Raw genomic sequence first — 57,671 nt, 5'->3', positions numbered from 1 at the left:
AAAACCCTTATTATTCACTCTTTACTTCAGAAAGCGCCATTGCACAGGAAGTAATTCTTGCACGTTGCTATGGAGGAAATTTCGCACATGCAGTCGACGCCTATGCATTAATGCCCTCCAAAGGCATGGCCGGTTACACCAAGGCACTCGTTTTCTCTTACTTAATGCAAGACGGCAGTCGCTTTACCGATAAAGCAGGATGGGCAACGATGCCATTTACCGAAGAGACTAAAGAACGCGATCCGCGTCTTGCACAAACAGTATTGACACAAAATACCCAATACATCGATGGTACAGAAGGAACCTTCAATTTTGCCAATACCGTGACAGGATATCCGATGCTAAAGTACATTTCAGGACCCAATTTTGTCAATGCTTCGACAATAGATATACCTATTTACCGTATGGCCGAAGTATACCTCAATTACGCCGAAGCCAAAGCCGAACTGGGAACATTGACACAAGATGACCTCGATCACTCCATCAATTTAATCCGTGATCGCGTAGGAATGCCCCACCTGGACAAATCAGCAGTAAATGCCGATCCTGACCCGTTCCTCACATCTGAACTTTATGGATATAAGAATGTGGATAACGGTCCTAACAAAGGAGTCATTCTTGAGATCCGTCGGGAGCGTTCGATAGAAATGGTAAACGAAGGCATCCGTTTTGCCGATTTATGCCGCTGGCGTGAAGGCCAACTTCTGGCCCAGCCATTTTATGGACCCTATGTACCCGGTGAAGGCCGTTATGACATGGATGGCAATGGAAAAATCGATTTTGTGGTTTATCTGGACCGCCGTATTCCCGCTCCGGGAGTAACTCCATTAAAAATAAACCAAGACATATTCCTGTCAGAAGGAGAGACCGGTTATATTCTGGCTCACGGACAATTAATGAGGGCCTTCAACGAGGACCGAGATTATCTCTATCCAATCCCAAGTAATGAACGTACACTTACCAAAGGTATGATTACACAGAACCCCGGATGGGATGACGGACTAAATTTTTAACCACATCTTATTCGCAAGTCAGTTATTATTAAGTTTTAAATTACAAGTAAACAGTATGTTAAAAAGAAAAATAATCTATGTATGGATATCTGTCTTAATGGTTTCCGTAAGTGGCTTTTGCATGGATACCATGAACGAAGACAAAGTACATACTCCGCAAAAATTGCGAATAGGTACAACTATAAGCGTTTTCGGCGGTTTGCAAGGGTTAACCTATGAAAACCTGAAAGAAGCACGGTCTGCGGGTATCTCTGACATAGAAATTTCTCTCACCGGCTTAGTAAATGGAGATCATCCTATTCCAAATGCCGAATTAAAAGAGAAATTCCGCCAGGTAAAACACAATGCTGACAGTGCAGGGATCAACATCTGGTCGATACATATGCCTTATGGGGCCGACTGTGACCCGTCACACATTGACGAAACCATTCGTTCACACTCCGAAAATGCCTACCGTAGCTACATCGATGTCGTCAGCGTATTGGAGCCGGAAGTAATCCTGTTCCATCCAAGCTGGCGGTTAGGCCTCAACGAACGCAAGGAACGCATGAGCCAACTGGTAAAAACCATCACTTCCCTGAATAAAGATGTAAAGGAGATAGGGGCCATCATTGTATTGGAAAATCTTCTCGGATACAAATTACTTCGCAGTCCCGGGGTAGAACGCCCGTTGGGCCGTACTGTCGAAGAGATGGTTGAAATTATGGATTTAATGCCGGCTGATGTTTATGCAGCAGTCGACATGAATCACATCAAAAATCCCGAACTGCTGATCGCTGCACTCGGCTCTCGCATAAAGAGTGTCCACATTGCCGACGGTGACGGAGAGAAGGAGTGTCATCAGCTCCCGGGACGCGGGAAAAACAATTGGGTTCTTATTCTTCAGGCACTTGATCATGCCGGTTACACTGGTCCGTTCCTCTATGAAATAAGAGCAAAAGAAGTAGATGGATTTACAGATCTTGTCACTGCCTATAATCTGCTTTATGAAAATTATACAAAGTCTTTACAACCGTAAGGAGGCTGTTGTCAATACCTCCTCAAACGTATAAAAACTCCAAGTGATTTTACCAATACATTATTAACAAATCTATGAGAATTATGAAACTAAAACATTTCTTACTCTGTGTGATGGGAATTTTGATTCCTACAACCGTTTTTTCGGCTGAATACTATGTCGTACCGGGGTTACGTGCTACAGGCAACGACGGTTCATCCTGGGAAAAAGCGATTACCATGTATGACATTTTCGAAAATGATGCCGCTGCTGCAAAAAACGATGAGGTATCCAAGTATAAAACCGGAGACGTATTCTTTCTTGCAGGAGGAACCTATTACAATGCTACCAGTCCCGGTTCCGATGCCGGGCGTATTTATCGTGGCTATATTTTCGTTGGAGGATGTGATCAAAGTAAAGGTGTGGTTACTGAGTGGCCTGCCTATCCATCGGCAACACCTACAATTTTCTCCGGTGACCTCGACGAAAACGGAGGACCGAGTGCAGGCGACCTCCGTAATTTAATTCATGTGCGTCAGGCTCGGAATGATGCTGCCGAGAACCTGGCCCACATCTGCAAACTGATAGGTATCGATTTTACCTGTTCATATTCTCCCGAAGGTTCAACTAACGCAAGTGGAGCAGTTTATTGCACGCAGGGAGCCATCGAACTTCAATATTGCAATATATATAATAATATAAGCAAAGGCGAAGGTACGGGAGACGGAATCGGTGCCGGTATCCACATCTATGGCGGACTTTATCATATAAAAGACTGCAATGTATACAACAACAAAGCGCATAAGACCGGAGCCGGATTCCGGTGTACTTCCCGCAGTTCTAAGAAAGCGAATGGCGTAATCGAACGTTGTTATTTCGGTAATAATGAAGTAGAATCCCGTTACGGTGGTGCCATCGCCCAATCTTCAGGAGAAAATATGTGGATCATAAATTCCACTATTGTTGACAACAAGGCCTTTTACGAAGGTGCCGGAATCTGCGCCAATGGCAGCTCCTTTGATGATGATGTACGTGCAGTACATATCATAAACTGTACAATTGCCGGCAATACATGCGCTGCCGATCCTTCGGAACTATATGCTGAAGATACGGAAACCGGTACTGTCACTAATCCTGGTTCATGGTTGGGATCGCAAATACGTATTGCCTGTGATCCGGCAGTGAATATCTGTAATTCCATTATTGTCGGACGCGAAGATGACGGTGCAGTTGCCAAAGCCGCTATCGTTCTTACCGGTACGGAAAAAACACCCTCCAGCGCCTATTTAAATTCGTATGGTGGCAGCATATTAGGCACGTTCGGCTCGGTCATGAATTCTCCAACCATTGCTATCAACTGGAACAATGATCACATGGATGGCAGTAACCCGAATACTTATTCCAAGATATTCGGCACAACCACAGCCGGCGAAAACGGCGGATTCACCAAGACGCTGAAACCTGTAGATAATGGCATTCTCGACCAACTCGGAGTTTACGCCCTTTATGGTTTCGAACTTGGAGAGTACATCAAGACTCTAAAAGATGAAGGCAAATATCTCCCGTTCGAGATCGACGTTACTGTAGACCAGACCGGTTCGAAACGTAGCCAGGAAGAGATTAACGGTGAAACGGCTCCGGGAGCCTATGATTTCTTGACCAATCATGGGACCGGTATTGCCGTTACGAATTCTCCGATGTCCTCTCTCAAATTACAAGTATCAGGTGATGGTACCTACCAGATTGTAGGACTCACCGACAATGCTACGATACATATTTATAATTTACAAGGTATACGTATCCGGTCTATTACCCAAGGTAACACGATTGACCTGCGTGATCTCACAAAAGGCATTTACATGGCTAACGTGAACGGACAAACGTTCAAAGTTGCCAGATAATATTGTAACTAATCTATTGAACAGGTCCGTCTGCTTTCCGTATCTGGAAAGCAGTCGACTTGTTTGTTTTATAAATCATTATTATATGGCTTTCTATCATATCAAATACAGACTATTCGCCATTCTATGGTTATTTTTATCGACCCTGTCGACGGTCGGCATAGCCAATACCACGACTTTAAACGTCGGATGTTTCAATATCCGTTTCAAAACGAGCGCCGATCAGGGAGAGCTAAGCTGGAACAACCGTAAGAGTTATGTTGCACGGACAATTATCGATTTCAAATACGATATTGTCGGAGTCAACGAAATGAATGCCGGTTCACAACAAGAGGACATGAAAAGTTTACTTCCGGAGTATTCATTCGTAGAATGGGGAGGAAACTCATCAACAGTGCCCAACCAGGGAACAATCAATGCGGTATTGTTTCGTACCGATAAGTTCGATCTGCTTGAAGAAGGACATTACTTTTTGTGTACAGACCCCTCGAAATCACTACTTTCGTGGGATAACAGCAGCGGGAACAAACGTTTCACCGTATGGGCCAAGCTGAAAATCAAGGAAACAGGCGATATCTTTTATTATTTCATCACCCATCTCGATCATCAGGGAAGTGATGCCCGCAATGAAGGAACGCGCGTTAACATGGAAAAAGTACGTTCCATTTCCGGTCATTACCCCGCCATCATATGCGGTGATCATAATTCGTCGGCCATACGTTATCCGTTCTATGACCTTTGCAGTGCCTATATGTCAGACAGTCGCAAAGTATCGGAAACCCCATTCCCATGGCCTAAGGACGGCACCTTGTGCAAATGGGATCCCGAGAAAAAAGATGGGACCAGACTGGATTATGTATGGGTAAAAGGGATGAAAGTACATACATACAATCACATCAATGAGACTTTCGGACGCGGCGTCACTCCTTCCGACCATTTTCCCGTGATAGTGAACGTCTCATTAGAGCCTTTCGTGGCTTCCCATACCCGCTATGTCGATATAAATGCTGCTGATGGTGGCGATGGAAGCAAGTCAGCGCCGTTCCGTAATATCCAGGAAGCTGTCGATGCCACTTGCAACGGCGATACCATTTACGTTGCCCAGGGATATTATACCGTAACCGAATCGGAGCAATTTAAAGGTCGGGACGCTACACTCAATATTCCTCATTCTCTGGATATATTCGGCGGCTACGACTCTGCATTTAAAGAAGTGACAGGGCGTACAGTTCTATCAGGAGATATAAACGGCGATGATGAAATCGCAGACGGAGTATGGACCGGTAATGCAGAAAATGCTTATCATGTAGTGACAGTTCAGAAATACTGCGCACTGATGCTTTGCAATTTCGAAATAGTCGGAGGAAACGCCAACGGAAGTGCTACCACAGGGGCAGGTATCGCCGGTTTGGGTTCCCGACTGATACTCGATAATGTGATCATCCGCAATAACCAGGCCACAGGTCAAGGTGCCGGAATCTATGCAGCCGGCCAATTGTTATGTACCAATTGCCGGTTTATCCGTAACGTCTCCTCAGCCAACGGCGGCGCTTATTTCACTGCCTATGCCGGTGTAGAACTATGGTGGCGCCATGCAATGACCGATTGTTACTTCTCGGAAAATGAAGCAGTACAAGGTTCTGCCGGATACCATTCAGGATACTCGTGGGCTTACCTGGGACACAACACTTATGTCGATAACAAGGCAACTTACGGAGGAACCGTCTCACTCAACGGAACAGCTTATGCTTCTAAAACGACTTTTGTCAACAACACCTTTGTCAATAACCGGGTAGAAGCTATCGGCGGTGTCATTAACGAAATGAAAGGAGGATCGGCCATCTATGCCAATTTGAACGTAGCATCTACAATTTCGATCGTCAATAATACGATTGTCGGAAACCATGCATCATGCTACAAAAACGGTACACCTACCATCGACTTTTATGGTGCAGCCGTGCATATTTACAACGGAACACCATTCATTTTCAACAACGTGATTGCCGGAAACCGCTCCACTTCAGCGCATACTGGTGATGTTTATAATGCAGGACAGCTGGCAACTACCGGTTATAACATCTTTTCGAGTGCCGATAATATAAATATAACACCGGCAGAAACCGATATTTTAGGAACCTCAGTCGATTCATCCATCCTATTGCTCGGTAATATGCTCGAGAGTAACATAGTAGAAGGAGATATTATCCCTGTTCTGGCATTAAACGGTGGTCCGGTTGAGACAGTCAAAGTGAAAAGACGCTTTTTCGGATCGAATGCAATCAATGTGCTGCCGGCATCTCAATTGGAAGAAAAATTATTAAAAGGAGATGTAGACAACACGATTGAACTACGAAACAAACTGATATTCGACCAACGAGGAGTAGAACGTTTGACCGATGGAACCTCATCGATCGGTGCGTATGAATATAGAAGAGAAGGTACGGGTATTACCGAAACAGCAAGTGTCGCCAATCCGGTCAAAACATACCAGAACGGTTCAATTTTATATCTGTCTACTTCTATGACATTACAGGATGTGAAAATATTCTCCATGACCGGATCAACGGTTATTCTTCTGGGCGAAGTTACCCCAGGAGAGACTCCGGTCAATGTTTCCCGGCTTTATCCCGGAGTATATATACTATCCTGGAAAGGAGGAACTTCCCGGTTTATAAAAAGATAAATAAGATTATCTGCCAGTAAATTAAAAAATCACCCACGCTGCAACTATTGGAGCGTGGGTGATTTCATTGAAAGGAAAGTTATAGCACACTCTCCATCTTTCTTTTTACTCCGTCGATGAAATACAAGCTGCCCATCCCCCACCCGGTGCGAGTCGGACAACAATCTCATTCTGTTCCAATACTCCGAACGTTCTCTGGTAATCCTGAGCTGCCCGATGGGCATTTACTCCATCACTGAATATCTCGATCCGCTTCCCGATGCAATCATCCGGTAATCTCACCTTCAGTTCACGGGTATCCCAATTCCCCAATGCTCCGATATACCAATTATCACCTCTACGCCGAGCCACGACAATATACTCGCCAACTTTACCATCGAGCACGAAAGTGTCATCCCAAACTGTGGGAATCTGGGATATAAACCGGATACACTCCTGTTCACGCATATAATTGGATGGAGAATCACAAAGCATGTTAAGCGGAGAATCGAAAACGACATATTCTGCAAGCTGATGGCAACGGGTGCCCTGACTCATCGGATTACTCCTGTTCGGAAAATATCCACCTTTGACACTATTGCGCATCGCTCCCTGCGTATAATCCATCGGACCAGCCACCATGCGAATGTATGGCAATAAAACATCGTAAGAAACCATATCGACATCGGGCTTGGACCATTTCAACTGTTCAAGCCCGAATACCGCTTCATAATTGATCACATTGGGATACGTGCGTTGCATACCCGTTGGTTTGGGACAGCCGTGAAAATCGACAAGCATCTTATGGGCTGCGCATACCTCAGCCGTACGGTACATAAAATCAATCATCTCCTGGTCATCACGATTAAGGAAATCTATTTTAAAACCTTTGATACCCATATCGGCATAATGCGATACGACCTTTTCCAAATTAAGTTCCATCGCCAGATAACCGGCCCACAAAATAATATCAACTCCTTTTCTCCTCCCATGATCTACTATTGCCTGAAGATCTATTTCCGGGACGACATCAAGAAGATCACACTTTCCCTTAGTAGCCCATCCTTCATCGAGAATAACATACTCGATGCCGTTTTCGGAAGCAAAATCAATGTAGTATTTATAAGTTTCCGTATTAATGCCAGCCTTAAAATCTACTCCATAAAGCCCCCAGTCATTCCACCACTCCCAGGCAACCTTTCCCGGTTTGATCCATGACCGATCGGTTACGCGTGACGGAGCCGCCAACCGATATACCATATCGTTTTCCACCAACTCTCCGTCGCGACGTGTAACAATGAAAGTCCGCCACGGAAAAGTCCGCGGTGCATTGATCTTCGCAATATAGGGATACCGCGAAGTAACCAGATGTTCAAGATCATTATGTCCGCCCTGTACCACACTTTTCGGATAAGGGGCAAAGACTCCTCTCAACTGCGGTCTGCAACTATCTGTCGCTAAATACATTCCGGGATAATCTTCAACATCGGCTTCGGCAATACACAATTTTTCGCCATACTCCAGATTGACAAGTATCGGTGTAAACAACAGATTGTTTTCATCGAAATCCTTCAACGGAAGATACGTATACAGATTTTGCATATCATTCCAAAACTGCTGTTCACGGGTGGCGTCCTTTCGTTTCTTACGGTCACGTACATACGGAGCCCATGTCTCAAAATTCTGAGATAACCGATACACTGCCTTTTCATTCTTCACTGTGTACTCCTCCGAAAGTGAAGATACAAAACGATAAGCCATTCCGTCATCATACATCCGGAATTCGATACTGAAACCGGCAGTCGTGGTCAATATCAACCGGTTATATTTATCTCGCACCTGTGATTTCTTATACAGTGGAGAAAGAATCACTTCATCAACAGACGAGCGTTGTACTTTTTTCACTTTCATATCGGCCCCCCAAACTGTGCCATTCATCCATTCCATAGCAATGGTCGATGGAGACAATATTGATTGGTGTTCATTGGAAAGAGTGAACGTAAGACTATCACCGACATTAATTTCACTCGTAAGCCTCCCATCAGGAGAGCCCAGTTTATATTCGGCAGCACCAGCTATTGTAACAGTGAAAGCCACCATAAACATCAAAAAAACTTTCTTATATTTCATCTTTACAAATCAATAAGTAAATGTACAAATGATAGGATAATGGTCAGATATCCACCTCACACCATAAACTGGCTTATCAATGGTCTCAAACACCAACGGGCAAGCATTACGATAGAAAATATGATCCAGATTCTTGTTTCTTACCAAAGGAGAAACGCGTCCGAAACCATTAAAGCTGGAATGATCATCCGTTTTGGAAGCATCTTCTCTGGCAGAAGCAAACCAACGGTAAAATGGAGCCAAGCTCTCACGCCGCGGATCATAGGGATTGTAAGAAGCATTCATATCACCGGTTACGAAAACAGTTGCCTCCTCACCGGCGATGGTCTTCATTCTATTGTTTATCAATGCAGCACACCGGGCACGCACCTCAGTGTCCACCGGTTCTTTCTTATAGGGCAAATGAGTGGTGACAATATAAAATTCTCTCCGGCTTTTTTTATCCTTGAGTTGTAACCACAAAGCGGCCCGATAATGTCTGTCAGTCGAGTCCCACGGTTGGGATGGAGCTTCGGGAGTAGCACTCAGCCAAAAATGTCCCGAACGTATCACTGAATATTTCTCACGAAGATACAACAATAATACTCCTCCGGTGCGGGAATCAGGTAACGTGTCGTTCATCTCTATACGATAATAGCCATAATCAGGTAGCATGGCAAAGATTTGCTGCCACATCTCGTTACGTGGTTCCTGCATGCCTATCACGTCGGGACGGTACTGGGCGATCATACGGGCACACGGTTCCCGACGCCGATCCCATGCCGTATCAAGAGAATCATTCGGATTATTGAAACGGATGTTGAACGACATCACCTTTACAGAATCCAACACGACAACATCGTCATGATAATCTTGAGCGATAGCACAAGAAAAACTCAGCAGTAAAATACCAGACAAAAGAATGTTTTTTTTCATATATGTATCTTTAAAATTATACTATGAAGACTTATCAAAAAGTACTGAATACGTAACCAACAACACAAAACCGACACTGATTTAAAAAACATTAACATGCTTTATTACAACAGCAAAGCCGTCAAAAACCACAATATTCAAAACAAATAAAAATACCGACTACGTAGATGTATGATGTGATGTGTTCCTTGAATGAGTGTTCCTTTAAATTAAAATATTGACAAAATGAAAAAAAGAAAGTTAGGATTGTTCCCTAAGGTATTGATTGCGATAACTATCGGTTCGTTATTGGGACTTATAGCGCCGGATGTTATGATCAGAATATTTAAAACCTTCAATGTATTCTTTGCACAAATTCTCAAATTTATCGTACCCTTACTCGTATTGGGCCTTGTGACTCCATCTGTAGCTAATCTGGGACGTGGAGCTGGAAAGATGCTATTGAGTGTTATCGTTATCTCATATCTGTCAACGATAGGTGCAGGATTTTTTGCATATGGTTTTGCTTCAAGTCTGCTTCCTCATTATCTAAGTATTGGTGAAATTTCTACCTCTGCGCTGGAAGGAAAAGTATTCGAGCCCTATTTCAATATCAAATTCCCTCCGATTTGTGACATACTGACAGCTCTCCTCTTGTCATTCATGCTCGGCATCGGCATTATTTTCACCAAAGCCCCGGGACTGAAGAAAGCCTTCGATGAATTCGGAGAAATTGTAAAACTCACGATTGAACATGCCATCATCCCTCTCTTACCATTCTACATCTTTACAATGATATGTGAGATGAGTGCTGCCGGGCATCTGTCAACCGTCATGGGAACAGGTGTTAAAGTCATTGCAACCGGTGTTATCCTGTCTATCTGTTACCTCATTATCCAATATATTATAGCCGGACTGGTGGCTAAAAAAAATCCTTTTAAATGTATATGGAATATTATGCCAGCGTACCTGACAGGCTTTTCAATCTGTTCCAGTTCGGCCGTTATTCCAGTCACTCTCGAGTGTGCCATGAAGAATGGTGCGACTAAAGAGATCGCCAACTTTACTGTCCCTCTTTGTTCAACAGTCCACATGTGCGGATCGACTATCAAGCTTATCACTACATCAATCGCAGTGATGTATCTGAGCGGAATGAACATTAGTTTCGCCCTCTTTGCCAATTTCATCCTTTTGCAAGGGATTTCTGCCGTAGCTGCCCCCGGAGTAATGGGAGGAGTTTTAATGGCATCAATCGGATTATTGGAATCGATTCTCGGTTTTTCGCCTGAACAGAGTGCCCTGATGATGGCCATTTATCTGGCTCTCGACGGATATGGCCCAGCATGTAACGTAAGTGGAGACGGCGCTATCACCCTTATTATCGACCGCTTTTTCGGAAAGAGATATGCATCCGCACAATAATAAAATGTCTATTTTCAAAATCGGATTACGTAGTCATATCATGTAATGTGTTCCTTTAATATAAGGAAAGATTAATAATAAATATATGAAAAAAGAAAGCATAAAGATGTTTTTTGAGAGTCAGTCCACCCCCGCTGATTCCGAGAAAATAGAGCAATGGTATATAAACAATATCAATAATGCCGAATTGGACACTATTCTTCTGGAACTGTTGAAAGAATGTACTCATCAGGATGAACAAAAAGCCAGAAACGCGTTCAACCGCACATGCTATCGTATAGGTATCGGGACACCCCAAGGCATAAAAAAGAGGAAGACGATATACCGCTGGATATCGGGAATAGCCGCCACCGTCCTGATATGCGGTTTCCTATTGGGTATACATTTATGGAGTCCCCGGTTCGGCGATATCAATTTGGAAAAAGTATATGCATCGGCAGGTGATTCAAAAATGGTGATACTTCCCGACTCTACAAAAATCTATCTCAAACCCACAAGTACTCTCTTTTACGCAGCAAATGATTTTGCCCGTAACAGGAAAGTACATTTGTTTGGCGAAGCATACGTAGAGGTAACCAAAGATATGAAACATCCATTCTTCGTTGTGTGTAACAATGCCACAATCAAAGTATTGGGAACTAAATTCAACGTACAATCGCATGAATCCGATTCAGAATTTGAAGTAATGCTATACGAAGGATGCGTGGACGTAGAATCAGATTTCAACAATAAACAGGTAGAAGTACTCATGGCTCCCGGTGATATTATAAAGATTGATAAGAATACCGGCGAAATGTCACAAATGAATATTTCGACTATAGCCAACCCTGGGCAATCCCGTAAATTTTACTTTATCGATAAAAAGCTGGAAGATATAACCAATCAACTCGAACGTCACTTCCAAAAGAAGATTGTAATTACCAATCCAAAATTAAAATCGATAAAATACGATGCAATATTTGCCAATGACGAGACAATTGAACAGATTTTAAATTGCCTGAATGCATCACAACAGATGAAAATTATATATCATGATAACACCATTATAGAGATACGGTAACACAATTTCAGTTTTCAATAGGTAAATCATAGAACCCACAAAAAATAATCAGATGAAACGAATCATTTTCTTTTTTAGCTTTATGGCCCTTGCAAGTAACCTCTTTGCCATCCGAAACTACCCCAAATGGCTTGAAAGTGCAGCCATATATCACATCTATCCTTCTTCTTACATGGATAGCAACGGAGACGGATACGGCGATCTGGAGGGTATACGTTCTCGCTTGGACTACGTAAAGGATCTGGGATTTAATACCATCTGGATCAGTCCGGTCTTTTGCAGTAAATTTGAAGATGGCGGTTATGATATCACCGATTTCTATAAAATCGACCCACGCTTCGGCACAAATACCGATTTGGTAAATCTGGTAAACGATGCACATGAAAAGGGTATTAAAGTATGCCTCGACCTCGTAGCCGGTCACACTTCAGACAAGCATCCCTGGTTTCTGGAATCTGCAAATGGAGACCCGAATGGTCATTATGCCGATTATTACATTTGGACGAAAGGTAAAAAAACAACTCCACCGAAACCGGAAAGAGGAGGCTGGGTAAAAAATGAATATCCGCGCGACGGATACTATCTGATGAATTATTACGATATTCAGCCGGCACTTAATTACGGATATTATCAGCCGAACCCGGAGAATTCGTGGGAACAAGCCTATAATGCCCCCGGTCCAAAAGCAGTCCGCCAAGAGATAAAGAATATCATCTCTTTCTGGTTTGATAAGGGAGTTGACGGTTTTCGTTGTGACCTGGCCTGGTCATTGGTAAAGGGAGATGACGCAGAGTTTCATGGGGTAAGAAAACTTTGGAATGAAATATTTTCCTGGCAAGCGGAAAACTATCCCGAAACGATCTTCCTGTCTGAATGGTCAAGTCCGATAGAAGCTATTTCCTGCGGCTTCGATATCGATATTATCCGCCACAACGGATGTGGAAAAACCATGTATCGCGATCTGGTACACAATACACATCGGAATACAGATCCGGAAACCGGTATATACCAACCGAAAGATTGTTGGTTTGACAGGGCGGGAAAAGGGCAATTCAGTTCTTTTGTAGAACCTTTTATAAAAATCTATGAAGTAACCAAGGGGCATGGTTTCCCATGTATGCCCACATCCAGCCATGATACATGGAGGCTAAATCGTAACCAACGTTCTACCCCGGAGGAACTAAAAGTAGCCATGACGTTCTTCCTGACAATGCCATGGGTACCAATTGTCTACTATGGAGAAGAGATCGGGATGCGTTCGATGGACGGATGGCCGTTTATTGAAGGCAGTCGTGACCGGTCGGCACAAAGAACACCCATGCAATGGGAAGCAGGTGCAACAGCCGGTTTCTCGACCTGCGACCCTTCAAAATTGTATTTACCTATAGACCCGGATCCGAAGCGTCCGACAGTAGCCGGTCAAATCGATGACCCGCATTCAATACTTAACTGGACGAAGGGGCTTCTTGCCCTCCGTTCTTCAATCTCCGCATTGGGAAATACAGGAGGATGGAAGTTTGTCAGCGATCCGCAACAAGCATATCCTGCCGTATACGAACGTTCCGACGATCACTCAAAGTATCTGATAATTATTAATCCGAGAGAAAAAAGTGCTACGGCATCCATTGAAGGATATGATCGATTAGAAGTTATTTGGGGAAATCCCCAAAACTTGTCAGTAAAGAAATCGAAAGATAAACTATCACTGAGAATCCAAGGAGTAAGTTCTGTCATCTGTAAGGTTCTGTAATTCATATTAGTCATCAACAAAATAATAAATCAATGAAAAAGGTTTTCAAACTTTATTTAATGCTGTTCTTAAGTATTACAGGAACAGTTTTTACAACGAATGCAGAAACGAAAAAGATTCTCGTTGTTGGAAACAGTTTCTCGTTTGATGCGGCTTTACAGGAGTTTCTTCCGATAGTACAAGCTGCTGGAGATGATATTGTACTGGGGTTTCCATATAAAGGAGGAACCACACTGGAACTTCACACGAATTATATTACCACAAATCAGCAGATATACAATTACTACAAAATTAAAGATGGAAAAATGACATCGACAGGAGGCAACAGTCGCAAATTCGATACAAATATCATTACGGATGAAGACTGGGATATTGTCATTATACAAACTGACCATAATTATTCGGGTGCATATAGTCACTATTTTCCATACCTGAGCAATCTGATCACCTACTTTAAAACTCATCTCACGAATAAAAACGCCCAGTTTTATCTTTACATGACCTGGGCCTATCAAAATGGTTCGGCAAAATTAGAGGAGTTAATCAATAAAGGTCTTTACACCGACCAAATGGATCAATATACAAAAATCGTTGATTGTGCAGGCCGCGCTGCCATACAATCGGGAATTGGCGAAGAAAACATAATTCCGGGCGGAACAGCTGTCCAAAATGGACGTACCAGTTATATTGGTGATGATTATAATCGTGATGGCTATCACATGAATCTCAGTCACGGCCGTTATACGGTAGCACTAACATGGTACGAAAAAATCTTCGGAAAGAGTGTCATCGGGTTAAGTTATCACCCTGCTTCCATCAGTGATTTCTGTGCAGAGATGTGCCAACATGCCGTACATGAAGCCATTATCCACCCCAAAAGTATCAGTAGCCTTGCAGATACTTATGGGGTAAATCCTGATGCAAAACCCAAGGTCATCGACAGACCGCTAATGATTAATTTCGGCATCGGTGTTGGTTCATCTGCTGTCTCTCAATATTCATGGAATAGTTTAACAACCACATTAACCGGAGCAAATGTGGGAAATCTATATAATAGCAAAGGTTATGGAACCGAAGTGAAAGTTTCAATAGAAAAACCATTCGACGGTGTTTCCTCTATCGGAACTACTTCATCGACTACAGCTTTAGATATGCCTTCGAATGTGTCTAAATCAGCCTTTTATGGTACTACACAGAGTTCGGTTATTATTTCCGGATTATATCCGGGGCAGGCGTATGATATGAACGTATTTGCCTCAGTTATGAATAATACATCGACCAATTCTGAAACCGTCTACTCATTCAAAGGAGAAAATAATGGAAACGCCTCTCTGAATCCTACAAAAAACACGGCAAATATTGCAACGGTCCAAGGAATAATTGCCGATGAAAAAGGACGCATCTATTTAACTGTAAAAGCCGGCGCAAACAATAACGAAGAAAAGAAAACTTATTATCTGGGAGCATTGATGGTAACTCCACATCTTGAGGTTCCGGGGAAAATTCCTATCTATATCAACTTTACCACCAATGGAAAAACAACTCAAGAAGATTACTGGAATAATGTGACATCCCATCTTGCCGGAACTAAAATTGAAAACTTGACAGATTCGGAGAATAAGGCTTCAGGCATATCTCTAAACATCACAAAAGGTTTTGCCGGTGTCACAGAAAACGGTGCATCCAAAACAAATACGTTGCTTAACATGCCCGCAAATGCGTCTACAACAGGTTATTGGGTAAACGGTATCGAAAAAGACGGCGTTCTTATTGACAATGCCGAAATCGTATTCAGCAATCTGGATCCTAAGGAATCCTATGATTTTTATATGTTTGGTTCCTATATGAATGCTACAGAAGTTCATGAAGCTGAGTATTCAACCTTTGGAACTGTAGAAAATTACATTGGATTAAATGGAAACAACAACGATCATTCAATCGCTGAACTCTCTTCAATATATCCGGATGCAGACGGACATATCCGATTTACGGTAACCCCGGGAGCTACAAGTGCAGATACCTACAAAACTGGTTACATCAATGCTATGGCTATTATGGTTCCGGGTATTGTGAAAGTCGTACCCTTCGAACCCGTAGCAGAAGGTCCGTGGGATGGTATTTCGATGATTGAACCGGCTCGTGACGTTTCCGGTAATTGTGTTATTTACACAGGAGCAGAATTAGCATGGGTAGCCAATCAAATCAATCAAGGCCATGCCATAACAGGTATAAAAATTGCAAAAGATATAGATTTAGGCAATCAACCATGGACTCCAATAGGATACGGAACTTATTTTACCGGAAAAATTGACGGACAAGGTTATCACATTTATAATATGTATATAAATAAAAGTGACCTTACAGAAAAATCAAATTTTGCAGGTTTAATAGGTGGTACAAACAGCGAAAGCTGTGATATTCTCAACATCAATCTCTCAGGAAAAATCGATATTCCCGCATCCATAACTCAGAAAACTCAAGTCGGATCATTCATTGGTAAAGCCAATGCCTTAGGAAATATGGTTAATTGCCATAGCGATGTTGAAATCAACATCATGGGAGCACCGGGATATGTGGGTGGTGTATTGGCATTTATGAAAAATGCGAATGTAAAAAACTGCTCTTATTCAGGTAATATAATAATCACAACATCTGGAAAAGTGACCAATGGTGTCGGCGGCATTTTGGGATGTACAAATTCAAGTACAACCGGCATCGAAGCTATTATTAACGGATGTTACTTTGACGGTAGCATTAAAAATAACGGTTCTGGAACCCCTAAATATGTAGCCGGAATCAATTCGTATTCTAATTTGTCAAAAGCTGCCGAAACCATTACGAACAATTATGTTATCGGCACCATTGACTGCACGGCCACGAATCAAGGAACTATTTACGGAAAAAACAACACTGTAAATTTCGACTGTGAAAACAACTATTATTATGCGGGCTATACCTTAACAGGCAAAGGTGGAATTCCTATGGATATAAAAAAGTTTCATTCCGGAGAAGCTACTTATTTATTAAACGGTGATCAAATGGAATTTCTTTTCGGACAGGAGCTTGATTCTGATAATAACATGCCAGTCGTCTATAGTGGTACCAACAGAGTCTACAAAACAGTCTTTATGTATAATGGCAACGAATATGCAGTACTTTACAACAATACAGAAATGAAATTTCCACAAAATCCTGTTCCCGACGACGGAACGACTTTTGGAGGATGGTATGATGAGAAAGGAAATCGCTATGATGAGAATTCAACCACCCAAACTGACCTCATACTCTATGCCAAAACCATAGCAACAGGAACCGATAATCTGAAAACTAAAGATGAAATAACAATCAATAATAACAAAATTGATATAACTTCAGAAAATCCGATTGGTGATATTGCTATTGTGGATGTAAACGGAATGGAGGTTATTAATAAAACAATAAAAGAGACTATCGCAGAATTAGATATAAATTCATTACAACATGGTATATATCTTTTTAAGAGCAAACATGATTGTATTAAATTCATAAAGAAATAAGATAGTAGACATCGTAATCCAAATTACAATGTAATATGTCCATAGACCAATATCCAAAATAAGAAAGGAGTTAATTTCGTACGTAATTCACGAAGGGCAAGCTCAATATGTTTTTCTACCGTACGTGCCGAAATATGCATTATTTCGGCTATTTCTTTTGCAGACTTATGCTCGAACCGGCTCATATTGAAAATGGCACGCCGCTTCTCCGGCATTGTTTCAATGATAGCGGCAATCGCTTTCTGCATTTCGTTCCAAAACAACTCGTTTTCTGCACTTGGAGTGACTACGGTGTCGTGTACGCCATCCAGGAAACGATCTACAATTTGATTCTGCTTGGAACGAAAGTGGTTGTATATCTCATATTTAGCAATTACATACAAATAAGAGTGAATCGATAAGTCGCTTTGTAATTTCTCTCTGTTAACCCACACTTTGATAAATGTGTTTTGCGTAATATCTTCAGAGATCCATTCGTCCTTCACCAATCCGAATATAAATTGGTTGAAATGTGAATAGTATTTCATAAAAAGTTCTTCAAAACACTGTACATCCCCATTCTTTATGCCAGTTATCAAATCAGGTTCATTCATTACTATTATATTTAAGACTATACAAACATAACATTTTAATATAAGAAAGAACAATTGTGCTGAACTTTTTCGTTCTATGGTATATTTGCAACTCTCCTATATATTACAGAAGTGTTAAGAAAGATATAATACGTAATTCAAGGTGCAATATCTTCTTTGTTTTTCTCACTAATTGCAGATTTACTTTAACATATCTAATGCGAATCAGTAGTTGAAATCAAGTTAAAATTTAGTTTTGCTCATCTCTGTACGGTTTTGAATGTATTTCACCACAGAGTAACACGGAGTTCCACAGAGTTTGAATCTTTATTGAAACGCAGATGATCGCAGATTTTCGCAAAGGATCAGTCTCTTTATCCGGTATTGATAAAGCCCCCTCTCGTAGAGTAACGTATAAAGCCTCGGTGAGCAGTCTTGTTTTAGATGTACATGTAAAGCAGCATGAGATGCACATGTCGTGCTGTCCCACATGTACATGTCGTACCGCTTTACATGTACATCTAAAACAATACTGTTCACCGGGGAAAGGCATGTTCCTTTCTGAGAAAGACAAAGTACAATACCGGGCAAGGGTAACAATGCCGTCTATGGACACTTCCGCTATCGAAAAGATAGGGTTATAATCTTCGTTACTATACGGATATGAATCTATTTACGATCAGCTTTGAACTCAATAGCCAACTACTGATTCGCACATCTATTTGATTTTTACTGAAAAAATATCCCTATACTTAATATCCTATTTAAACAAATCATAACTATAATTTTTACTATATTTGCCCAAACTAATACTAATCAATTTTATTATGAGAAAACTTAACCATGCACTTCTTGCGGTCGCTACATTGGCTTTCGCTTCATGCAATACGCAAAAGGAAGAAATCAATTATCAGGTAATCCCTCTCCCCCAAGAGGTCGTTGTCAGTCAGGAACCGCTTTTCACACTACAGGAAACCACAAAAATTCTTTATCCGGAAGGAAACGAGTTGCTGAAACGAAACGCAGAGTTTTTATCCGGATATATCAAAGATGCGACAGGAAAAGAACTCGACATTGCAACAATCACATCGGAAAGTACACCGCAAAATACTATTATCTTAGGGTTGGACAAGAGTATAACGGAAAAAGAAGGATACGAGCTTACAGTATCTTCCGAACAAGTCACCATTAACGGACAAACGCCTAATGGAGTGTTCTACGGCATACAAACTTTGCGAAAATCAATTCCGGCAACTACTGCCGGCACCAAGATTGCACTTCCGGCAGTAACCATCAAAGATTATCCACGCTTCAGTTACCGGGGCATGCATCTCGACGTAAGCCGCCACTTCTTCCCGATAGAATTCGTAAAGAAATACATCGACCTGCTGGCACTACATAACATGAATACTTTCCATTGGCATCTGACAGACGACCAGGGATGGAGAATTGAAATAAAAAAATATCCGAAGTTAACGGAAATAGGCTCACAACGTTCAGCAACAGTAATAGGACACAACTCCGGTGAATATGACGGCACACCTTATGGAGGTTTCTACACACAAGAACAAATTAAAGAAGTTATAGACTATGCAAAGGAACGCTATATCAACATCATCCCTGAAATAGACCTGCCCGGACATATGGTTGCTGCTTTGGCTGCTTACCCGGAACTGGGTTGTACGGGAGGTCCGTATGAAGTAGAAAAAAACTGGGGAATATTTGAAGATGTACTTTGCATTGGTAACGATAAAACAATGCAATTTATAGAAGATGTACTGGGCGAGGTAGCCGACCTGTTCCCTTATAAGTATGTCCACATCGGAGGTGACGAAGCTCCACGCAATCGTTGGGCCAAATGTCCGAAGTGCCAGGCACGTATCAAAGCAGAGGGCTTGAAAGCTGACACTAAACATACGGCGGAAGACCGTTTGCAAAGTTACTGCATGCAACGTGCAGAGAAATTCCTCAATAGTAAAGGGCGCCAGATAATTGGCTGGGACGAGATCCTGGAAGGGGACGTAGCACCCAATGCGACCGTAATGTCGTGGCGCGGAATGGCTGGTGGAATAGAAGCTGCCAAGTTGGGACACGATGTGATTATGACTCCAAACACTTATGTATATTTTGACTATTACCAAACAGCAGACACAAAAGATGAACCAGATGCTATCGGTGGTTGTATAACATTGGAACGCGTATATAGTATGGAACCTGTTCCAGAGGATTTAAACGCAGAAGAGAAAAAGCACATTATTGGTGCTCAAGCCAATCTTTGGTGTGAATATATCCCTACGACAAAACAGGTAGAATACATGGTACTCCCACGTATGGCTGCTTTGGCAGAAGTTCAATGGACACTTCCCGAAAAGAAGGATTATAGTGACTTCACCAAACGCTTGCCCCGACTTTTAGCTTTTTATGATCGTGATAGCCTCAACTACGGCAAACATGTGTTTGATATTAAATCAAATATCACATCCGACCCAGACAAAAAAGCAGTAATGATAGAGCTTAGCACAGTGGATAATGCACCTGTTTACTATACATTGGATGGAACAGAACCGACTCCTACGAACGGAACGAAATATGAAGCTCCCATAACCATTACACAGGTTGCAGATTTCAAGGCCGTTGCTGTTCGTCCTACCGGTAACAGTAAGATTATATCCGAACAGGTTAATTTCAACAAAGCCACCTGTTGCCCGATTGAACTGAAAGCTCAGCCTTCGGCCAAATACTCCTATAAAGGTGCTACGACTTTAGTAGACGGATTAAAGGGGGGAAACAGCTATGCCGGTGGACGCTGGTTAGGTTTTTGGGGAACAGATGTTGAAGCAACCATTCATTTAGGAGTACCAACAGAAATAAGCAAAGTTTCAACAGAAGCTATTGTTGACATGGGAGCCTGGATCATGGGAGCCACCGGATTGGCTGTTTCCGTATCAGAAAATGGGAAAGACTTCCAAGAAGTAGCTTCAGAAACCTACCCTTCTGAAACAAACTTAGGCAAAAAAGGAATAGAAGATTACAATGTGGAATTCTCACCAGTAAAGGCTACTTTTGTAAAAGTAACAATCAAGTGTAGCCCCGCCTTGCCGAAAGGACACGCCGGAGAAGGAAAAACACCTTACTTATTTGTGGATGAAATAAATGTGGATTAATATTGCTATCTGATGAAATACGGATGATCGTAATACGGTCTTGAATATATTCCACCATAAAGTAGCACAGAGTTCCACAAAGTACTATTTATTTAATGAAACGCAGATTAATGCAGATTAAAAGACTGTAGATATTAATCATCTATTTATTTCCCTTTGCGAAAATCTGTGTTCATCTGCGTTTCAATTAATCATCGCCTGGCGTACCTCCCCGTGCGGAAAACACTCAAAACTGGAAGTAAATGAATGGTTGGATCTCGCTACTCTTCATCTGAATAACCAGATAAATCATAGCCACCATTAATAATGCTTTGCCTAAAAACGGGAGGCGAATTACCCCACGACAAACTGCATTTTCCCAACTATCAGGAGCAAAATGAAGTAGAAAGCCCAATGCCATCAAAGCAAAAACACGCCAGTATCCCTCTAATAATTGCGGGAACAGTTGTGGGCGGAAAGTTGTAAATATCTGTCCCAGCATATCCATTGAGTTATGAATATCAGCATTACGAAAGAAAATCCAACAGAAACAAACAAAGTTAAATGTAATAATAACACCCAAAAAACGACGGACACCATGACTTTCTTCCCCTTTCTTACGCCCTATGATAGTCATCCAGGCTTTATGGAGCGCCAACGCTACGCCATGAAACATACCCCATAAAACAAAATTCCAGGATGCTCCATGCCATAATCCCCCCAGAAACATTGTAATAATAAGATTAAGATACTGACGGAATTTACCATGCCGGTTTCCTCCCAATGAGATATACAGATAATCACGCAACCAGCTTGACAGAGAAATATGCCAACGTCGCCAAAACTCTGTAATAGAAGCCGATTTATACGGAGAATTAAAATTCAGATTAAAATGGAAGCCTAATAAGAGAGCAATACCAATAGCCATATCACTATATCCGGAAAAATCGCAATAAATTTGCAGTGCATACCCATAAAGTCCCATCAGGTTTTCTATACCTGAATAAAGCGTAGGGTTATCAAAAATACGTTCTACAAAATTGATACTGATATAGTCTGAGATAACAGCTTTCTTAAACAAACCGGCTACAATCAAAAAGATACCCCGTCCAAACATTTCCTGCGAAACATAAAGCGGCTTACGAATCTGAGGTATAAAATCACGTGCCCGTACAATAGGTCCTGCCACCAGTTGAGGAAAAAAGGACACGTAAAAAGCATAATCCAGTAAATTGGTAAGTGGTTTTATATCCCTTCGGTAAACATCGATTGTATAACTCAGCGACTGAAAAGTAAAGAAAGAGATGCCTACAGGAAGGAATATATCAAGCGCTGTAAATTGTCCGCCCATCAATGAAGCAATAACTCCACCCAGAAAATTTGTATACTTAAAATAACAAAGTAATCCCAGATTGAGAGAAAGACTTAGCATCACCCACGCTTTCCGTCCATACTTATTGTCAGTGCGATCCATCAGACGGGCAAACACAAAATCGCCAACTGTTACAATAGCCAATAAAAAGAAATAGGTACCGCTACTCTTATAATAAAAATAATAAGAAAACAAGGTAACAAACAAGATACGCGCAGTATACTTATGACGCAGAAGTACATACACCACCATAAAGGCGGCAAACAGCCAGAGAAATATTCCGCTACTAAATATCATCGGAGCCTCCGGATTATATGTGAAAACCTCACGGAGGCGGCTAAAATCTATATCAATGGGAAACATAATCGTTGTAAGCTTTAATAATGGCTTCGTATAATAAATTACCCTGGAGAATATATCCTTCAGGCAAATAATGTACATGATCGGGGCGCATCAACCTGGCTTCCTGCCAGTTCTTACAGGCACGAAGGCTTCCCCCCACTACATTATACATATCCCAAACAACCAGATGATGATCACGAGCGTACTTCTGAATGGTATTGGCAGCCGTCACTGTGCGCGGATTGATAGTATATGTCCGGCGCCTGCCTCGCCGTCGGAAACTTTCATAAGAACCGGGAGGAGTCGTTAACAGGATCGGAACATCCGGTAAACTGTCACGAATCAGCGAAATAAGTTCATCCATCTGCTGATAATGCAAATTAGCATTATACCGTTTATTATGGCTCTCATTTGTTCCGAAAGAGAGTATAAGAAGTTCCGGTTTAAGTGCAGCAATGGCAGCGATACGGTCGGGATGTGTAAAAGTGAGACAGGTTGCCCCATTTACTCCCATATCAGTATAGGAAACACTGCCAAAAGTCTCAGCCAATCGTTGTCCGGTGGTCTGGGGGTAAATATGTCCCCGAATATGGCTATCTCCAATATGCAAAATACGTACAGTATCTTCCAGTATTCCTCCTTTTACAAGGCGCAAATGCTCCAGCACAGGAGAAAGTATCCCCAAACTGTCAACAATCTCATTTATTCCTATTCCTTTAAAGGCAACCGGCAAATCAATCTGCACAGATAGAGTATCGTAAAGCAGTTTCATCTCACGCATCGGCTTAGCACTTTTCATCGGTGCCCCCCGTACGGGACATACAGGCAAAGCATCCTGTGCAAAAAGCTTTAACGAAACTGACAGGAAGAGAATTACGATAAATAACAAAAACTTATTTATTCTCATAAGCACGTCTCCTGTCATATTGTTCTTTTCCGTAGAGTAATGTTTCATAAAGCAACCCTGCCAGATGTTTTCCACCCCGGAAGTTAATATGTGTATAATCATAATTTGCCATGGAAGGTTTTGCATGTACCAGTTTTGCCATACTACCTTCTCCTCCCATTGCTTCAAACATATTCCAGAAAGCGATGCCACTCTCAGCGGCTATATTCTGTTGATAGCGAATCAGATTCTTAACTCCCGGCATCGTACGAAGTTCTCCTGTATCGGTTTTATAGTCACGATCGCCTACACTAAGCAACAGAAAACCTGCCTGTGGGAAACACTCCTTCAAATGCTCAATAGCAGTAAGTAACCCTTTCTGATAATTATCATAATTGTAGCCGCGTTGAGTAGCAACATTCAGTCCGTACTGCAAAATGACAAGATCGTAGGGACGCTGCTCATTGAACTCTTTTATTATGCTGGCAGGAATCGTTCGCAGAGAAAGTCCGGAACTACCACGCAAAGAGAAGTTATCAACAATAATCCCTTGCGTACCATCCATCGCCATACCATAAAACAACGTAGAATCCGCCTGATTTACTGTCCAACGTACAGATCCGATACGTCCCTCCACCTGCATTGCCTGCAAATGCCCATCAGGTTCAAATTGCCGGTTTTCTGTCTCTCCCCGATTTATACGAACAGAGAGATCAACCGCACCTTTATTATAAAAAAAGATAGACGCCTGCTGACAGGTATCTAATAAAGAAGCATACTTATTCTGTCCACGGAGTTCAACATAAGCATTATTGTTGGGAACAAAATAATGTCCGGAAAGGCCTTGTTTTTTTCGATCGAAATAAACACTATCCGTTACGGCATGACTGGACCATCCTCCGAACGAATGGCGTACTGTGGGACGGTATCCACTGGTCATAGAAGTTATGGTGACAAAGCCCACTCCGCACCCCCCAAAACGTTTCTGTAACATTTCACGCAGATCGGCAGTGAATATATCGGCCTCTATAAAGGAATCACCGAAGACAGCGATACGCACCAGGCGCTTCTTCATCGGAATCTCGTCCAGTGCACGGTAGAAAGGAGTCATCCCACGCAGGGTAGAATCACTATAATCTTCTATACAGGTCATCCCTGTACGACAGGTGTCTATAAAGGCAGGCTTCACTTCAGGTACGGGAAGAAGGCTGTCTGCTTCCATCTTTTCTTCTTCCGGTTCAGGTGTACGGATATCACTCAACAAGTCCACCCGTCTCATTGTATGTCCATCAATCGTTATGACTGGTAACCAATGCATGCCAATCAAAGCAACCAGAATAAATAAGGTCAGTCCCAACGAATATTTCAGATAATTCTTCATGCACTCTCTTACTTTCTTTTAATAAGGAGCTGCAAAGATAATGTAAACCGAGAGCAGAATAAAACGAACTCGTTCATTTTTTATGCCAAGATACAGCTTATCTTCGCTTGAAGCAAAGATAGATAAGACAGATAAAAAGAAAGGAGAATCTACATGATCAATGAGATTCTCCTTTCTTTATGTTAATTTACGGTAGTATCAGATACTCCGTTCAATATTCCAGACAAATGCACGTAGTCCAAGTTGTTCTGTCTGCAAATCCATTTTATGCAGCGTATCCAATAGCGGGTCTACCTTCTCATCCTCAACCACAGATAGAATGGCGGAACACATACTGGGCCATGCATGGCTTCCGAAATGCGGCTCACCAGTCTTTGAGCCACGTCCTTGTACACGCTCCAGATAAGTGAAACCACGGCAATTGAGGCGATCCAACAAAGCAATGATACGTTCATAATAGGCTTGGTCGAATGTTATTAATACTGATTTCATATTTTCAATTATTAGTTATTTCTTTATGATTTCGTCTTTATGCTCCTGAAAATAGATATCCAGTGCGCGCTGACGTTTCATAGCTTTACGTTGGCGTTTAATACCTGTACCGGCAAATACACAATACAATGTTGGGATCAAAATTAACGTAAGGATGGTAGATATCGTCAAACCACCAATTACGGCAATTGCCATCGGGCTCCACATTTCCGAACCTTGTCCGCCACCAATAGCCATCGGGATCATACCAAGAACAGTAGTAGCAGTAGTCATTAATACCGGACGAAGACGACTCTTACCGGCGGTCACAACCGAATGCAATACCGATTGTCCGCGTTCACGGCACAGGGTAATGTAGTCAATAAGCACAATACCATTCTTCACCACAATACCAATCAACATGATAGCTCCCAATAAACTCATTACACTCAATGTACTATTCGTGAAGTATAGTGCCATCAACACCCCACTAAATGCAAACGGGAGTGAGAACATAATGATGAATGGATAAGTAAGTGATTCAAACTGTGCAGCCATTACAATAAATACGAGGACCACAATCAAGATAGCCAGTGTTCCCAGATCCCGGAACGAATCTTGCTGATCTTCAAACGAACCGGCAACCTGAATCGTCACTTCCGATGGTATATCCATCTTATCAATAATAGCATTACCTGCACTTACCACATCACCCAGCGGAGCACCAGAGATAACAGCAGATACCGTCACAATACGTTCGCGGTCTTTACGTTCAATGGTAGGAGGCGCAAAACGTTCAACCACCGTACCAAGATCTTTTATACGAACAGCCTCTCCTTTAGCGTTATATACCAAAACATTTTCCAAACTTTCAAGACTGGTACGATGCTCAGGGGCATAACGTACTTTAATATCATACTCATCACCATCTTCACGATATTTAGAGGCAATAGCACCATTGATACGATTACGCAGATAAGTGCCGGCAGTAGCCAAGTTGAGTCCATGCAAAGCCAATTTTTCACGGTCAAAATCTACCTGATACTCCGGTTGGTAGTCGCTACGACTGATATTTACCTCAGATACTCCTTTTACATCCAGCAACCGTCGTTTCAACTGAGCAGCTACGCTATCGGTAGTTGCCATATCATAACCATAAATTTCAAAGTCGGCACTGGCCTGAGCAGACATACCTGTATTACTACCTCCAAGAATCACCTGTGCCTTACTAAACTCAGGATACTTCTTCAAATCATCACGCATCTCATCGCAGACCTGCTCCAACGAGATTTTACGATCTCCCGGATCCACCAAACTGATATTGAAAGAAATAATGTGAGAACCGTTATCCTGCATAGAAGCCCATGTATTATCAGAATCAGCTTGGCCTACAGTATAGTTACATACCTTCATTATTTCCTTATACTTTGTCATCCACTGATTGGTCAACTTCTCAGATATCTCTTGAGCCAACTCTTTACGGGTACCAATCGGCAGTTCAAGCTGTACAGCAATACGGGCATTATCTTGTGCCGGGAAAAATTCTGTACCAATACCTTTGGCACAGAATAAACTGACAACAAAGAATAAGATACAACCGACAACAATAACCGAACGATGACGAACAGCCCAATTCAGCATACGGGCATACCAGTTGTCCAATCCATCCAATGATTTTTCAATAGGTCTATAGAACATCGTGAATGCCTTTGATTGTTTCTTCTGAAGCTTTAACAGCTGAGCACAAAGCATCGGAGTCAATGATAAAGCTGCAACCGTGGAGATAAACATAATAGCACACATCATCCATCCCAGCTGCTTAAACATCACACCAGACATACCGCTTACCATAGTCAGCGGGAAGAACACCGCAATCATAGTCAACGTAGACGCAATAACTGAGATAGCCACCTCGTTTGTTCCATGTACAGCGGCCTGTTTCGGATCAGAACCACGCTCAATATGTGTTGTAACATTCTCCAATACTACAATAGCATCATCTACCACCATACCGATAGCAATGGAAAGGGAAGACAGAGAAATGATATTAATCGTATTCCCGGTGATGGCCAGATAAATAAATGAGGCTATCAACGAAAGCGGAATCGTGATACAAATAATCAATGTTGCCCTCCAACGTCCCAGGAAGAGGAATACTACGATAACAACAAAGAGTAAAGCATAAAGTACCGTTTCGGCCAAACTGTCAATTGTATTCAGAATGTTATCGGATGTATCAACAATGACTCCCAGTTTCACATCACTCGGCAGGTTCTTCTGCAAACGGGGCAACGCTTCTTCTACCTTTCTTGAGATTTCCACAGAGTTGGCACCCGATTGTTTCTGTACAATAATCATAGCACCCTTTACACCGTTATTATATGTCTCCTGCGCACGTTCTTCCACTGTGTCAACCACACGGGCCACATCGCGAAGATAAACACTGGCACCATTGTAAGTACCTACTACTATATCTTCTAACTGTCGGGAATCGTTAAACTCTCCCTCTACACGCAACGAATAAGTTTCGTTACCAATATCAAAGGTACCACCGGGAATATTTTTATTCTCTGCACCAATAATAGAGCTGATGGTCTCAATAGACAGATGATAAGCCTCTAACTTATTCGGGTCACAATATACCTGAATTTCACGCTGCGGAGCACCACTGATAGACACTGTACCCACACCGGGAATACGGGCTAAAGGATTCACTACGCGGTCATCCAGAATTTTATAAAGTGCCGACTGGCTTTCATTGGCCTGTACAGACAATAGTACGATAGGAATCATGTCCGTACTAAACTTAAAGATGATAGGATTCTCCACATCATCCGGGAGCTGTGAACTCACCATGTCAAGTTTGTCCCGGACATCGTTCGTCAGTACATCGATGTCATTACCAAATTCAAACTCCAGCGTAATCAAGGACATGTTTTCTGACGACCGTGAAGTAATATGCTTCAGGTTACTAACAGCATTCAACGTGTTTTCCAACGGTCGGGTCACGTTATTTTCTATATCCGAAGCACTGGCTCCGGGATAGGCGGTCATTACCATAATCGTATTTGTATCGATATCCGGATACAAGTCGATAGGTAGTTTTGATAAAGAGAAAAGACCAAAGATCACCACTGCAAGAAAGCAGAGGGAGGTCATAATCGGTTTTTTTACCGCTCCTTCGTATAAACTCATGTTGTTTAGTGATTAGTTATTGAGTGATGAATGATGAGTGAAAGCACAATGAGTGCTAATCACTTATCACTAATCATTAATCGTTAATTTTATTTCTCTACGTCTACTTCTGTACCGTTAATCAGGCGTGCCTGTCCTGCAACAACTACCTGTGAGTTGTTGGGTACACCCGACTTCAGCTCATATTCTGTACCCATACGACGTCCAAGTTCCACTTTATTGTAAGAAACTTTTCCATCTTTGTATACAAATACGTAACGGTCGCCGGCACCCGCCTGTTTTACAATAGCCAAATCGGGAACAACTACGTTGTCCTGAGTACCAAAATTCAAAGTAACACGGGCAAACATTCCCGGACGTACCCGCTGATCTTTGTTTTCCAGCTTGATTTCAACAGGAAAAGTACGTGTAGTTGCATCAATGGTAGGATAAACGAGGCTAACCTTTCCAGCAAACTCTTCATCACCATACACATCCAGCTTCACTGCAACAGGAGACCCTTTTTTTACCTGAGAGAAATAAGTTTCAGAAACATTGATCATCAGTTTTACCGGAGTAATCTGCTCTACAACCAACACCGGGTTTCCACCGCTATACATATCTCCGTTATCATAATTACGTGCAGTTATGATTCCGCTAATCGGGCTAACCAATGTTGTATTCTCCATTAAATTCTTATAAGCCGTCTCTTGTACTTCAAGTGCCATCTTCAAGGCATCCCATTCTGATTTGGAAGTACCGCCTACTTTATAAAGTTCATCAGCACGATTAAATTCAAGACGTTTGTTTTCCAGTTGCAATTTCATCTGTTTCAAACTGGCCTCATCCATAAGTACCAACTTCTGTCCTTTTGAAACGCGGTCACCCACTTCTACAAATATCTTATCTATTCTCACAGGAGACGCCGGAGCTATATTATTCTTAACTTCCGCTTCTACTGTTGCCGTATATTCCTGTATCTGATCAACAGGCCGTGCTGTTACATCCGCCAATTTTACCTTAGGCTTATCTTCAACTTTTTCAACAGCTTTCTGTTCTTTTCCGCCAGTACACGAGCCTAGCAGCATAATAGCAAACAAGGCTACTAATTGGAAACTCTTTTTCATGTGATTTTCTATATTTTTATTTTTCCTGGTTTATTTTATTACCTCATCTCTACCCAATACCTGATCAAGGTCAGCCTTAGATACCAAATAATCGTAAATTGATTGATTGTAAGTAAGTTCCGCCTGTGTCAATGACACCTGCGAGCTATTCAATTCGAGTACAGTACCCTTTCCCACTTCATAACGCTTACCGGCAATCAATACTGCTTTCTCAGCTTGCAACACATTTTCTTTGTTACTTACAACTTGTTCTGAACTGGCAGCCATATTACTACGATAACTTTCTATTTGCATATTCAACTTACGTTCCGTATCCAAACGGTTCCATTCCAGTTGTTTTACCTGTATACGAGCCGTTTTCATCTTTGTAAAATTACTGGCCTTATACAAAGGAATACTCAGATTGAACATCAATGAAGAACTATTACTCCAGTTGTAATCAAAGAAATTCAGATTCGGATTATAAAGAGACTGATACTGATACGAAAGAGACATAGAGAGTGTCGGAAGGAAATTTGTTCGTTGAGACTTGATGTTCTTAAGAAGCAATTTATGATTCAAATCAAATTGCTTCATAGTCGTATTATTGATCAGACTTTCATCTCCGGCGCTCAATTCTCCGGCAAACAAAGCCGTTTCGTAATTAGCCAGATTATCATCGGCCTTCAGATCTACATCAGCTGTAATGCCCATCAATACCTTCAATTGCAACTTCGCCAATGTCACCGCATTTGAAGCTGACACAACACTGGGTTTTACACTACGCATCTGTACTTCAGCACTAATTTTATCAAATTCGCTTACAGTTCCTTGTTGATATTTAGCATTGGCAACATTAAAATTATCTTCTGCCAGTTTATAACTTTTCTGCATTACCTCATAGGTATCTTGCGTCAACATCAGTTGGTAATACGCCTTTGTCACCTGATTAACCAGATCTTGTTTAGAAGCTCTTGATTTCTCAACAGCCAATTCAATATCAGTCTTAGTCATTGACATAGCTTTGTAAACGGAAGGAGCAAATAAAGGCAAACTGACAGCTAAACCTGCATTCGCCGTATTTGAATTGTCCTGTCCCATCTTAAAGGATTGCCCACCAAGATTCATCTGAGCCGCTTTAATCGTATGATCCAGCGATCCTGAGATGCTAACCTGAGGTAATAAGTTCTGCCAGGTTTCCTTGTTGGCTACCTCCTTTAAGGAGATTTCTTCATCCGCCACTTTAATAGTGGGATTCTCACTCAGAGCAATTTCCAGTGCTTTATCCAAAGTCAGGGTCAAAGTATCCTTTGCCTCCTGTGCCCGTACAAAGCCCCCGGCAAGAAAAACTGCTATACCTAAAAGCAGCTTCTTACCTGCTAATTTTCTCATTTTGTTCATAAATAAGTCTTCTTCTTTTTGTAAACTTTAGTTGTTTGTAAAATCAGGAAAAGTTATTCTCCCGTCCGCTCTATTCTATTTTTCCGATATTCCTGTATAAATTCTTCCAACACTCTCGCTCCTCTTTCGGTGGCTATCCCACGAAGGAAAGTAAACATGATTGACTCATAAACTTCCAAAAAAGGATACTCTTTGCAGATATCCGTATTCATCAGCAAGTCAAATTGTTCACGAACGAGTAAATTGACAATTGCAAAATTCACATCATCCCGGAAAATACCTTGTTCCACACCCGATTTGAAAAAAGCAATTGTACTTTCCGAATCTTTATCGCGATTCTTTTTCACCATATTAAAAACATGAGGATATTTCTTCAGATCCTCAAAAAAGCGTTTGTTAGTCTGATGGAACATCTCAATGCTCTTTTGAAAACACACCAAAATAACCTCCAATACATTTGTTGACTCAGCCAAAAGATTTTCCAGAAACTCATTTTTATCCTCCTGATTTTTCAGAATAACCTCTCTCAACAACGTCTCCTTGTCTTCAAAAACTTCATAAAGCGTACGCTTTGATATACCTAACGAGGTAGCTATATCATCCATCGTTATGCTTTTAATACCATGTAAAGTAAAGGCTTCAGTGGCTTTCACTATAATTCTGTCTCTCAACTCTACTCTGTTCGAAATTTCTTTTGCGTTAGTACTCATCATCCATTTCTTTATAATTAGCCGTTTTTACTATCTGTACTTTCACACTAATAGCTTGTGAAAACGGAACAAAGATAGATAGAAAACTCAGATTACAAATTTAGTTTCCATATTAATCGCTTACATTTGATAATTATTATAGGTTAACGAAGCAATGTGAAAACAAGTGTTAACAATAAGTACACCACAAAAGTAGATAATCAGTAAGATATAGAAAAAGTTTTCTCGTCAATATAGGGGTAATAATCGACAAACAACGGATATATTCCGGTAAGTTCCCGGGATATATCCGCTATAGTTTTTCATTTTCAGGTAGTTTTTACCTATAAAGAAGAAAAGAAACTGTTAATAATCAAACTTTGTCCGGTTAAGGAAAGCTACTGTTTTATGAATCTCCTTATACATCACAATGTCATCTTTAACAAAAGGAACTTCTTTCCGATATTCGGCCAAAAAACGTTCCAGTTTCGCAGAGGTTTTCTCCGGCCGACGGAATTCAATCCCCTGAGCGGCATTCATCAATTCGATAGCAAGAATGTGTTCCAGGTTATCCATTACCTTATATAACTTTGTAGCCGCATTGGCTCCCATACTGACATGGTCTTCTTGTCCGTTGGATGAAACGATGGAATCACTGGAAGCAGCATAACAGTACATTTTATTCTGACTTACCATAGAAGCGGCAGCATACTGTGGTATCATAAAGCCAGAATTCAATCCGGGATTAGCAACCAGAAATTCAGGTAAACCACGAAGCCCCATTATAAGTTGTGCGACGCGACGCTCGGAAATATTTCCGAGCTCGGCAAGAGCAATGGCAAGGAAATCATAAGAGATAGCAAGGGGCTGCCCGTGAAAGTTCCCCCCGGAGATAATACGGTCTTCATCGGGAAAGATAGTAGGATTATCGGTAACGGAGTTGATTTCGGTCAGCAATACGGAAGCAACATAACGGATAGCGTCTTTCGTGGCGCCATGTACTTGCGGAATACAACGGAACGAGTATGGATCTTGTACATGTGCTTTGGGACGTGTAATGAGTTCGCTACCTTCGAGCAAATTTCTGAAAGCCTCACCCGTTTCAATTTGCCCTTTATGCGGACGGATTTGCTGAATACAGTCCATAAAAGGTTCGATACGTCCATCAAAAGCCTCAAGCGAAATAGCAGCAATAAGGTCCGCTCTTTTAGAAAGCCGGAAAGCTTTGAGAATGGCAAAAACCCCATTGGCACTCATAAACTGAGTACCATTGAGCAGGGCAAGCCCTTCTTTACTCATCAGTTTCACGGGTTCCCATCCAAATTCGTCAAGTACATTGATAGCTTCGCGTTTCTTCCCTTTGTAGTTAACATCGCCGACTCCAATCAGTGGTAAGAAAAGATTGGCCAACGGAGCCAGATCACCCGAAGCTCCCAAAGAGCCACGGTCATATACGATGGGCATCACATCATTGTTAAAGAAATCAAGGATACGTTGCACAGTGATCACCTGCACACCACTATGCCCCAGTGACAAAGCATGGGCTTTGAAAAGCATCATCAGCTTGATGATAACCGGGCGAATTTCCTCCCCCACGCTACAAGCGTGACTTTTGATAAGATTCTCCTGCAAAGTGCCGAGTTCATCAAGAGAAATATTCTTGCTACACAAGGAACCAAAACCGGTAGTAATACCATAAAGGGGGGTATCAGAAGCAGCTATTTTTTGGTCTAGATAATCACGGCATCTTTGAATGCGAAGCTTTGCTTCAGGAGCCAGTTCCAGTTTCAAATTCTCGTTGATGATGCGCTCGATGATATCGAAAGTAAGCTCACCTGAGCCTACATAATAAACGTTGTTCATATTCTTAAATCTTGGTTGATAGCATCCAGTAACTCTTTCTCTTTGACACAGGTTTTATGCTCCAGTTCATCCGCCTCAGATTGTAACTGTTCTACAAAGGTTTTATCTTTGAGCGAGCCAAGATTGATACGGACGTTCATCAAAGCACCCAACACAGCCGAACGAGCAGACATCATGGCTACACAAGCGTCGGTCACCGCATTACGGTTCCCTAGTTTAGCCACATCAGCAATAATACCCATCAGTTCGTAAGCATTACGGGCCACCTGCATAGGAACAAGGGCAGCAAACTTTGTAGCTTCCTGAATGGCAGCACTACGGATAGCTTTCTCTTCATCTGTATTTTTGGGTAATCTAAAACAATCAAATACTTTATTATATGCTTCAGAATCACGATCAATATCGGCCACAAATCCCGTCTTCTGTGTAAGAGCAAGAGACTGAATATGTTTCATGATTTCTCCGGTATCTTCATAGCCTTTCTTACCAATAGTCAAGCCTGCTACCATAGCTGCCAAAGCAGATGCAATAGCCCCATTAAGAGCTGCTACACTACCACCACCGGGTACAGGATCGCTTCCGGCTACTTTATTCAGAAAATCTGTTACTGTCAAATCTACTAACATAATGATCTTATTTTTTTAGTTTTATCATTAAACTACAGGATAAAGAACACCTCTCTTTATCGTTGTATTCACACAATTCATACCTATATAATAAGGTAGAATATTATAGTCTGTTGAGTCCAGAACTACGAAGTCACCTTGTTTACCAACTTCAATACTACCAATACGGTCGGCCCGATTCAATGCAGCAGCTCCGTTCAAAGTTAATGCAGTAATAGCTTCCTCAATAGTAAAGCCCATGTAAATACAAGCAAGTGCAAAGGTTAGTGGGATAGAGCCGGAAAAACAACTACCCGGATTCAAATCTGTAGCTAAAGCCACGGCACAACCGGCATTCATCATATCACGGGCACGAGCATAGGGTTCTTTCAGCGCAAAAGCAGTCAGAGGTAGCAAGGTAGTTACCACTCCGGCTTCAGCCATTGCACGAATACCGGTATCAGAAGCATGTAGCAGATGATCGGCAGACAAGGCATTTAGTTCAGCAGCTAATTCGGCACCTCCGAGCGAAACGATTTCATCCGCATGAAGTTTCAGCAGGAAACCTTGATCACGTGCGGCTGTAAGTAAACGGCGGGACTGTTCTATCGAAAACACCCCTTGTTCACAAAAAACGTCACAACATTCGGCGAGTTCGTTTTGCCGGATAATGGGAAGCATTTCATGAATCAGGAAATCAATATATTCATCATCCCGTCCTGCATATTCCGGTGGAATGGCATGCGCCCCCAAGAAAGTGGATACAATATCCACCCGCTTATGCTCATCGTTGTTCAAGCTACGCATTACTTTCAGTTGTAGCAACTCGGTGTCGCGATTAAGTCCGTAACCACTCTTTCCTTCTACAGTAGTAACTCCCATCATGCTCATCTTTTTCAAAAAACCTTCGGCTTTGGATCGCATCCTGACAAAGTTTTGCTCACGGGTAGCCTTCACCGTACTGGCAATCCCCCCTCCACGTTGCATAATGGACATATAGCTTTCTCCTTTCAAACGCCAGGAGAATTCTTCTGCACGTTCGCCTGCAAAAACAAAATGAGTATGCGAATCAACAAAACCAGGTAGCAAACACTTGCCACGGGCATTATAGTGCCAATAGTGATGATAATAACCATCACGCTCCTCACCACGATTCTGCCCAACGTAAGTAATAATACCATCAGTAACTTCTACCGTACCGTTTTCAATAATCTGCAACTGTGACATCTCTTCACCTTTCCGGGCGGAAAAGCCAAGAGGAGTCACAATCTTTGCATTAAATATAATCAGGTTTTCGCTCATACTTATATATTATTTCAAATCGTAAATTCCCCTTAATCTACGTTTCATATATCATTCCATAATTCGTGCTTCAAGTACTTGTTGCATAGAGAAATTCTCCAAACCAAGATAATAGGAGGCGGTATCAATCAATGCCTCCATCGGAACAAGACCGATAATTTCACTCCCAACAATACTCACACCATAGCGCCGGGCCTCGATACGTACCAGTTCAAAAGCACGATAAAGAGCTGTTTTCGTATAATCGGTCATATTGATAGATACCTGTGTGATTCCCCGGTCCTTCAATTCGACTCCCATTGCCTTACAATAACGAAGTCCACCACCTATAAAACGAATCTTTTTAGCAATATCATGAGCTATCTCCAGATTAGGGGTGCTAAGATTAATATTATAAGCTACCAATGGCATACGTGCACCGATAGCAACAGTTCCTGCTGTTGAATGCCGCTCGGCCGGACCAAAATCAGGTGTCCATTCAGGAAGTTTTATCTTCTCTGCCATACCTTCAAATTCACCTTTGCGAACAGCAGCCAGATTCTCACGATGAGGGGCCGAAGCTGATTTCTCATATAAGAAGACGGGAAGCCCGTAAAGTTCTGCCACCTTTGCCCCCACTTCTTTGGAAAGTGCGACAGCCTCATCCATCGTTGTATTCTTTATCGGAATAAAAGGAATGACATCTACTGCTCCCATACGAGGATGTTGCCCAGTATGATGGTTAAGATCGATTAATGCAACGGCAACTCCAACTGCTTCTATGATAGCATCCCGCAAAGCCTCCGGTTCTCCTACAAGAGTCACCACCAGGCGGTTATGATCTTCGTCATTACTATAATCAAGTAGCTTTACTCCGGCACGTGCACGGAAAGGGGATATTATTTTTTCTATTTTCTCCAAATCACGGCCCTCGCTAAAGTTTGGGACGCACTCAATAATTTTATTCCAGCTCATAGTTCGGTTATTAATTTATTAATTAGTTCTTCATCTGCAACATAAGGCATCGTAATATGATAGTTTTCCCCATGCGTTTTGTTGAAAACTTCACTTGTTTCCATAGCATGCTCATTACGTGCCCATGAACGACGAGCCACACCGCCCATCACATCCCAAAGCATTGCCGAACGTAATATTTCATCCACCCGCTCACTACCATCGCATACCATACCAAAGCCTCCGTTTATCGCTTTTCCAATGCCTACACCTCCTCCATTATGCAACGCTACAAGGCTCATACCCCGTGCACAATTACCTGCAAAACACTGTACAGCCATGTCTGCCATTACATTACTACCATCTTTTATATTGGAGGTTTCACGGAAAGGTGAATCGGTTCCGCTGACATCATGATGATCACGCCCCAACATGATAGGCCCTACTTCACCACAACGTACCATTTCATTGAAACGGAGCGCTATCTTCATTCTCCCCAGCGCATCCTGATACAGGATACGTGCCTGTGTACCCACTACCAAACGATTCTTTTCGGCATCACGTATCCAGTTATAATTATCCAGGTCCTGACTGCGACGATTCACATCGATACATTCCATTGCAGCATGATCGGTCTTTATCAAGTCTTCATGTTTACCACTCAGGCACACCCAACGGAAGGGGCCATAACCATAATCGAATAACTCCGGTCCCATAATATCTTCTACATAACTGGGCCAGATAAAGCCGTCTTTCTCATCCACCCCATTACGCGAAATCTCCCGAACTCCTGCATCATAAATAGCTTTCATGAAGGAGTTTCCATAATCAAAAAAGTAGGTGCCACGGGCTACCAACTTCCTTATCACTTCAAAATGGCGACGAAGCGAAATATCTACCAGAGAACGGAACTCTTCGGGAGATTCATGCAAGAGACGGGTTCGCTCCTCGAATGTTAGTCCGGCAGGACAATAACCACCATCATAAACAGCATGACAAGAAGTCTGATCAGAAAGTAGTTCAATAGGTATATTTTCTCTTTCGGCATATTCCAAAAGGTCGACTACATTACCATGATAGGCCACAGAACAAGGTTCACCATGCCGCATTGCTTCCTGTACCATGCGGTAAGCCTCACCCATATTATTTGTCACATGTCCTACCCACCCTTGTTCATACCGGGTTTCAATACGGGAAGCATCTACCTCGGCCACGATACAAGCTGCACCAGCAATCTCTGCCGCTTTGGGCTGGGCGCCACTCATACCTCCTAAACCGGAAGAGACAAACAAATGTCCCCGCAAATCTTTATCCTGGGGAATACCAAGTTTCATACGACCGGCATTCAGCAAAGTGTTAAAGGTACCATGTACAATCCCTTGTGGTCCGATATACATCCAGCCACCGGCAGTCATCTGACCATAATTGGCCACTCCCATTTGCATAGCCACATGCCAGTCATGCTGATTATCGAACTGCCCCACCATCATCGCATTGGTAATTATTACCCGGGGAGCATCAGGCCGTGAACGGAAAAGCCCCAGTGGATGCCCGGATTCTACTACAAGCGTTTGATCTTGAGTCAATTCTTCAAGATACTGCTTAATAAGGCGGTATTGCATCCAGTTTTGACACACTTGTCCGGTCTCACCATAAGTAACAAGTTCATAAGGATAGAGGGCAATATCAAAACAAAGATTATTATCAATCATTACCTGGAAAGCTTTACCTTCAATGCATTTGCCCCGGTATTCATCAATAGGCCTGGCTTTTAAGTCGCCTTCGGGACGGAAACGATAACCGTAAATTCTTCCATGTGTACGAAGCTCCTCCATAAATTCAGGAGCCAGTTGTTCATGTAATTCTGTAGGAATGTAGCGCAAAGCATTCTTCAAAGCAGTAGCTGTCTGCGCCGGGGTAAGCGTATAACCACGATCCGGTGCCCGCCGTATACCTTCTACAAAATTTGGATAAGCAGGCAAAGTGTTGCAGAGAGTCATTTTCATAATAATAAGGATTAAGGATTACAAACTGTCATCTTTTACAGCTTGATAACTCTCCGCAATATAGGAAAAAGGAAGGAAATCACAAAGATTTCAAGACATTTATTATCAAAAAGATTATTCCTTTACAGTTTTAAGTAATCTAAGATACTTCCCGGTAGTTTCGGCAGACTCGCTATTTTCATGGAGATAAGCTTCCTTCCATTCCGGATAGGAATCCAATAAAGCACACATCCGGTCTTTTCCCACGAAGTCAATTTTACCGGTAATAGCATCAATCTCATAATATACACGTTTCGAAACCAGGCTGGAAGCGGCTATGGCATCACCAACCACCCCTCCCAACGTAACATCCATTGTAACCGAAGAACTTGCCGCAACTACTCCAATAGGTATGGCACTAAAAAAGATATTCTCATTTACGCACATAGCAGGAGCATACCACCCACCAAAACGGAGGCGTTTATAGCGTAGCTTCTTGCAGTTAATATAAAGAGATGTATCTTCCTGTACGGCAAAACAACGGTTTTTCAGATATTTGCACAATGATTTGTTATCATCGGCACTGATCTTGTAATCAGCCCCTCCGGACAATGAAATATTATTTTTAGTTCGCTTTTCTATTTTCAATGCCGTCACCGTATCGCCATCATGAGCCAGTAAATCTTTCAGGTTGGAATAAACAATGTTCTGTGCAACCAGAGGCAGTCCCACAATACTCATTAAACAAATAATCCACAGTTTTTTCATAAGTACCTCCTATCTACAGCATTAATCGTTTGGAAAGTTACATCATTTGACGAATTGAAGCAAGTTTTTCAGTCGAAAATTTCTAAAAAAAGAAAGAAAAGCTTGACTGGGGTGTTAATTGCTAATGCAAACCAGTCGTTGGCCATTAAGATCAACAATGAACAAGTTCACCACAGAGAACACAGAGTAATATTTTTCTGTTTTAGACATAAGAACAAAAAAGTATATTACTTGCATAATCCGTCTTTAAACTCTTATCTCAGCTTTGTGTTCTTTTGTTCTTATGTCTAAAAACTCTGTACCCTCAGTGGCCTCTGTGGTGAAATACACTCAAAGCCGTTCAGTTTTGTGCTAAATGGCGCCTGTTATTACCATCTATCTCTTTCTCCGATATCGATAAAGCCGCAACTCGTAGAGTAATGTATGGTGCCTCGGTGTGTAGCGTTGTTTTACATGTACATGTAAAACAGTACGACATGTGCATGTGGAGCAGTACGACATGTGCATCTCATGCAGCTTTACATGTACATGTAAAACAACGCTGTGCACCGGAAAAAAGAACGTTCCTTTCTGAGAAAGACAGAAAACAATACCGGACAAGGGTAACAACGGCGTTTAGGGACACTTCCGGCACCGAAAAGATATGCCCATAATCTTCGTTACTGATCGATAACTCTGTCTGTGGTAAATTTCACAGAGTTTTATTATCCGGATAAAACGCAGATTAACGCGAATTATCGCAGATCAAAATCCTGTTCTTCTTTATCTTATACTTATTTTTCTTTGCGAAAATCTGCGTTCATCTACGCTTCAATGAACCATCGCTCGTCGTATCTCCCCGTGTGGGAAACACTCATTACTGGTCAATATTGGTACTTTCTCCTGAAACAGCCTACTTTAGTTAATAAAAAGTAAATCTGCTATTGACAAAAACAAGCCCCACACACGCTACCTGTTAATTATACTACTTTTGTAAAAAACAAATAAAATAATATGGAACAGCTAAAGAATATTATCAATACTTATCAGGATATCATTAAGAGTGCAGAGCAGAAACTCGGAAAAGCAAAGCAACAGATCTACCGTATTGGCACTTTAAGACTAATATTATTCGTAGCCGGCATTGCAGGAGTTATTCATTTTTGGGACAATGGATGGATTGTTATCACAGGTGTGGTTGCCCTTACTTTCGTCCCTTTCCTTTTTCTGGTAAAGTTACACAATCGTTTGTTTTATCAAAAAGAGTATCTCGAAAAGAAAATAGAAATAAACCAGCAAGAACTTCAGGCTATAGAATACGACAGTTCTTCTTTTGACAATGGAGAAGAATTTATCAATCCGGCACATCTCTATTCATATGACCTCGATGTGTTTGGTGAACGTTCACTTTTCCAGTATATCAACCGTACTTCAACTGATTTAGGCAAAAAACGGCTGGCTGCCTGGCTCAATACCCATCTGGAAAGTAAAACTGAAATAGAAAAACGTCAGGAAGCTGTAAGGGAACTTGCCCCGGAACTAAAGATGCGCCAGCGTTTCCGTATACTCGGTTTGCTATACAAAGGAAAATCTGCCGATGAAGAGGAAATAAAAGCATGGGCCGACAGTCCCAGTTATTATAGGAATCATGCTATCCTCCGGGCACTTCCTTTCATCGTTCCTGCTATTAATATTATATTTATAGCACTGGCCATAGCAGGTATAGTATCAGGTACAGTACCAGGTATTATCTTCGTTGGCTTCTTCCTTCTCAGCTTTGCCTTTTCAAGAGGAATAACAAAGATGCAGGCACTCTATGGAAAGAGGCTTCAGATACTTGCTACTTATGCCAGCCTCATTCATATCATTGAAGAAAAAGAGTATCACAGTGCTGCACTACAGGAGATAAAGGAACTTGTAGGTGGTGACAAACAAACCGCCTCACAGGCTGTTAAAAAACTTACTGCTTTGATGAATGCACTTGACCAGCGTAATAATATGCTGATGTCTTTTGTTCTGAACGGTGCTCTTTTCTGGGAATTACGACAGATTATGCGGATAGAAGCCTGGAAAGAAAAGCATGCTTCCGAACTCCCATCCTGGCTCAAAGCTATCGGAGAGATGGATGCTTATTGTTCATTAGCTACTTTCGCTTACAACCATCCGGAGTATATCTACCCACAAATTACTTCTACTCCCTTCTCTATGGAAGCGGAGGCATTGGGACATCCACTCATGAACCGTGATAAGTGTGTATGCAATGATATAGATATCGCCAAACGTCCTTTCTTCATCATCATCACAGGGGCTAACATGGCAGGGAAAAGTACGTACCTGCGTACAGTAGGAATCAACTACCTATTAGCCTGCATAGGTGCACCTGTATGGGCCAAACGAATGAAACTGTATCCGTCCCGACTAATCACCAGTCTGCGCACCAGCGATTCACTTACGGATAATGAATCTTATTTCTTTGCCGAACTAAAACGCCTGAAACTTATCATCGATAAGCTCGATGCAGGTGAAGAACTATTCATCATCCTTGATGAAATATTGAAAGGAACAAATTCCACCGATAAGCAAAAAGGTTCTTTTGCCCTTATCAAGCAATTTATGGCACTGCAGGCTAATGGCATCATAGCCACACACGACCTTATGTTGGGGACACTTATTAATCTCTTCCCCGAAGATATCCGCAACTATTGTTTTGAAGCAGAAATCACCAACAATGAGCTTACTTTCTCTTATCAAATGAAGAACGGAGTAGCACAGAATATGAATGCTTGCTTCTTAATGAAAAAAATGGGGATTGCCGTCATAGACGACTAATCTCCATTTCCTGCGATTCTTCAACTAACTCTTTTCATTTCAACTGAAGACTCAGCTTATTTTCCGGCAAAGTATTCGAACTGTTACCATACATAATTTCATAATCTCCCGGTACAATACGCATGGTATTAGTTTCGGGATCAAAAAATTCAAAGGCATCCGGTGAAAGTGTTATATTGACTGTGACAGACTTACCCGCTTTCAAGGTTACCGGACGGAACGCCCGAAGACTTTTCACCGGTCCCTCTTCATCGTCCGCTTTACGAATATAAATCTGTACTACTTCAGTCCCGTCGCATTTGCCTGTATTCTTTACATTTACTTTAAACTGCACCGGCTGATTGATAGTAGCCACCCGCTTATTTAATCCGGCTTTTGAAAGTTGAAATGTTGTATAACTCAATCCATAACCAAAGGGAAATAAGGGAGCCTCTGTCATATACCGATAGGTGCGTCCTTTCATACTGTAATCTTCAAAGTCAGGCAACTGCTCTGTGTTTTTGTAGAAAGTGACAGGTAATTTACCACTCGGATTGTAATCACCGAATATGATATCAGCGACTGCTGTTCCACCAGCCTGACCGGGATACCATGCCTGTAATATGGCATCACATGATTGAGTTTCGGGAACCAATGCCATTGCCGAACCGGAACAATTGACAAAGATCACTTTCTTACCAGCTTTCTTCAATGCTTTCAGAATGTTACGTTGTACTTCCGGCAGTTCGATAGAAGTCCGATCACCACCAGCGAAGCCGGGACAATTCACAAAGTTCTTCTCTTCACCTTCGAGATTAGGAGAAATACCACCAACAAAAATCACAACATCCGCATCCTTCACTCTTTCGGCTACTGCTTCGGGAGCAATCTGTTGATAGATACCTAAGTCGAAGCACAACAGAGCCTCAGCGCCAGCCTGCATGTACTCTATTTTGATCTTATACTCTTTCCCGGCTATGGCCTTTAGCGTATATTCTCTTTTGGCACTGGCATGTGTCCCCCAATAGTTGATAACCTCTTTATCGTTCACATAAACACGATAGCCATCATCACCTTCAATAACCAATGTATAATCGGCACTGTTCCGCGGGCGAAAAGTCCCCTCATACGAAGCAGTAAAATTGTAAAGGTTCACTCCCGGAGCATACACTGTGTTACCTCCATTATTGAAGTTGAAAGGAGTGCTGACTTGTTGGATAGCTGCCACTTCACCTTTCAAATCCAGATTATTCCAATAAGTACCGGTAAAGCCAGGTTTACCGTTGTTAGATATTTCACTGAAATAAGAATCGAATACTTGGTTCGTGAGTAACTCACATCCTTTCTCGTAAGTAACATTGCCTATTTTATTACGAATTCCTTCAAGAACAGTCACCGTGTGAGATGGAGTCCCTTCATAATTTCCCCATTGCATGACTGAATCGTTGGCATTAGGTCCCATTACGGCTATACGAGCACCGGTTTTACCCAATGGCAATACCCCATTGTTGTATAGCAACACCATCGATTTGCGGGTAATATCCAAAGCCATTTGCTTGTGCATCTGACAATCTACCGTATCGATACTAATCTTACTCCAAGGAACCAAAGCATCATCGTCCATCTCTCCTAATTCAAAACGGGCTTTCAACAGACGAAACAAGCTGGTGTTGATTCTCTCTTCAGAGATAAGCCCCTCTTTTACCGCCTTGTCCAGGTGAGCATATTCAATGCCACACTCCAAATCCGTTCCACTGAGCACAGCTGCCGCACTGGCATCGGCCGCGTTCTTGTGGGTAGCATGGCGATCACTATAGAAAAAGTCACTGATAGCTCCGCAATCACTCACCACCACATGCTTATATCCCCAATCGTCACGTAAAATCTGAGTCAGCAGTCGATTACTTCCACAACAAGGATCGCCCTCAAACCGGTTGTAAGCACACATTACCTCTTTCACATCGGCTTCTTGTACCAATGTTTTAAAAGCCGGTAAATAGGTTTCCCACAAATCGCGGGGAGAAATATTCTCAGCATTGAAGGAGTGTCGTTTAGCTTCCGGCCCGCTATGCACTGCATAATGCTTGGCACAAGCGTGAAGTTTATCATACTTGGCGTCGGCCGGCCCTTGCAAACCTTTTACTACTGCCACTCCCATACGACTTGTCAAATAGGGATCTTCTCCATAGGTCTCCTGACCACGTCCCCAGCGCGGATCACGGAAGATATTTACATTGGGAGTCCAAAAAGTCAAGCCTTCGCAACGCACGCCTCTCCGACCTTGCCGATGTGCATCGTGATACTTGGCACGAGCCTCATCGCTGATTGCTGTGAATATACCCTCTATGGCTTTGTCATCAAACGATGATGCCATCCCCATCGTAATTGGGAAAACAGTAGCGATTCCGGCACGAGCCACACCGTGTAGCGCTTCATTCCACCAATCGTAGTGAGCTATACCCAAACGCTCTATCGGGAAAGATTCATTTTGCATCAAAGTTACCTTTTCTTTTAAGGTTAGTCGCCCTAACAAATCTTCGGCACGCTCTTCCGGAGAGAGATTGGGATTCTTGTAAGGCTCATTTTGTGCCATACCAACCAGAGTAGCTGTACTCAGGCATAAAGTGACAATAAACTGTTTCATCATATTCCTTTTTATTTATTTTTATTCCTGCACAAGTCTATCAGTAATAACGACCTATTGAATTATCTATTTTATTAAGTGGTACTTCAAATTTAATTCATACTATGCCAGTGTTTTATTGAAACGCAAATGATCGCAGATTTTCGCAGATTAGATGGCTTGCTGCACTTAAGGGACGATATTCTTTGCGTAAATTTGCGATAATCTGCGTTTCAATGATACGATCATTTAATTAGGATACAGTACTTAGCTTAATAGTTTCCTCAATTCTAATATTCTCAGAAGAACCACCCACCTGAAATACATACTCACCTGCGGGAGTCACAAACTGACGTGTCTTCTCATCCCAATAACGTAACTCCTTTTTAGGTACAGAAATAGTAATATCTGCAGATTTTCCTTTCTTTAAATGTACTCTGGAGAAACCTTTCAGTTGCTTTAACGGCATGTATGTTCCCGTTTCCGGATAACGGACATATACCTGAGCTACCTCATCACCATCGTACTTTCCTACATTGGAGAGATTGAATGTAATATCAACCGTATCATTTGACTGCGTAATACTCTTTTTCTTATATTTGAACTTCGTATAACTCAATCCGTAGCCAAACTCATACAGAGGTTTCCCTTCGAAATACTGATAAGTTCTATTTTTCACAGAATAATCATCAAACGCAGGGAGCTCGTCCAACGAATTGTAATAGGTCAATGGAAGACGTCCACCCGGATTATAATCACCAAACAGAACTTCGGCCACTGCATTACCTCCCTGTTCACCGGGATACCATGCGTTCAGTATAGCCGGAATATTTTCGTCCATCCAATTGATGGCCATAGAACTTCCGGCAACCAATACTACAACCGTATTTGGATTTACTTTATAAAGCTCTTTAATAAACTCTTGCTGATCAATAGGTAATTCAAGCGAATAACGATCCTGACCTTCTCTTTCAATAGATTTATTAATACCCAGTACCGCTACTGTCACGTCACATTCCTTTGCTACTTTTCCTGCATCTCCAAACAATGCTAAACGGTTGGTCTGATCGGTAACCGGTGCTTTCCAGTAAAGGCGTGCGAAACAGTCACCACCACCATCAAAATATTCCACTCTTAAATCATACGCTTTACCGGCTTCCAGTTTCACTATGACTTGATCCATCTGGGCACTTCTCTCTGTCCAGGAATCTATTAATTTCTTACCATCTAAAAACAAGCGGCAACCATCGTCTGTCTTCAACCCTAAGGTATAATCACCCGATACAACCGGCTTTAGAGTCCCTGTCCAACGAATAGACATGGGAGCTTCAGGTTGAAACCGGTCAGGACGGTGAACAGGATCATAAAGTAACTCTTCCTCCGTACGTACAGAAGGTGTACCTTGCAGATCGCTGTTACTGAAATATTCTGCTTTCAGACCATTTGGGAAAAAGCCCTTGGAGACGGGATCAAAATCAGTACCACTGGATACCCAAGGGGCATGTACAACTTTTATATTTGCATTCTCGGCGTATTTCTTAATGCCATCAAGTACAGAAACCGGAGTATTTTTAGGATTACCACTATAATCCCCGAATTCACAATGGGCAGCACTGATACCTACTACAGCAATGGATCTTATCTTTTTCCGGTTTAAAGGCAGGAAGTTCTTTTGATTCTTTAGAAGAACCATACTTTGGCGAGCTGTTTCTAAAGCTAACTCCTGATGTTCTTTACAACCGATGACAGAGGGTTCTATTTTATTATAAGGATTCTGCGACGGATCATCAAAAAGCCCTAAAAGCATCCTGCCACGTAAAATACGGTAAGCAGCAGAGTCAATTTCCGCTTCGCTGACCATGTATTCGTTGTATGCCTTCAGCAATGGAGCAGTATACACGCGATCTCCACACTCCAGATCAAGTCCGGCTTTGAGAGCCAATGTAGCAGCCGCTTCCAGATTCTTCACATATTTATGTTTTGTCACCATCCATTCGGGGGCACTACAATCCGAAACAATATAACCGTTAAAGTTCCAGTCACCACGCAATACTTTCTTGATCAGATAGGTGTTGACAGTACAAGGAACATCGTTTACAGCATTATAAGCCATCATGATGGATTGTGCCTTACCATCAACGATACAACGCTCAAAAGCAGGCAAGTAGTATTCACGTAAATCACGTTCGGACATCCTGGCATTACAACTTGAACGATTATGCTCTTCATTATTAGCAGCAAAGTGCTTCGGAGTAGAGACTGTTTTCAAGTAACGGGGATTGTCTCCTTGCAAACCTTTGACAAACTCACAACCAATCCTTCCGGAGAGGAAGGGATCTTCCCCATAAGTTTCAGGAGTTCTGCCCCAACGAGGGTCACGGGCCATATTTACTGTAGGTGACCAGAACGTGAGCAGATCACTGGCACCAGCAATCTGTTTCTTTCCATAGTCCAACTCTTTCCAGCGTCCTCGTGCTTCATCCGAAATAGCAGTGGATACCCGAAAAATCAGATTAGGATTCCAGGTAGCAGCCAAGCCTATAGCCTGAGGAAACACAGTAAACTCACCCGGACGAACTACTCCGTGCAAGGCTTCATTGCCATGATTATATTTGTCTATGTTAAGACGGGGAATTTCTCTTGCGTCATTCACCAACAGAGAGACCTTTTCTTCCACCGTCAATCTATTAAGCAAATCTAAAATACGCTCATGCTGAGGAGCGGTCATGTCACGAAACAACTCAGTCTTGTTCTGTGCCTGTCCGGACAGAGAGAACACTAACAATGGAATCGAGCATCTTATTAATTTCAGAATCTTCATTATGCAAATTTATTGTTTAATAATTAAAGGGTTATCGTATTAAATGTTTTGGGAGCCAGTGTAGTATTTATCACATAGCCTTTACAAGCTATCCGTACTTCCCGTTCTTTCTTATCCTTATTAGCACAAAGAATGACAATCTGATTATCAGTGTTTTTGAAAGCCAGTATATCATCACCATTCAATACTTTCAGCTTACAGGCTCCTTCTTTTATAAAATGGCTTAAATGCTTCATCAGATAAAACTCCGGGGTATAAACCACCTCTTTTGTCTGCGAATCAATACGAATCATCGTATTTTGTTTCCAGCCCCAGGAACTGGTTCCATCATCCACCAACACCATATTCCAGTACATATAAGAATTGACGCCACCATTTAAATAGGTTTTCAGCAAATCAAAAGTATGTTCCGCAGCCGCCCAATCGAAAGTACCACTGCCACATTCGTTTTCTGTTTGCATCAATTTCATAGCAGGATATTCCCGGTGAATATCAGCTACAATCTCTTTTCCCTCCCATTGCAGACCAATCCCACGGATATACTCAGAGGCATCGGTATTCTCCATTACACACTTCAGATCTTCCATTTTGTTACAATTGAACGTACCGAACCACAAATCGACCTCCGGATGTCTTTCGCTAAATACAGGGCCCAAATATTTACCAATAAAGTTTGCCATAGCTTGGGGTGTCCAACTACAATTCGGCCACTGATGCTTTGTATACGGTTCATTCTGAAACTGTAGCAGAGAAATATCAATACCATTCTCCTTATAAGCATCTATAAACTTAGATAGATAGAGAGTGTAGGCTTTGAGATATTCCGGTTTTTGAATAAAATGATCTCCTGCTACTTCATTTTCCTTTGTAAAATCATTATGATCTCCGGGAGCTGTCGCATAGTGCCGGGTAGTTTTCATCCAAACCGGAGGGCTCCACGGTGAAGCCCATAACTTTAAATCCGGTTGAATAGCCAATGCCGCCTTTATATATGGAATCAATCCTGTTTTATCGCGTGCTATACTAAAGTTCTTCATTTCAAAGTCACCCGGACATTCATTAAAGCTATACCAATCACGGGCATAGTCATTCGCACCGATTGGTAAACGGCAAAAAGTATATCGCACTCCATCCAGCCCAAATAATTCTTCCAGAATAGTTTTACGTTGTTTTTCAGATAACAGAGTCAAAGCGTCCCATCCCAACTCATTGAAACATCCTCCGAAGCCATCTATAACCTGTTCCTGAAACTCAGAAACGATAATATCTGCATTCGATTCAGCATACTTCTGAACTTTAATACGAGTCTTTTGCCATGGTAATTGTTCAGAAGTGGTATAAATCTCAGCCCTTTGCGCATTCAATGACAAACAACTGTGCACTAAAAAGAATAATAAAAATAAGATCCTAATCTTCATATAGTTAAGTTAATCATTAATACATGTAACCTCAAGTGAAGGAGGAGCATCATTTACACTTGATCCCCATTCCGGATTACACAGATTTCCCATTATAAATTCCAGTTTGCCTCCATTCATTATATCTTCGTGACTAAACCAAGGCTTAAACCATACTTTGCCATTAAGCTTGGCAGACTGAATATATTTATTGTCAACCGAACAATTACGGGCAACGATCTCCAATACTTTTCCACTACTTAGCTTTAATTTAACGGAAGAGAAGAACGGACTTCCAATATTATATACCGGTAGTCCCGGAGTGACCGGATAAAAACCCATCATTGAGAAAACAACAAAAGAAGACAGTCCGCCACCGTCCTCATCTCCGGGAACTCCCATCAGATCATTTCTAAACCACTGATGAATCAGCGAACGTATCCGCTTTTGCGTCTTCCAGGGAGCTTGTGCATAGTTATATAAATAAGGAATATGCAAAGAAGGCTCATTAGCCATCGAAAACTGCCCCACATTCCCGGTGTGATCGGGTAATTGAGAATAAAATTCGTACTTAGGTTTGCCCAGCCATTCATTAAAGGTCGCATCTAAGTTATTAACAAAAGCATCAGCTCCTCCCATCATCTGCACTAAATCGGCAAAGTTGTGTTGAACATCCCAACGATAAGTCCAACCGTTGTTCTCACCATAATACTCACGTGCGCCCATTCCTCCGGAAAAACGATAATCAAATGGTTCTATAAAATAGCCATCTTTATCTTTAGGATGAAAAAATAAAGTTTTCGAATTAAACAGATTCCGATAGTTATAAGAAGATGACAAATAAGAATCCGCTTCCGTCTTTAGTCCAAGGGCAGCAGCAATACGTGACAGACACCATTGATCATACGACGTTCCTAATGTCACAGCCACCGACTGACGTTTTTCAAAAGAATTAACCTCAAGTACTGTCTCTTTTTCTCCGGGCATCAAAGAGGGTATATAGCCTTTCTCTTTATAAAATTGATCTATCCAACCTGATTTGGCACTCGACCATGGAGCCAATGTCTTCTCTTCTATTCCTGCTTTAGTATAAATATATGCCTCTTGTAGATCAAAATCACGTACCCCTTTATACCAGGCATCTGCTATAATAGCAACTCCATGGTTACAATTCATTCGCCGGGAATCACCTGTCACTTCGGGGAAGTTGGGAAACCAATGGTCTGAACTCAATTCCGACATTCTCAAATAAGAACGTATTATATTCGTCTGTTTCTTTTGATCCATCAATATCCGTAAAGGATGAGCGGCCCGATAGCTATCCCATATCCAATCGTCTGTATAATAATCGTATCCGGCATCCTCATGGACTTCATTATCATATACACTGAAATAATATCCATCTTCACTAATATTCACCGGACGTTCCAGGCAACGGTATAAAGAGGTGTAAAAAACAAACTTATCATTCTTCGTACCACCAGCGACTTGTATTTTACCTAACTCATCGTTCCATATCTTGCGTCCGGCGGTTGCAACATCTTTCAACTTATAGTTTTTAATTTCTCTTCTCAAATTCTTCTTTGCTTGCTCTACACTAATATAGGAAACACCGTAACGAACATTCAAAGACATCGGAGCAGCTTCCCACGCAACCACCACACAAGTATTGTCTCCTTTAGCTTTCTGTTTACCTACCTCCCATTTATCGGACTGAAGTGTGCCTATCCTTGTCGGTTTCACATCCATTTCCATATAAACATATACCCGCAAGTTATTCCACATATTCTGATAGCCGGAAATAATATTTCCAGCAACCTCCAATTCACCATTTCCTGCATTCAGGATAAGATAAGGAGTTTTATTTTTCTTATAATTAAAATGATATATTGCGGATTGATGAGACGGAGCAAATTCAACATGCAATTGTTGGTTACACAAATCCACCTGATAATGATAAGGTTTTGTGGCTTCATTGTCGTAATTAAAATTAATCACCCGGGATAGTTCAGACTCATTTCCCTGAAAGGGCGATAGGTTAAAAGCGAAAGATCCCCGATGACTGATCTGTATCAGAGGAAGTCCATGAATTTTATCGGAAGTATAATCACTTCTTTGCGGATAAACCCGTAACATGCTGTTGGGCAGATGTACAATCGGATATGTTGGTACCAACAAATGACTGATATTCCCCATGTATGGATTTACATAGTCAACCGGTTTTTGAACAGAAGAGGCTTTCAATCCTACAACGGAATTCATTCCCATTAAAAAGAATACAATAAGTATTTTACGTACAATATTTACCATAAATAAATAGTTACATGTGTTTTAATAAGTGTTACTATAGAAAAACAGATCCCATGGAACGATTTGTTGTTATGCATCTCTACCCCCCATGAGACCTGAATAAAAAATCACTGAAAACAATCCTTATTTATCTTAAAATACAATGCCTGTTACCTTATCATTGTTTCTTCCATGGTATACCAAATATCATAATCGGCATCGCCATTGCTTCCGTCTTTCCCATCTTTCAACAAACGATAGCGATAATTCAAATAAAACGCCTGATATTTAATATTATTCTTTTCATAAGTCGTATAATAATTACTTTCTCCTGCCTTATCCAACATTTCAATTTGAGCAGTCCCCATCGGAGTAATGGTTAAAGTAGCATCTTCATCTATTGTAATGCACATTGCATACTTCCTGATGTCCGCTTTCGTTAATTTAGAAGCATCATAACTATTCAGCCCAACAAAACAACGAATAGAGTTCTTCGTCAAAGGTAACACATAACGGGTTAACGAGAAGGATTTACGAATATCTTTATCCTTTTCGGCATCAAAATGTTCTTCCAGACCTCTTGTTTGATAAGTTGTTACAGGCGATTGAAAAGCATAATCATTTTTCAACAACACACGATATAAGACGGTACGCTTATCCGGATTTATCTCATATGCCGATACACTCTTTATACGCAATGGTATCAAATAAATAGAATCGGGTGACAATCCTTCCGGACGTACATGTACCGGTATAGTACTATAGTTATCTTCACTATCCGCTTTTAACACTGTACTCATAAGCGGTATATCATAACGGGCGGGATCAAGCAGATGTGCAAATTTCGATTCATCAATATCAAAATTCAGCTTATTATACTTTGCCAATGCCTCGTTATCAGGTTCCAGCTCTACAGTTACATCCTGATCGATATGCTTCGTTCCCCCGCACCCAATACTGATATATCCGGTAGACACTTCCTGATTCAAATCGTGATTCACCGAAAAAGTCAGATTTTCAACGCTTAGGACATTTATCACTTTCTTGTACAATTCTTTGTCAAATTGTGCATCTTCGTCACATGCTGTCATTCCAAAAGTCACAGCAGCTATCAATAATATACGACTTGCTTTCATATTAATATTCTTCTATTCATATCGTTTACATTAATCATCCCATCCCGGATTCTGGTCCAATTGAGAGGCCTTTCTCATTTCATCCCGGGGAATAGGTAAAAATACGGTCTTCCTATCAACCACACGGTTACGGTAGTCGGCATGAGTGACAACAGAACGCTGATAGAAATCATATTGATCCCCTGTTATATTCATTCCTTCAATCGGTTTATTTTCTTCCTCCTCATAAATTCCCCAACGACGAATATCATAAAAACGGCGTCCTTCAGCTAAGAATTCCACCAATCGTTCTATCACAATCTGTTTATCCATACTTTCTTCTGTAGCATAATCTTGTGGACGTAATCCCGGTAAACCAGCTCTATAACGGATCTGATTAAAAGCACTAATCATATCCTGAAGATTGCCGGCTCTTGACAGTTGATAGGTTTCACCACTTTCCATCGTTATTGAGTGTGTACTATTCAAATGATTAACAGCTTCTGCATAAGACAAAAGAATTTCAGCATAACGAATAATAGGAAACGCTTTACTCACCCGGGTTCCCCCGTCAGCCCAACTGTCAAATGGATTAATATATTTTTTCAACACATATCCGGTCACAGCATAGTTTATTTTTGCATCTTCTCCGGAAGCAGCATCCATTCCGGCAGAACCTCCTTTATAATAAGTAACCGTTACATTCTTCTTATCTGTGGAGTTGGATGAAGTAGCCGGCCAGAAACAACCACTAAATCCAACGCAGGCATAGAATCGCATTTCACGATTAGCATACATATTATATGTATCTCTATTCAGACGATAAGCAGAGAATGTCTCTACCTTTTTGGTTTGACCTTCTTCTGAATATTCATCGGGACCCGCTTCCTGAATTGTTTTTCCACCACGCGTTTTATATGCATCAATAAGCTTCTGCGTTAAACACATACCATTATAACCACCCATATTGATCGGAAAAGACTGACGTGTGAATTCTGCCACATCTCCGGAATTCCGGGCCCAGATAAATTCTTTGTTCTGAGTTGGATAAGTTTCTCCATTGAACATATCCGTATAAGATTTCAAAGGGTCAATTCCACCAGCTCCATTCGGAAAAGGATCAGAAGGCACACCCGCCGGCAATGGAGGAGTTATATATGCACCATTAGACAAAGCAACTACCGTATGCAATGTATAACGTTGTCCACCATCCATTTCCATCACTCGTCTGGCAGCAGCAGCCGCTACAGCCCACTTTCTTTCATCATAAGTCTGAGAAATATACTGTACACCATCTGTACCACGCTTCCAATCTCCAAAATAACGATAGGCCGCTGTACCTCCATTAAATGCCGGACTGGCAGCCTGCAAACGTATACGGGCAATAATTGCATAAGCAGCCCCTTTAGACGGACGACCAAAATTCAAAATGGGCACATCAGATGATATATATTTGGCTGCCATTTCCAATTCAGAACAAATATACTCCACTGATTCATCATAAGTTACACGCGCACGATCGTAATATTCAGCATCCGCATTCGTATCCAAAGGCTCATCTCCTATTATTATAACCGGTCCATAGTTCATCAGGATATGATAATAAGCATAACCACGCAGAAAATGAGCATACCCCAATAATTCCTGTTTTTCTAACGGAGTAATATCCTTGCATTCGTTCATCCTACTCATAATCAGATTGGCTTTACGAATCACTTTATAGCACGTCCCCCAAACACCAAGACCTTTAGTATCAGCAGCAGAAACCTGCCCCAGTGTCAGAGCTTTCCCATGAAACAATCCAGGATCCATCAATGTAAAAATATCATCGGCAGCCGTAATACCAGGAGTAGCGTCGTTCCCGAAAATCTTACTCTCGTCCGGTAATTCTCCTGCTGCTCCCCACAAATATTTTTCCAGGTTCCTCTTATTAGAGAATACCGAGTCATATTTTAATGTATCGTCAAAATACTTATCAACACTCAAAAAATCACATGAGCTCATTAATCCCAGTGCTAAACACGAAATTAATAATACACTCTTATCTATGAATTTCATACTCATTCAAATTAAATCAGAAAAACATTACTTAAAAATTCACATACATCTGGAAAGCAAAGCGCTGCGGAATAGGATATGCACCACCATTATGATCGGCCTGCTCAGCATCCCACAGTTTCATCGGACTCCAAATACATAAATCAGACGCAACAAATTGTAAATCAAGAGAACGTACTCCCAAATATTTCAACAATTTACCTGCAGCCAAGTTATAGTTCACACTCACTTCCTGTAGTCTCAAATAACGTGAATTAGCATGCCAAAATGTGGAGAACTGGGTATTGTTCTTATTACTACCATAGCTAAGGCGAGGGAATTTTGCATTCGGATTCTCAGTTGAAGGATCACCGGAATAAGAAGCCGGCGTCCAACGATTATTCTGATCGGCAACGATTTTCAGTACATTACCGGTCTTGCCACCATAGAAAGGAATGTAACCTTCACCATTTTTCCCTTTATCCCAATATCCATTATCGTCTACAAAATAATAATCAGTATTACCGGTACCTTTGAATAAGACACCTAAGGTTAAATTTTTATAGACAAATTCCCCACCAAATCCGTACATCAAACGCGGATAGTTCGGATAGGATAAAGGCACCTGATCATCATCCGTAATCTGACCGTCACCATTCACATCTTTATATTTGATATCACCCGGTAAATAATCTCCAAAAGTTTGCTTGGGGCTGGCGGCAATATCTGCTTCATCCCGAAAAAGTCCTAAAGCAATATATCCGCGATATGCATTATTCACATAGCCTGCTTTATCCTTATAGCTATATTTCTGCACAGCCTGTTCCCAGTTTTGTACTTCATTGGCAGAATAAGTAAAGTTTCCACGCAACGTAAATGACATGTCTTTATTGATTCGCTGTGTAAATGAGATATTACCATCTGATCCATAGCTTACCATTTTCCCGACATTACCATACGGCATTTTCTGCAAACCGGCATATTCCGGGATCAGTTGACGTTCCTGATAGATACCATCACGTTTATCGCGGAAAATATCTACCACAAAGTTCAAACGTTCGCCAAACAATTTAGCTTCAACACCGATATCCACTTTCTTAGCAACCTCCCATTTCAGATTATCAGCTCCGATTACTTCCTCTGTAATAAATCCGCTGGAACTTCCCCAACCTCCACCACTACCTGACTTCATAAGTGTCAAATAAGGAAAACGAGTATTCGTCAAACGGTCATTACCTACCATACCGTAAGATCCGCGAATCTTTAAGAAATCCAGCCATGGCATCTTCTCACGTACCCATTCATATCCGGTAGGAACCCATCCAGCAGCCATAGCAGGAAAGAACCCAAATCGATTTTCCTTGGCAAAATTAGCAGAACCCGTATAGCCGAAATTCAAATCCAAGAAATAAGTATCACGAAGTCCGTAAGTAATACGCCCTGAAAGACCTTGATAACGAATTGGAATAGCATACATACTTTGCAAGCTCGGATCTTTATCATTAAGGTCCTTATCTATCTTCTGTTCACTACTCATGTAATAGTACAGCAGTCCGGTCAGACGATGATATTCTGCAAAAGTTCTTTCGTAATTCAGCATTGACTCGAAATGCACTTTATAAAATTGCATATCTTCAGGATGTTTATATGTGACAGGTTTACTCTCTACACTTGAAAATAGACCGAGCTTACCTGTATAATGACGTCCCGCTGCATAAAACATCTCAGGAAGTACTTCACGCTGTTCTTTCAGATTCACCTCTGTATCATAAGCAACCTGTACCCTGCCACTCAACCCTTTCGTTATCATTGAAAAGTCTTGCTTCAATTCCACAGTAGATTTTCCGCGAAAATGCCGTATATTACTCATTCCTGTATAATTCAACATCACATAGGGAGAGTACGCATTATCTGCTCCATAAGCAGGCAATTGTCCGGTAGAATAAACTTTTGGAATAGTCAGCGGAGTTAAGTTCCGCTGTGTAGCCCACAAATTATCTGTATTTGCATTACCCGGCTCGGACTTTTCAGAAAGAAATCCGTCTGAACCAAAATAAACAGTGGTTGTCTTGGTAAGATTGATGTCCAAATTGACACGATAGTTGTACGTACGATACCCTACTGCCGTTGAATATTTCGATGACTTCTCCTGCTTATAAGCTGAAGACTCATTGGACATGCCCAAGCTTAAATAGTACCGTGCCAAACTACCTCCACCTTTCGCATTTACATAATACGTCTGTTGCAAGGCATTACGATTCAGAACTTCATCTTGCCAATTCACATCCGGATATAAATCCGGATCAAGCTGGTATTTGATCAGATCCAATGCCATATCTGAATATGCAATCGGATTTCCCCGAACAGCAAGCGCCTCATTTGCTAATTTTGCATACTCATAAGCTCCCAAATACTCCGGCATGTTTACCATGTGAGAAATAGTCAAATTGGCACGTCCTGTGATTTGTAATTTATCAGCCGTACCTCTTTTGGTAGTTACCAATACAACTCCATTTGCTCCACGAACTCCATATACAGCTGTTGCGGAGGCATCTTTCAATATAGAAAAACTTTCAACATCCGACGGGTCAATTTCACTCAAGTTACCTTCCAAACCGTCTATCAATACGAGAGCACTGCTATTAGCACCAAACGTACCAATCCCCCGAATCCAAAACTCTGAGATATTTTTTCCTGGTTCACCACTGCGCTGTAATGAAATAATTCCCGGAATACGTCCTCCCAACATATTGTTGATATTAGTTGCCGGAGTCTGTATATCTGCTATATCTACATTCGTAATAGCACCGACTACACTGGCTTTACGTTGTGTCCCCATCCCCACAATAACCGTCTCTTCGAGTACTTGTGAGTCTTGTTTTAATTTAATTACAACATTACTTTCCTGCCTGGTTACCAAATACTCTTCCTGCTTATAACCTAAGAACGAAATGGCTATAACATCATTTTTTTGAGCTTTCAAAGAGAACTTACCATCAATGTCTGTGATAGCGCCCACTCCCGGAGAATTTTTAACATAAACATTGGCTCCCGGAACCGGCATATCCAAATCATCGTATACTACTCCAGACACTGAAAACGTACTTTTTTGTTGTGCAAATACAGTTATATAGCTACACAACAAGAACAATAAAAATATATATTTCTTCATACTTCTATGTTGTATTCCTAATAATTGAATACTTTTTTATTTGTTATTAACTTTATAAATCAATTAGTTATC

35 protein-coding genes (1 of these 35 running past the window's edge) are annotated in these 57,671 nt (G+C 41.6%); 11 read left to right on the top strand and 24 right to left on the bottom strand.

From position 1 onward, the window contains the following. From HCG69_RS16080 to HCG69_RS16065, 4 genes are all read left to right on the top strand, one after another. Positions 1 to 1,013, top strand: partial view of a RagB/SusD family nutrient uptake outer membrane protein gene (locus tag HCG69_RS16080; protein ID WP_221650878.1) — the 3' portion only. The gene continues 751 nt to the left of window position 1, outside the view; the window shows 1,013 of its 1,764 coding nt (coding positions 752-1,764); its start codon lies off the left edge, out of view; its stop codon occupies positions 1,011 to 1,013. Between the two features lie 55 nt (positions 1,014 to 1,068). After that, a complete protein-coding gene (locus HCG69_RS16075; protein WP_025866982.1) occupies positions 1,069 to 2,031 on the top strand; it encodes a sugar phosphate isomerase/epimerase in 963 nt (320 codons plus the stop codon). A gap of 83 nt (positions 2,032 to 2,114) precedes the next feature. Continuing rightward, positions 2,115 to 3,911, top strand: a complete 1,797-nt coding sequence (locus HCG69_RS16070) for a T9SS type A sorting domain-containing protein (RefSeq protein ID WP_195349170.1) — start codon at positions 2,115 to 2,117, stop codon at positions 3,909 to 3,911. Positions 3,912 to 3,996: 85 nt separating this feature from the next. Next, positions 3,997 to 6,594, top strand: a complete 2,598-nt coding sequence (locus tag HCG69_RS16065) for an endonuclease/exonuclease/phosphatase family protein (protein ID WP_221650877.1) — start codon at positions 3,997 to 3,999, stop codon at positions 6,592 to 6,594. A 105-nt stretch (positions 6,595 to 6,699) separates the two neighbouring features. On the opposite strand, the gene HCG69_RS16060 is transcribed toward HCG69_RS16065, so the two are convergent. After that, positions 6,700 to 8,703: a glycoside hydrolase family 97 protein gene (locus HCG69_RS16060; protein ID WP_025866979.1), complete on the bottom strand. Its 2,004-nt coding sequence runs from the start codon at positions 8,701 to 8,703 to the stop codon at positions 6,700 to 6,702. A 9-nt stretch (positions 8,704 to 8,712) separates the two neighbouring features. Beyond that, on the bottom strand, positions 8,713 to 9,618 hold the full coding sequence (locus HCG69_RS16055; protein WP_195349168.1) for an endonuclease/exonuclease/phosphatase family protein: 906 nt from the start codon (positions 9,616 to 9,618) through the stop codon (positions 8,713 to 8,715). A gap of 225 nt (positions 9,619 to 9,843) precedes the next feature. On the opposite strand from HCG69_RS16055, the gene HCG69_RS16050 reads away from it, so the two are divergent. The 4 genes from HCG69_RS16050 (at position 9,844) to HCG69_RS16035 (ending at position 17,365) form a co-directional block, all read left to right on the top strand. Continuing rightward, positions 9,844 to 11,019, top strand: coding sequence for a dicarboxylate/amino acid:cation symporter (locus HCG69_RS16050; protein WP_007487722.1), 1,176 nt, complete (start codon positions 9,844 to 9,846; stop codon positions 11,017 to 11,019). Positions 11,020 to 11,104: 85 nt separating this feature from the next. Then, positions 11,105 to 12,079 (top strand): FecR family protein, encoded by a 975-nt coding sequence (locus tag HCG69_RS16045; protein ID WP_221650876.1) that lies wholly within the window; start codon positions 11,105 to 11,107, stop codon positions 12,077 to 12,079. Between the two features lie 52 nt (positions 12,080 to 12,131). Further along, a complete protein-coding gene (locus HCG69_RS16040) occupies positions 12,132 to 13,829 on the top strand; it encodes an alpha-amylase family glycosyl hydrolase (RefSeq protein ID WP_007487724.1) in 1,698 nt (565 codons plus the stop codon). Between the two features lie 32 nt (positions 13,830 to 13,861). Then, positions 13,862 to 17,365, top strand: coding sequence for a DUF4886 domain-containing protein (locus HCG69_RS16035; RefSeq protein ID WP_221650875.1), 3,504 nt, complete (start codon positions 13,862 to 13,864; stop codon positions 17,363 to 17,365). A gap of 23 nt (positions 17,366 to 17,388) precedes the next feature. On the opposite strand, the gene HCG69_RS16030 is transcribed toward HCG69_RS16035, so the two are convergent. Beyond that, positions 17,389 to 17,958: an RNA polymerase sigma factor gene (locus tag HCG69_RS16030; RefSeq protein WP_007487310.1), complete on the bottom strand. Its 570-nt coding sequence runs from the start codon at positions 17,956 to 17,958 to the stop codon at positions 17,389 to 17,391. A gap of 320 nt (positions 17,959 to 18,278) precedes the next feature. Here HCG69_RS16030 and HCG69_RS16025 point away from each other — a divergent pair, with 320 nt between their 5' ends. Together HCG69_RS16025 and HCG69_RS16020 are read left to right on the top strand one after the other, a co-directional pair. Continuing rightward, positions 18,279 to 18,581, top strand: a complete 303-nt coding sequence (locus tag HCG69_RS16025; RefSeq protein WP_221650881.1) for a hypothetical protein — start codon at positions 18,279 to 18,281, stop codon at positions 18,579 to 18,581. 183 nt (positions 18,582 to 18,764) lie between these two features. Then, a complete protein-coding gene (locus tag HCG69_RS16020; protein ID WP_221650874.1) occupies positions 18,765 to 21,101 on the top strand; it encodes a glycoside hydrolase family 20 protein in 2,337 nt (778 codons plus the stop codon). Positions 21,102 to 21,327: 226 nt separating this feature from the next. On the opposite strand, the gene HCG69_RS16015 is transcribed toward HCG69_RS16020, so the two are convergent. The 14 genes from HCG69_RS16015 to HCG69_RS15950 all read right to left on the bottom strand — a co-directional run bounded on the left by HCG69_RS16015 (position 21,328) and on the right by HCG69_RS15950 (position 39,358). Then, the gene (locus HCG69_RS16015) at positions 21,328 to 22,815 is read right to left on the bottom strand and encodes an MBOAT family protein (RefSeq protein ID WP_025866976.1); all 1,488 of its coding nucleotides are present in this window, start codon (positions 22,813 to 22,815) and stop codon (positions 21,328 to 21,330) included. Then, a complete protein-coding gene (locus HCG69_RS16010) occupies positions 22,802 to 23,719 on the bottom strand; it encodes an SGNH/GDSL hydrolase family protein (RefSeq protein ID WP_044158080.1) in 918 nt (305 codons plus the stop codon). The genes HCG69_RS16015 and HCG69_RS16010 overlap by 14 nt, the downstream gene beginning before the upstream one ends. Next, positions 23,688 to 25,061 (bottom strand): SGNH/GDSL hydrolase family protein, encoded by a 1,374-nt coding sequence (locus HCG69_RS16005; RefSeq protein WP_025866974.1) that lies wholly within the window; start codon positions 25,059 to 25,061, stop codon positions 23,688 to 23,690. Before HCG69_RS16005 ends, HCG69_RS16010 begins: the two co-directional genes overlap by 32 nt. Before the next feature lie 198 nt (positions 25,062 to 25,259). Beyond that, the gene (locus HCG69_RS16000; protein ID WP_002558027.1) at positions 25,260 to 25,553 is read right to left on the bottom strand and encodes a PG0541 family transporter-associated protein; all 294 of its coding nucleotides are present in this window, start codon (positions 25,551 to 25,553) and stop codon (positions 25,260 to 25,262) included. A 15-nt stretch (positions 25,554 to 25,568) separates the two neighbouring features. Next, positions 25,569 to 28,727, bottom strand: coding sequence for an efflux RND transporter permease subunit (locus tag HCG69_RS15995; RefSeq protein WP_007487316.1), 3,159 nt, complete (start codon positions 28,725 to 28,727; stop codon positions 25,569 to 25,571). An 89-nt stretch (positions 28,728 to 28,816) separates the two neighbouring features. After that, entirely contained in the window at positions 28,817 to 29,833 is a 1,017-nt protein-coding gene (locus HCG69_RS15990; protein ID WP_122201802.1) for an efflux RND transporter periplasmic adaptor subunit, read from the bottom strand. Between the two features lie 30 nt (positions 29,834 to 29,863). After that, the gene (locus HCG69_RS15985) at positions 29,864 to 31,213 is read right to left on the bottom strand and encodes a TolC family protein (protein ID WP_122201803.1); all 1,350 of its coding nucleotides are present in this window, start codon (positions 31,211 to 31,213) and stop codon (positions 29,864 to 29,866) included. A gap of 53 nt (positions 31,214 to 31,266) precedes the next feature. Next, positions 31,267 to 31,923: a TetR/AcrR family transcriptional regulator gene (locus HCG69_RS15980; protein ID WP_007487322.1), complete on the bottom strand. Its 657-nt coding sequence runs from the start codon at positions 31,921 to 31,923 to the stop codon at positions 31,267 to 31,269. Positions 31,924 to 32,268: 345 nt separating this feature from the next. Then, positions 32,269 to 33,765 carry a histidine ammonia-lyase gene (hutH, locus tag HCG69_RS15975; protein ID WP_221650873.1) on the bottom strand — a complete coding sequence of 499 codons (1,497 nt, stop codon included), beginning with the start codon at positions 33,763 to 33,765 and terminating at the stop codon, positions 32,269 to 32,271. Further along, complete coding sequence (locus HCG69_RS15970) at positions 33,762 to 34,391, bottom strand: cyclodeaminase/cyclohydrolase family protein (RefSeq protein ID WP_221650872.1); 630 nt, start codon at positions 34,389 to 34,391, stop codon at positions 33,762 to 33,764. Before HCG69_RS15970 ends, hutH begins: the two co-directional genes overlap by 4 nt. A gap of 27 nt (positions 34,392 to 34,418) precedes the next feature. Beyond that, on the bottom strand, positions 34,419 to 35,672 hold the full coding sequence (gene hutI / locus HCG69_RS15965; protein ID WP_221650871.1) for an imidazolonepropionase: 1,254 nt from the start codon (positions 35,670 to 35,672) through the stop codon (positions 34,419 to 34,421). 51 nt (positions 35,673 to 35,723) lie between these two features. Beyond that, positions 35,724 to 36,626 carry a glutamate formimidoyltransferase gene (gene ftcD / locus HCG69_RS15960; RefSeq protein WP_221650870.1) on the bottom strand — a complete coding sequence of 301 codons (903 nt, stop codon included), beginning with the start codon at positions 36,624 to 36,626 and terminating at the stop codon, positions 35,724 to 35,726. Then, positions 36,623 to 38,611, bottom strand: a complete 1,989-nt coding sequence (locus HCG69_RS15955; RefSeq protein ID WP_221650869.1) for a urocanate hydratase — start codon at positions 38,609 to 38,611, stop codon at positions 36,623 to 36,625. The genes ftcD and HCG69_RS15955 overlap by 4 nt, the downstream gene beginning before the upstream one ends. Positions 38,612 to 38,725: 114 nt before the next feature. Next, positions 38,726 to 39,358 carry a DUF6563 family protein gene (locus HCG69_RS15950; RefSeq protein WP_221650868.1) on the bottom strand — a complete coding sequence of 211 codons (633 nt, stop codon included), beginning with the start codon at positions 39,356 to 39,358 and terminating at the stop codon, positions 38,726 to 38,728. Between the two features lie 993 nt (positions 39,359 to 40,351). Here HCG69_RS15950 and HCG69_RS15945 point away from each other — a divergent pair. Continuing rightward, positions 40,352 to 42,166: a MutS family DNA mismatch repair protein gene (locus HCG69_RS15945; RefSeq protein WP_221650867.1), complete on the top strand. Its 1,815-nt coding sequence runs from the start codon at positions 40,352 to 40,354 to the stop codon at positions 42,164 to 42,166. 34 nt (positions 42,167 to 42,200) lie between these two features. On the opposite strand, the gene xyl3A is transcribed toward HCG69_RS15945, so the two are convergent. From xyl3A to HCG69_RS15910, 7 genes are all read right to left on the bottom strand, one after another. Beyond that, on the bottom strand, positions 42,201 to 44,789 hold the full coding sequence (gene xyl3A, locus HCG69_RS15940; protein ID WP_221650880.1) for a xylan 1,4-beta-xylosidase: 2,589 nt from the start codon (positions 44,787 to 44,789) through the stop codon (positions 42,201 to 42,203). A gap of 232 nt (positions 44,790 to 45,021) precedes the next feature. Continuing rightward, the gene (locus HCG69_RS15935; protein WP_221650866.1) at positions 45,022 to 47,589 is read right to left on the bottom strand and encodes a glycoside hydrolase family 3 protein; all 2,568 of its coding nucleotides are present in this window, start codon (positions 47,587 to 47,589) and stop codon (positions 45,022 to 45,024) included. Positions 47,590 to 47,612: 23 nt separating this feature from the next. Beyond that, entirely contained in the window at positions 47,613 to 49,007 is a 1,395-nt protein-coding gene (locus HCG69_RS15930) for a glycosyl hydrolase family 30 (protein WP_221650865.1), read from the bottom strand. Positions 49,008 to 49,016: 9 nt separating this feature from the next. Further along, a complete protein-coding gene (locus HCG69_RS15925) occupies positions 49,017 to 51,296 on the bottom strand; it encodes a GH92 family glycosyl hydrolase (RefSeq protein WP_221650864.1) in 2,280 nt (759 codons plus the stop codon). Positions 51,297 to 51,445: 149 nt separating this feature from the next. Further along, positions 51,446 to 52,411 carry a BT_3044 domain-containing protein gene (locus HCG69_RS15920; protein ID WP_221650863.1) on the bottom strand — a complete coding sequence of 322 codons (966 nt, stop codon included), beginning with the start codon at positions 52,409 to 52,411 and terminating at the stop codon, positions 51,446 to 51,448. 30 nt (positions 52,412 to 52,441) lie between these two features. Then, the gene (locus tag HCG69_RS15915) at positions 52,442 to 54,448 is read right to left on the bottom strand and encodes a RagB/SusD family nutrient uptake outer membrane protein (protein WP_221650862.1); all 2,007 of its coding nucleotides are present in this window, start codon (positions 54,446 to 54,448) and stop codon (positions 52,442 to 52,444) included. Between the two features lie 31 nt (positions 54,449 to 54,479). Continuing rightward, positions 54,480 to 57,599, bottom strand: a complete 3,120-nt coding sequence (locus HCG69_RS15910) for a TonB-dependent receptor (protein WP_221650861.1) — start codon at positions 57,597 to 57,599, stop codon at positions 54,480 to 54,482. Positions 57,600 to 57,671: the final 72 nt, after the last annotated feature.

The sequence above is a fragment of the Bacteroides sp. K03 genome, from assembly GCF_019734355.1.
In the GTDB taxonomy this organism is placed as follows: Bacteria; Bacteroidota; Bacteroidia; order Bacteroidales; family Bacteroidaceae; genus Bacteroides; species Bacteroides nordii.
This window is presented reverse-complemented; position numbering and strand designations above follow the sequence as displayed.

Excerpts from the sequence above, each read along its gene's own strand:
- HCG69_RS15985 (WP_122201803.1), bottom strand. The coding sequence starts at position 31,213 with ATGAACAAAATGAGAAAATTAGCAGGTAAGAAGCTGCTTTTAGGTATA.
- HCG69_RS16075 (WP_025866982.1), top strand. The coding sequence starts at position 1,069 with ATGTTAAAAAGAAAAATAATCTATGTATGGATATCTGTCTTAATGGTT.
- HCG69_RS16025 (WP_221650881.1), top strand. The coding sequence starts at position 18,279 with ATGATCGCAGATTTTCGCAAAGGATCAGTCTCTTTATCCGGTATTGAT.
- HCG69_RS15935 (WP_221650866.1), bottom strand. The coding sequence starts at position 47,589 with ATGAAGATTCTGAAATTAATAAGATGCTCGATTCCATTGTTAGTGTTC.
- HCG69_RS15915 (WP_221650862.1), bottom strand. The coding sequence starts at position 54,448 with ATGAAATTCATAGATAAGAGTGTATTATTAATTTCGTGTTTAGCACTG.
- HCG69_RS16010 (WP_044158080.1), bottom strand. The coding sequence starts at position 23,719 with ATGACAGGAGACGTGCTTATGAGAATAAATAAGTTTTTGTTATTTATC.
- HCG69_RS15945 (WP_221650867.1), top strand. The coding sequence starts at position 40,352 with ATGGAACAGCTAAAGAATATTATCAATACTTATCAGGATATCATTAAG.
- HCG69_RS16015 (WP_025866976.1), bottom strand. The coding sequence starts at position 22,815 with ATGTTTCCCATTGATATAGATTTTAGCCGCCTCCGTGAGGTTTTCACA.
- HCG69_RS15990 (WP_122201802.1), bottom strand. The coding sequence starts at position 29,833 with ATGAAAAAGAGTTTCCAATTAGTAGCCTTGTTTGCTATTATGCTGCTA.
- HCG69_RS15995 (WP_007487316.1), bottom strand. The coding sequence starts at position 28,727 with ATGAGTTTATACGAAGGAGCGGTAAAAAAACCGATTATGACCTCCCTC.
- ftcD (WP_221650870.1), bottom strand. The coding sequence starts at position 36,626 with ATGAGCTGGAATAAAATTATTGAGTGCGTCCCAAACTTTAGCGAGGGC.
- HCG69_RS15950 (WP_221650868.1), bottom strand. The coding sequence starts at position 39,358 with ATGAAAAAACTGTGGATTATTTGTTTAATGAGTATTGTGGGACTGCCT.
- HCG69_RS16035 (WP_221650875.1), top strand. The coding sequence starts at position 13,862 with ATGAAAAAGGTTTTCAAACTTTATTTAATGCTGTTCTTAAGTATTACA.
- HCG69_RS15955 (WP_221650869.1), bottom strand. The coding sequence starts at position 38,611 with ATGAAAATGACTCTCTGCAACACTTTGCCTGCTTATCCAAATTTTGTA.
- HCG69_RS15980 (WP_007487322.1), bottom strand. The coding sequence starts at position 31,923 with ATGAGTACTAACGCAAAAGAAATTTCGAACAGAGTAGAGTTGAGAGAC.
- HCG69_RS16065 (WP_221650877.1), top strand. The coding sequence starts at position 3,997 with ATGGCTTTCTATCATATCAAATACAGACTATTCGCCATTCTATGGTTA.
- HCG69_RS15920 (WP_221650863.1), bottom strand. The coding sequence starts at position 52,411 with ATGAAAGCAAGTCGTATATTATTGATAGCTGCTGTGACTTTTGGAATG.
- HCG69_RS15910 (WP_221650861.1), bottom strand. The coding sequence starts at position 57,599 with ATGAAGAAATATATATTTTTATTGTTCTTGTTGTGTAGCTATATAACT.
- HCG69_RS15925 (WP_221650864.1), bottom strand. The coding sequence starts at position 51,296 with ATGGTAAATATTGTACGTAAAATACTTATTGTATTCTTTTTAATGGGA.
- HCG69_RS16050 (WP_007487722.1), top strand. The coding sequence starts at position 9,844 with ATGAAAAAAAGAAAGTTAGGATTGTTCCCTAAGGTATTGATTGCGATA.
- HCG69_RS16020 (WP_221650874.1), top strand. The coding sequence starts at position 18,765 with ATGAGAAAACTTAACCATGCACTTCTTGCGGTCGCTACATTGGCTTTC.
- HCG69_RS16070 (WP_195349170.1), top strand. The coding sequence starts at position 2,115 with ATGAAACTAAAACATTTCTTACTCTGTGTGATGGGAATTTTGATTCCT.
- HCG69_RS16040 (WP_007487724.1), top strand. The coding sequence starts at position 12,132 with ATGAAACGAATCATTTTCTTTTTTAGCTTTATGGCCCTTGCAAGTAAC.
- HCG69_RS16055 (WP_195349168.1), bottom strand. The coding sequence starts at position 9,618 with ATGAAAAAAAACATTCTTTTGTCTGGTATTTTACTGCTGAGTTTTTCT.
- HCG69_RS16000 (WP_002558027.1), bottom strand. The coding sequence starts at position 25,553 with ATGAAATCAGTATTAATAACATTCGACCAAGCCTATTATGAACGTATC.
- HCG69_RS15970 (WP_221650872.1), bottom strand. The coding sequence starts at position 34,391 with ATGTTAGTAGATTTGACAGTAACAGATTTTCTGAATAAAGTAGCCGGA.
- hutI (WP_221650871.1), bottom strand. The coding sequence starts at position 35,672 with ATGAGCGAAAACCTGATTATATTTAATGCAAAGATTGTGACTCCTCTT.
- xyl3A (WP_221650880.1), bottom strand. The coding sequence starts at position 44,789 with ATGAAACAGTTTATTGTCACTTTATGCCTGAGTACAGCTACTCTGGTT.
- HCG69_RS16005 (WP_025866974.1), bottom strand. The coding sequence starts at position 25,061 with ATGAAGAATTATCTGAAATATTCGTTGGGACTGACCTTATTTATTCTG.
- hutH (WP_221650873.1), bottom strand. The coding sequence starts at position 33,765 with ATGAACAACGTTTATTATGTAGGCTCAGGTGAGCTTACTTTCGATATC.
- HCG69_RS16045 (WP_221650876.1), top strand. The coding sequence starts at position 11,105 with ATGAAAAAAGAAAGCATAAAGATGTTTTTTGAGAGTCAGTCCACCCCC.
- HCG69_RS15930 (WP_221650865.1), bottom strand. The coding sequence starts at position 49,007 with ATGAAGATTAGGATCTTATTTTTATTATTCTTTTTAGTGCACAGTTGT.
- HCG69_RS16060 (WP_025866979.1), bottom strand. The coding sequence starts at position 8,703 with ATGAAATATAAGAAAGTTTTTTTGATGTTTATGGTGGCTTTCACTGTT.
- HCG69_RS16030 (WP_007487310.1), bottom strand. The coding sequence starts at position 17,958 with ATGAATGAACCTGATTTGATAACTGGCATAAAGAATGGGGATGTACAG.